Source organism: Rufibacter roseolus (genome assembly GCF_017916365.1).
Classification (GTDB): Bacteria; Bacteroidota; Bacteroidia; order Cytophagales; family Hymenobacteraceae; genus Nibribacter; species Nibribacter roseolus.
This window is the reverse complement of sequence record NZ_JAFMSU010000003.1, coordinates 461,044-518,714: the sequence shown is the minus strand read 5'-3', so window position 1 is coordinate 518,714 and position 57,671 is coordinate 461,044. Positions and strand designations below refer to the sequence as shown.

Sequence of the window (57,671 nt, the reverse complement as noted above, 5' to 3'; positions counted from 1 at the left end):
CGAGCCGCACATGAAACCGGGCGCCACCATCATCAATACCACCTCGGTGAACGCCTACAAACCATCGCCCATGCTGCTACCGTACGCCGCCACCAAAGGCGCCATCCAGAACTTCACCGCCAACCTGGGGCAGATCCTCGCCGACAAAGGCATTCGGGTGAACTGCGTAGCCCCGGGCCCCATCTGGACGCCGCTCATCCCCGCCACCATGCCAAAGGAAAATGTGAAAACCTTCGGGAAAGACACGCCCCTGAAACGCCCCGGCCAACCGGTGGAGTTATCGGCGATCTACGTGCTTTTGGCTTCGGAGGACTCCAGCTATATGACCGGTTCCACCGTGCAGGTGACCGGCGGAACACCAACTATTTAGTCCTGAGTTCAATGATTTAGTCCTGAGTCCGGAGTTCTGAGTCTTGAGTCATAAAACTGAATCGGGCCTGTTTTTGGTAAAACAGGCCCGATTCAGTTTTTATAGTTTGTTGATTGTAGCGATTCTGATCAAAGCGAAGAACCCATTAAGAAATGGTCACCCGCTTGCCGTTGTTGCGAGCTGATTCATAGATGGCCATCAGGATTTTTACGTCGCGCAGACCCATCTCGCCGGGTACGATTGATTTTTGTTTGTTTTTGAAGCTGAGCGCCTGGGCATCCATTTGAAGGGCCTGTTCATAGACATCGGGGTAATTCATTTTGCCTTTGCTGGTTTCGCCTCTTAAGCCCGAATACGAAAAAGCAGGGCTTAAACGCCACCAGCCGTTTGCGGCTTTACCGGCCAGTAAACCTTGGCCCTCGGCGTAACTGGTGCTGCAATCGGCGATGACGCCATCGGCAAATTCCATCTTCCAGTCAATGGATTGCTCCACCTCGTCAAAATAGTCCTTGTGGGTTACCTGGCCAAACTTGGCGGTCACGGCTACCGGGGTTTGGCCCATAGTGTAGCAGGCCCCTTGTACGCAGTAAACGCCCATGTCCATGAGCGGTCCGCCGCCAGCCAGTTTCTTATCCAGACGCCAGACGTTGGGGTTTGAGCCCGTGATGTTGAAGCCGTTTCTGGCTTCAATGCTTTGAACCTTGCCAAAGATCTGCTTCTGCCCTAGTTCCATCACGCGTTTGTTGTGCGGCTCAAAATGCAGCCGGTACCCTATAGTCAACTGCACATTGTTTTCCCGGCAGGCGTCCAGCATGCGCTGGGCATCGGCTACGCTGGTGGCCATGGGCTTCTCGCAGATGACGTGCTTTTTGGCTTTGGCCGCCCTGATGGTGTACTCGGCGTGCAGGCCGTTGGGCAACACAATGTACACCGCGTCAATATCAGGGTTATTGGCAATCTGGTCGAAGTTCTCGTAGTTGTAGACGTTTTTGTCCGGGATGTTGTACTCAGATTTCCAGCGGTCTATTTTGGAAGGAGTGCCGGTGACAATGCCCGCCAGGTAGCAGTGTTGGGTTTCCTTCAGGGCCGGGCCTAATTGATGCTCGGCGTAGCCGCCCAGCCCCACCAGTGCAATGCCCAGTTTTTTGGCGTTACCCTGATTTTCTGCGGCCGGTTGGCTCTCTTTATCAGTGCCGGAATTACCACCAGATTGGCAGGAACCGAACGAGAAAAAAGGAAAACCAAAGGCGGTGGAGCCAAGCACCAAAGAAAAGCCTTTCAGGAAACTTCTTCGGTTGGGGAGAAAGCGTGGTTGGTTTTTCTTCATGGAGATTAATGGCTGGTGGATGAAGGTTATATGCGTTTGGTTTGGAATTGGTTACAAGGCTCGCCAGGTGGAGCTAACCTCTATTAATTTGTCATCCTGAAAGGATTCTGGGGGCGAGCTAGAAAGGCGCTGTTATAGTTTGCCCAAAAGATCTTTCCAAGATGACAAAAGTGGGGGGAGAAGATCCTGCCAGGATGGAAAAGGAAGGAGCCTTCCACCATGACAAAGGAAAGATCAAAGCTTTTTCTCTGTTCAGGTCCTTTCATGTTTACTCCGCCGTAAGCACATAAATATGGCTGGTGAGGGCTGCGGCATCCGGGGAGATGGGCAGGCCTATTTTCATGAGGTAATCGCCGGAGAAGGTTTTACCGTTGGCCGCGAAATTGGATTTGGTGCCCGGGAAAAGGTTCGTTTCCTCTATTCTGTACTTCTTCTGCGGATCAAGGCCTTGCAAGGTCACCGGGAACATGGTCTCGTTGAAGCGCGTGTGTAGGTTGAAGGAATACAGCACGGCTTTGTCTTTGGCTGGGGCAACATACATGACGGCCGCCCGGTTACCCTCATACGGTGAGAGCAGCCGATAATGGTCGCCTTTCCAGATGATCTCGCTCAATTGCTTGTAGTTCCTGACGGCCTGTTGGCTGAAGGCCAGTTCGTCTTTTGTCCATTTGTCAATCTCCTGATCGAAGCCCAGTTTGCCCATCATGGCCACATCGGTACGGAACTTCAAAGACTGCTTGCCCCAGGAAGTGACGTGGCTGGAGAGCGCGATGGACGGGAAAAAATAGGAATAGCCCCACTGGATGAAGATGCGTTCCACGCCATCGGTGTTGTCGCTGGGCCAGAAGGAGGTGAAATAGGGTAAGGCACCGTAATCGGTGCGGCCGCCGCCGCCGGAGCAGAGCATGATGGGCAGGTGCGGGTACTTTTTGCGCAGGCGGTCCAAGACTTTGTAGAGGCTGCGGGTGTACTCAATATACAGGTGCGACTGGTTTTCCTTGAGGTACGGCGAGTAGGCGTTGGTCATCATGCGGTTGTTGTCCCACTTGATATAGGCGATGTTGGGGTGCTTGGTGAGCAGTTTGTCTACTACTTCATAGACAAAGTCCTGCACCTTGGGGTTGACCAGATCTAGGATGAGCTGGTTGCGGTATAGGTGCTCCTCACGATTGGGCAGTTTCAGAATCCAGTCGGGGTGTTTCTCGTAGAGCTCGCTTTTGGGGTTCACCATCTCGGGCTCCAGCCAGATACCAAACTTCACGCCTTTGCTCTCCGCTTCTTTGATCAGGTGGCCTATTCCGTTGGGGAGTTTCTCTTTGTTTTCTTGCCAGTCGCCCAGACCGGCACCGTCGCTGTTGCGGGGATATTTGTTCGCAAACCAGCCATCGTCCAGCAAGAATAAGTCTACGCCCAGGGTAGCAGCATCCTCAAACAGGTTGGCCAGTTTCATTTCGTTGAAGTCAAAGTAGGTGGCTTCCCAGTTGTTGAGCAGCGTGTAGCGGGATTCGTTTCCGTCCAGGATGCCGTAGTTGCGGCCCCAGAGGTGGAAGTTGCGGCTGGCGGTGCCTTTGCCCTGGGTGCTGTAGGTGAAGATAAAGGCCGGGGTGGTTAAAGTCTCGTTTCTGGGCAGCTTGTACTCAGAGGCATACGGGTTCATGCCCGCCACTATTCTAAGGGACTGTTTCTCGTCCATGTCAAACGCGAAGCGGAAGTTTCCGGTCCAGGCGAGGGTGCCGGCCAGCACCTCACCGGTGGTTTCATCCGCTAGTTTGTTTTTGGACAGGAAGAACACCGGCGTCTGGTACATGTTGGCGCGGCTGCCCAGTTTGCTGTCCAGCACCTTGGTGCCGTTGGTGAGTTTGCTTTCTTCCATGCGCATCTCCTCGGCCCAGTCGCCGTGGAACTGGGTGAGGTAGTACTGCGGCGCATCAAAGTGGAGCATGGCCGAGGCGTACTGCGTGAGCACCACCGGTTTCTTTTCCTGGTGCCGAATCTCGGTCCACGTTTTAATCACGTCTTCCTGAAAATAGGCCGAAAAATGCAGCGTCACCTCCACCGGGTACTTGGGATCTTTAAGCGTGATGTGCGAGGTGGTGACGTTTTCCTGTTTCTCGGTGCGGCTGGAGGCGTACCGCAAATCCAGAGAAGGGTTGCCGTCATTGTGCGTGACCCTGATGGCGGGCTCAAACAGGTTATCGGTGCCGGCGGGCACGTAGGCCTCGTGCTCAGGTTGCAGTTTGGTGTACTCAGCGGCATCCGTCAGTTTAGGACCCAGGTAACTCTGGTACAGCTTCTGGTTAGCGCCTACAGACAAGACCAAGTGCACGTTCTTCGTCTCAATCACGAATTCGTTTCTGGTCTGGGCCCGGGCAACGCCGGTAAGGGAAACTAAAAGAATAAGTAAGAGTCGCTTCATGGATTGGGTGTCTGGAAAAGTAGAAAGCAATATACATTTTCTTGGCGTATGGCGGTAGGTGCTGTCTGACAGGTGACGTCGTTACGGTGTAACGACCCTACAGGGCAATTGGTAGCGTCGTTACACCGTAACGACGTCATCCGAGAGGATGAAAGGGCGCTTCCTTCCACAAGTAAGACCAATTGCCGAACCCACCTGGAGAAACTTTTGCTAGGCGATAGGAGGACGTTTTGAGGTTGTTTTGGCGGAAATGGGCCATAAAGGGCTTCTCCGTGATAAACTTGGCAAAAGCCTATTTATGATGTAGCTTTGCCAGTACATAACCTTACATCCAGACACATGGCATCAAAATATGATTTGATAGTGGTGGGTAGCGGCCCCGGTGGTTACGTAGCCGCCATCCGCGCATCACAATTGGGTATGAAAGTGGGCGTGGTAGAGAAAGCTGAGTTGGGCGGTATCTGCCTTAACTGGGGCTGTATCCCTACCAAAGCCCTCCTGAAAAGCGCACAAGTATTTGAGTACATCCAGCATGCCAAAGACTACGGCATTAACGTAGCCGATGCCAGTGCTGACTTTGGGGCGGTGGTTGCCCGCAGCCGGGGCGTGGCCCAGGGCATGAGCAAAGGCATCCAGTTCCTGTTCCGCAAAAACAAGATTGACCATATCGCCGGTTACGGCAAACTGAAAGGCCAGGGCCAGTTGGAAGTAACCAACGCCGAGGGCAAAGCTGAGATCTACGAAGCCGCCCACATCATTCTGGCGACTGGAGCCCGTTCCCGCGAGCTGCCTAACCTGCCTATCGATGGCAAAAAGATCATCGGGTACCGTCAGGCCATGGTGCTGGAGCAACAGCCAAAGCGCATGGTAGTGGTAGGTTCCGGTGCTATCGGGATTGAGTTCGCCTATTTCTATAACGCCATGGGTACCGAGGTGACCGTGGTGGAGTTCCTGCCTAACATTGTGCCGGTAGAGGACGAAGAAGTTTCCAAGACCCTGGAGAAATCGTTCAAGAAAGCCGGGGTGAACATCATGACCAGCTCAGAGGTGTTGTCAGTAGACACATCGGGCGAAGGCTGCGTGGTGAAAATCAAAACCGCCAAAGGCGAAGAAACCGTTGAGGCCGATATCGTGCTGTCTGCGGTGGGTATCCAGACCAACCTGGAGAACCTGGGCTTAGAAGAGCTGGGCGTTGCCGTTGAGCGCGGTCGCGTAGTAACCGATGATTTCTACCGCACGAACGTACCGGGCGTGTACGCCATTGGAGACATCGTGAAAGGTCCTGCTTTGGCGCACGTGGCCTCTGCCGAGGGGATTATCTGCGTGGAAGCCATCACCGGTCACAACCCAGAGCCATTGGATTACAAAAACATCCCGGGCTGTACTTACTGTATTCCTGAGATCGCCTCTGTAGGCTACACCGAGAAAGAGTGCCGTGAACTGGGCCGTGAGATCAAAGTGGGTAAATTCCCGTTCTCCGCGTCTGGTAAAGCCAGCGCCAGCGGTGCCAAAGATGGTTTCGTGAAAGTGATCTTTGATGCCAAATACGGCGAGTTCCTGGGTGCGCACATGATTGGCGCCGGGGTAACCGATATGATTGCCGAGGTGGTAGTTGCCCGTAAACTGGAGACTACTGGCCACGAGATCATCAAATCCGTGCACCCGCACCCAACCATGTCTGAAGCCGTGATGGAAGCCGCCGCAGCCGCTTACGGTGAGGTGATCCACTTATAAGAATTTCTAACAACCGCATAGAAAAGGCCTGGGCTCTGCTCGGGCCTTTTTGTTTGGGGGCCGTTTTGCCGAAAAGGAGCCTAAAACAGAAGAGGATTTCGGTTGTTTTAAGAAAACGTACCTCAACCATTAAACCTTTGAGCGCCGGAAGGCTCCAATTAGCCTAAGTTCTTTGACACTTATATGTTTTGGGGCCGTTTCTATCAAAAGAGAATCATTTCAGTACGCTTACCTAATTTATCCCCCGCATGAAACATCTCCTCCGGCTTTTTCTACTCTGTATACTTTTGTTTGGCTACACCGCTGCCCAGGCGCAGGGAAAAATTTCGGGCAAACTGCAGGATGCCATCACCAAGCAGCCGGTGGGGTACGCCACCGCCGCGCTCCTTTCGGCCCGAGATTCCGCGATTGTGAGCAGTGCCCTAGTGGACGGGGATGGCGCGTTCACCGTGGCCCCGGTAGCGGCCGGTAGATATCACCTGAAGATTTCCTTTGTGGGTTATGCTACCCGCGTGGTGCCAAATGTGGAGGTGAGCGCTGCCGTGCCCTCGGTAAATCTGGGGGTGATTGCGATGCGGTCGGCGAGTACGCAGTTGAAGGCCGTGGAAGTGGTGGGCCAACGCGAGCAGGTGGAGTACGGGCTGGACCGGCGGGTGTACAACGTGGGGCAGGATCTGTCTACCGTGGGCGGCACGGCTGTGGATGTGATGCAGAATGTGCCCTCCGTCACGGTAGACCAGGATGGCTCGGTGAGTATGCGTGGCAGCTCTAACATCACCATTCTCATTGACGGAAAACCCTCAGCGTTAAGCGGGCTGGGGCTGGACCAAATTCCGGCCAGCGCCATTGACCGGGTGGAAGTCATCACCAATCCATCGTCTAAGTATGACCCCAGCGGTACCGGTGGCGTTTTGAACATCATTTTGAAAAAAGAAAAACAAAGGGGCCTTAACGGGGTGGTCTCTGCCAATGCGGGCATGGGCAACCGGTACAACTCGTCTCTGAATCTAAACTACCGTCTGGGCAAGCTGAACCTGTTCACCAACTATGATTTCCGGCAAGACTGGCGCAAAGGTACCGGCTCCCTGTTCCGGACCAACCGACCCGCCGGACAGGAAGTAAGCCTGCAACAACAGAATTCGCGCAACAGCAACTTCAACCGGAACCACAATATCCGTTTCGGGGCTGATTACCAGTTGACCGAGACGCAAAGCCTCACGGGCTCGGTACTGTACCGCAACGGCATCCGGGAAAATGAGGGCTCCACCTTCTATGAGTTCCTGGGCCAGGAAGGCGACCTGGACAGTACCTCTACCCGTACTTCGCGGGGCAGCGAGAGCCGCGACCTGTGGGAATACTCGCTCAGTTACCGGAAGACCTTTGCGCAGGAAGGCCGAGAACTCACCGCCGATGCTGTCTTCAACCACGAGTATGAGCCGGGCGAGGATGCCTTCAGCCAGTACTTCTTTAACCCAGATGGTTCGCCGAGCGCGTTCCGGCCATCGTTGCTGCAGCGGAACAAGGCCCTGGAGCGAGAGCGCGAGTTTTCCCTCCAAGCCGATTACGTGCAACCAATCGGGGAGAAAGGCAAATGGGAGGCCGGTTACCGTTCCACGTTTGAGCGCAGCGATGTAGACGTACAAGCCACCGATTTGAACCCCGAAACCGGTCGGTTTGAAAACAGCGTAGGCCGCACCAATCATTTCCTGTATGACGAGTGGGTGCACGCCGTGTACGGAAATTACGGCAACGCCATCCAAAAATTCAGTTATCAACTGGGTGCCCGCCTGGAGCAAACCAACATCATCACCGACCAGATCACCCAGAGCCGCCGCAACCACCGTGATTACCTCAACCTGTTTCCCAGCCTCTTCTTGACGTATGAGTTCTCTGAGGAGCAGAAGGTGCAGACCAGCTACAGCCGCCGTATTAACCGCCCGTGGTCCGGCCAATTGAACCCGTTCCTGGATATCTCTGACCTCTACAACCAGCGTCAGGGAAATCCCAATCTAAATCCTGAGTTCACCAATTCATACGAGTTCAACTACCTCCGTTTCTGGACCCACGTAACCGCCACCGCCGGCGTATTTTACCGGCACATGACCGATATTGTGCAACCCGTGAGGCAGTTGCTTCCTGGTGCACCCGGAGATGAACGCCAGATCACCTATACCACTTTTCAGAACATCGGGCAGGGGCACTCCTACGGCCTTGAGCTGACCGGTACCGCCACCCTCACGCCCTGGTGGCGCCTGAACATGAATGCCTCGGGGTTTAAGTACACCATTGACGGTACCGAGCAGGGCCTGGCGACCAACAGCCGCCTTTCCTGGACCAGCCGATTGAATTCTTCTTTCACGTTGCCTTATAAGACCGAGGTGCAGTTAGCCGTGAATTACCGGTCTCCAACGGCCACGGTGCAGGGCGAGCGTTCTGCCTTTTTCATGACCACCCTCAGTGCCCGCAAAGAAATCCTGAAAGGAAAAGGAAACATCATTCTGCGCGTACAAGACCTCTTCAATACCATGCGGTTCAACGCCACCAGCTTCGGGAACGAGTTTGAGGAAACCAGCCGCTACAAGCCGCAGAGCCAATTGGTGTATGTGGGTTTCAGCTACCGTTTCGGGAATGTGACCCAGAAAAAGGAGCGGGGCGAAAACGAAGGAGAGATGCCCAATGGCCCTGAGCGGGAAGGTGAAGGGAATTAACCGAGGACTGTGTGGTGCCCTGTTGGTAATACGTTTTCAGGTTCTTTTCAGGAAAATAGCCTTAAAACTTGTAAGCTCAATCCTGGAATTTACGGGTACAAAAAAAGAGGGCATCTCACCAGAGATGCCCTCTTTTCTGACTTACAAATCAAAGAGGATTAGTCATTGTTCTTCTTGGCGTACTGGTCATAGCGCTTGGGATCTTTCTTCCTGTCTTTCTTTCTGCCTATGGCGCCCCCGGCTACGGTACCAGCTGCGGCCCCAATAATGGCGCCTTTGGTACCGCCCACAATGGCCCCGGCTGTAGCACCACCGGCCCCGCCAATGACAGCACCTTTGGCTTTTTTACTCCAGCCTTTTCTTTCTTTTTTAACTTCCTGGGCTTGTGCCTCGTGCGTCACGCTGCCGCCTAATACAAACACAGAGCACAGCATGACCAAAGATATCTTCAGATTTTTCATAATCTTCTCTTGGTTGGTGTAGTTGTATTAAACGAGGTATGAAAACATGTGTTATGATTCTAAAAAATAATGTAATAGGATTAAAGATAGGAGGAGGGCTCTTGGTGCAGAACATTCAACGGATACTAGCTTACCATAGAAAGAACTCCAAAATGCAGATTGATAGCCGAGAACCAGGGCCTATTACTTTAATTAGCCATAAAAGAAACGAGCCGGGAATAACCTCTGAAAGGCTATTCCCGGCTCGTTTCTTTTATGATATCTGGTTTAAAACGGATTTACATCTTCTCGTCGTGCTGTGAAAGGTCAAGGCCCAGTTGTTCCTCTTCGCCGGAAACCCGTAGCGGGGAAATCAGGTTGGTCACTTTCAATAGAACCCATGAACCGCCAAAGGCAAAGATAGACACGCCAACCAGCGCCCCGAACTGGGCCAGAAACAGTTTGGTTTCCCCGAAGAGCAGTCCTTGGTCCGGAATAGCGGGATTCACGCCTTTGCTGGCGAAAACGCCGGTCAGCAGCATGCCTACCATTCCTCCCACGCCATGGCAAGGAAATACATCGAGGGTATCGTCCACGCTGGTGCGGGTCCGGAAATCCACCAGAAGATTACTGATCACCGCAGAGATGACCCCAATAGCGATAGAATGCGGTAGCGTCACGAACCCGGCGGCCGGGGTAATGGCAACCAAGCCTACTACGGCGCCTATACAGGTACCCATGGCCGAGGGTTTGCGGCCTTTCACGCCGTCAAAGAAAATCCAGGCCAGGGCGGCGGCGGCCGAGGCGGTCATGGTAGTAGCCAGGGCTGTGGTGGCCAGGGAATTGGCGCCCATAGCTGAACCGGCATTGAACCCGAACCAGCCAAACCACAGCAAACCGGTGCCCAGCAGCACAAACGTGATCATGGCCGGCGAGTGCGTGGGTTCGTGTCTTCTTTTCAGGAACAGCGCTGAGGCCAAAGCCGCCCAACCCGCTGACATATGCACCACCGTGCCGCCTGCAAAGTCCAAAACACCTAGTTTGAACAGGACACCTTGGGGGTGCCAGGTGGCGTGGGCCAAAGGTGCATAGATAAATACAAAGAAAAGGAGGATGAAAACGGTGTAAGACGTAAACCGTATCCGCTCAGCGAAAGCGCCTGTGATCAATGCCGGTGTGATAATGGCGAATTTCAGTTGGAACATGGCAAAAAGCGCCAGCGGGATAGTAGGCGCCAACTCCCAAGGAGCGCCATCCAGCACGTTTCGCATCATGAAGAACGTGGCCGGGTTTCCGATAAAGCCTCCTATGGATTCCCCAAAAGCCAGGCTGAACCCAAAAACGACCCAGATCACCGCAATCATGGCCATGCAGATAAAACTCTGCAGCATGGTGGAAATCACGTTCTTGCGGTTCACCATACCCCCGTAGAAAAAGGCCAGTCCTGGGGTCATGAGCAGCACAAAAGCCGTGGCGGTGAGCATCCAAGCAATGTCGGCTTGGTTTAGATTTGCGGGCGCCGCTACCTTGGGGATGGAAGGGAAAAAGAAGGTCAGTCCTACCACAATCATCAAAAAGATGAAAGGGATTTTGGAAAGCTTAGTGACCGGGAGCGCTTTGGCGGGCTTGGTGGCCGTAGCAGTAGAAGTGATCATAAGTAACCTGAAATGATGTTTGTAAAAGTTTGGCAGTCTAATATTGTGAAAAAATTTCAACGATAAAACTGTTTGATTGTGAATTGGTTAAGGAATGGTTTCTTAGGTTAACGAATTTTAATCGTTTCTTTTGCTATTTCCTTAAAATGCCCTACCTCACTTTAGCCGTGCCTGATACTTTCACATCAGAGCGTCAAATCATTTCAGAAATCCTTAATTTTCAGGTAACATTAAATTGTGGAAAGATTTTGATGCCTTAGGTAAACTTTAACTTTTAGCCAGGGAAGATTTCTCCTGGTAGACATGATGTCAAGCGTTAGCTTTCCACGTATGAGTACCTGAACCATGAACCAATCACCTTCTATGCGCACAACCATTGCCTTCTCAAAATTCACTTTCTGGCTCCTTTGCCTGGGTATCATGCTGGGCTGCCAGCAAAGCAAGGATTACAGTCAGGAAAACAAGCAAGCCCAGGCAGCGGAACAGGCTTCTGAGAACGGGTACAAAGTAATAGGCATTAAAGACGGCGACACGGTGGAGTTGCTCAAAGACGGAAAATCACTGACGGTTCGCCTGCAGGGCGTAGATTGCCCCGAAAAGAAGCAGGATTTCGGCACCCGCGCCCGGCAGTTTACCTCAGACCTGGTTTTCGGGAAGTTTGTGCAGCTGGAGGTGGAGAACGTAGACCGCTACGGCCGTACCGTAGGCACCATTATTCTGCCCGATGGCCTGAGCCTGAACCAGGAACTGGTGAGAAACGGTTTCGCCTGGCATTACACCGCTTACTCCAAAGATCAGGAATTGGCCCGTTTGGAAACTGAGGCCCGGGCCGAGAAGCGTGGCCTTTGGGCTGGCCCTTCGCCCCAGGCCCCCTGGGAGTACCGCCAAAGCCGCCGCGGCAAATCTGCCACCTCTGGGAACACAGAAACTGAGGAGGAAGGCACCGCAACCCAGAAAACTACCTCCCCCAAAGCTTCCGCCATCACGAAAGGCGGCAAAGTGTACATCTGCCAAAGCAAAGGCTCCAAGATCTTCCACACTGACCCTAACTGCAGCCGCCTGGAGCAATGCAAAAGCACCGTGGCCACCATCACCTTAGGCCAGGCCCAAAAGGAGAAACGCACCCCCTGCAAAACCTGCGCAGATTAAGGAGAGGTCAGTTTAAAGCTGATTTTGAAAAAGTAGCGTGAAACCGGATAAAAGGTAATGCTGCCTTTCACCACCCCGCCCTTCGGGCACCCTTCCTAAAATAGGAGGAGAGTTTCTGCCAGCCAACGCAATAACGGTTGGTCAAAAGACCTCGCAGCGTCCGGAGGTCCTGCGAGCGTCTGTGCCAATAGCTTCCCAACAGAAGAGAAAAGCGTTTAGCGCCTATTTTAGAAAAACAGGCGCTAAACGCTTTTCTCTTCTGACTTTTAATCAGGGACTGTCTGGCAAGAACCTTTACAAAGTCATGCCCACGGTGCTCACCACGCTGATTTTGCTATGGCCGCCGGCTTGTTTCTCCACCACAATCTGGGTACTGATGCGTTCTTTCAGCGCTTCTACGTGCGAGATGATCCCGATCATTTTGCCGCTGGCCTGCAGGCTTTCCAGTGCATCCATGGCGATGTCCAGCGTGTCGGCGTCTAGGGTACCAAAACCTTCGTCTATAAATAAGGAGTGAATCTGGGCTTTGTGGCTGGCCAGGTCAGACAGACCCAAAGCCAGGGCCAAGCTCACCAGGAAGCTTTCTCCCCCGGAGAGGGAGTTCACCGAGCGGACCGCATCTCCCTGGTAGGTATCCAGAATCTGAAGCTCCAGTTCATTGTCGTTGCTCTTGAGAATCCGGTAACGGTCGTTGAGGCGGTGCAGGTGACGGTTGCCCAATTCCACCAAACGCGCCAGGGTCAAGCTCTGCGCATACTTGCTGAACTTCTTGCCATCGGCGGAGCCGATGAGGCGGGAAAGGCTGTCCCAGCGTTCGGCTTCGCCTTTCTGCACGTCCAGTTGTTGGGTGAGTTGGCGGTGCCGCTCGCGCAGGTAAGTGTCTTGCTGCAGTTGCATTTCCAGGCGGGCAATCTGCGCCAGGTGCTGGTTTTTCTCTTCCTCCAGCGCATTGATGAGGGGTTGTAGCTCCTCCAGTGTCAGCTCTGTGAGATGGCGCTCTTTTTCGGCTTGGTATTCGGCGCGGGTCTGGCGGAGGCTGTTCTCCAGGGAGTGGAGGGTTTTCTGCAATTGGTTTTGTTCCTCCCGCAACCTACTGACTTCATTCTCTGGCAAAAGCAGAGCCTGCAATTCGGCCAGGGTACTGAAGCCCAAGGGCTGGATCTTCTTTAGGAGCGCGGCTTCCAGGTCAGTCTGCGTTTGTTTGTTTGCTTCCTGCTCCTGCTGCCTTTCGGAAAGCCTGTGGGTGAGCAAATTCAACTGCTCCTGTTCCCTTTGCAGCGTGGCATCAGCGAGTTGCAGGGCTTGGGAAGCTTGCTGCAAAGCCTGTTGCAGCCGTTGTTTTTCCGCTTGCGGCTGAAGCCCTTCTGGTAAAAGCCTGTAGCGTTGGGCGCGGAGATCCTGCAGATGGGTCAGGCTTTTCTGCAGGTGTTCCTGACGCTGGGCCAGTTCATGCTGCTTTTCGTCCAGAGACCGTTGGCAGCTTTCTGCCTCGCCCTTCGCCTGGACGTATTTCTCCCGCAACTCCGGCATTTGCGCGTTCTTCTGCTCATACTCGTTCTTGCGTTTTTCCAGCTGGGCCAAGAGGTCAGCCCCGTTGTCTCCGAAGTAGGAGAGGCCGTACGTCCCGAAGAAAGACTGAAGAGTTTGGGAGACGACTTTCTCCTGCTCGGCCAGATCCTCTAGTTCTTCCTGCAGGCGGTTGATCTGGGTTTCTGCCTGGGCGCGTTTTTCAGCCGTTTTCTCCAATTCATACCGGAAACGCTGCTGCTCCGTGAGCAGCTTTTGCTCAGTGTGGTGCGCGGCCTCGGTGCGGGTACGCAGCGCGCGGAGTTCCTCTAGCGTGGCGGTGGCGTGCTGCAATTCGGTTTTGCGGGCGTTCCAGTACTGGTCAATGGCCTGGGCGCCGGAGATCTCATGCGTGAGCTCCAGGGCAGTGTTGAGTTGCGCAAATTGGTTATTCAAATGCTGTGCCTGCGCCGCCAATTCCTGGACCTGCTCTTGGGTATGCTGCCTGGCCAGCTCCAGTTTGTGCACCGCGGCGGCCAGTTCCCGCTCCTGCCCATCCAATTTCTGTACTCGTTGTTGCTGCCCCTGCAGGTTCTGCTCAGCTTCCGACAAAGCCTGTGGCTGATGCTCCTCTACAAAAGGGTGATGCGTAGAGCCGCACAGCGGGCAAGGTTGCTCAGGCTGCAGTTGGGCACGGGCATCCTCGTACTTCTGGATCTGGCGCTGCAAATCCACAATCTGCTGCAGGTCTTTGAGCTTGTCCTGGGCCTGTTCGCGCTCGGTCTTGGTTTGGGTAAATGAGGTGCGATGTTGGTGCAGGTCTTGGGTGGTCTTGGAAAGTGAGTTTTGCAGCTCCTGCCGGCGGGCTTCCAGTTGCAAATAGTTTTTGCTCAGATCCAGCTGCTTTTCCAATTGGCTGCAAACTTGCGGCAGTCGGTGGCAGAGTTGTTCCAAAGCCTCGTGCTGCTGACCCTTTAAGGCGGCTTTGGCCTGTTCCTGTAGTTGGGCCAGGGTGGTTTGCTGCTCTTTCAGGTGGCGTTCCGTGATCTCCAACTGGCTTTTCCAGGAGGCGGCGTTTTGGGTCTCTTTCTCGAAAATCATCCGGAAATCTGCCTGCTCTTTCCGGAGTTTGGTTTGCTGTTTCTGTACCTCCTCCAGGCTTCTGTACTCCGATTTTCCTTCGTGGAGGGTCTGGGACAGTTCTTCGTCCTGCACGTGCTCGCCCAGCCACTTTTTAATAGAGACCCCCAGTTCCGAGATTCTTTTGAATTCTGCCTGCAGCTGGTCAGCCTTAGTGGAGAGCTCGTTTACCTGGGCCTGCAGATGGGTTGCCGCCGCTTCGTCTCTGGTGTATTGGGCTTGTTGCGCCGCTAAATGCGTGTCTTGCTGCAGGACCTGGTCTAGCCGGGGCTCCGCCTCCGTCAAGGTTTGCAGGGCCTGCTCGTGTTGTACGCGGGCAGTACTGGCCGCCTCTGCGTTGGTGGAGACCAGCTGTTTTTGGGCCGGAATCTGCTGCTGCAAAAGCCCGATGGCGTTAACATAAGCCTGTCCCTGGTTCTGAATCTCTGAGAGACGAACCAAATCGGATTGGAACGGTTGAACCTGGTCGTGGCGCTGCAACTTCTCCAGATTGGGTGCCCATTCCTGTTGCTGGGTCTGGACCTGGGTTAATTGGTGATGGAGGTCTGTTTCCTTTTGGAAAAGCTTTTGTAGGTTATTTAACCAGATTTGCTGGCTTTGGTGCTGCTGCACCTGCTGGTTCGCCAGCCGAACTGCGGCTTTCAATTCGGTAGCCTCCTGCGCCAATACAGCACGGGTCTCCTCGGGGAGAAGTTGGTCTAGCTGCAGCAATCGCTCCAGGTCCTGCAGTTTCTGTCTCTCTACTTTGGCCTTCTCATAGGCCGCCATGGAAATCTGGGAGTAGATGCGCGTATCGGTGAGTTTCTCCAGGAGTTCACTGCGCTCGCTTTCGCTGGCTTTCAGGAAACGGGTGAAATCGCCCTGGGAGAGCATGACAGAGCGCAAGAACTGCTGGAAATCCAGTCCGCACAAATCAATGATGCGCTGCCGCGTCTCCGAGAGCCGTGACTCCAGTATTTCCTGGGTAGAGGCATCAATCAGCTCCATTACCGGGCTTTGCAGCTTGCCATCGGCTTTGCCCCGACTCCGCCGAAGGTTCCAACGCGCGCGGTAGGTTTTCTCCTGGGCTTCAAACTCCACCTCAGACCAGCACTCACCCGTGTGGCGGGTCATGATCTCAGAGACATCGCGGCCGTGGCGCGGCACCTGCCCGTAGAGTGCCACCGTGATGGCATCCAGGATGGTGGTCTTGCCCGCGCCGGTAGGTCCGGTAATGGCAAAGAGCCCAGATTCACTCAAAGGCGCCTCATTGAACCGAATAAGGTGCTCGCCCTGCAGCGAGTTCAGGTTTAGGAAACGAACAGAAGTTATCTTCACGGGATTGGAAACTAAGCGAGTTAGTAAAGATAACAGGTTTTAGGGAAGAGGAGAGTATAATGTAAAGGCCTTAAAAATATGGATGACTTTCTGCAGGTGCGAATGTAATAGGTGAAGTCCTTGAAGGTCCAATCAATAGTTTTTAAATCAGGCACTTATCAAATTGTGTGTCTTAAAATATTCAAACACCTGACTTAAAATGTTGTAAATAGTTCTATTTTGTCTTTGGATTATTAAGCATATGGTTTCTGCTGTTATCTTTGTAAATATTGTTTTAGGGTAAATTTTTTAAATTAAATTCTAAAACGATAGATTTCATGAAGTCAGAATTTTACTATTTGCATGGTTCCTTCTAAAAGAATTGTAGAGTTAGATTGTATAAGAGGGATCACCGCATTTATAGTCGTCTTCTTTCACTTCTCAGGAGGAACATTTTTGTTTCCTTTTTTCCGGCTATTTGCCGGAGGAACAGATCTGTTCTTTATCATCAGTGGTTTTGTGGGATACAATCTACTCAGAAGTAACCCAAGCGTAGTTGAATACTGCCTGAAAAGATTTTTAAGGTTGATTCCCATGTTTTGGATTTGTGCTTCCCTGACTTTTGGGTGTATGTTTTTATATAACCTCAAGCATGGAGTTCCGGTAGGAGCTTTGGTTACACAATACTTTTACAACCTTGCTTTTCTTAACTACTTTCAAGACATACCCTTTCTGGACGGTGTCTATTGGACTCTCCTGGTTGAAGTTCTCTTTTACGCATTGCTGGCTGTAATCTTATGGACGAGAGGAGAACAATATGTAGAGTTGGGCGGAGCTCTCTTTTTAGGGTATTTATTTATAACAAGTATCATTCCTTTAGGCTCATTTAAGCCTACCCATATAGCAATCTTAAATGGTTTTCCACTTTTGATCGTTTGGCCTTCTTTTTACGCTGGAATAATTTTTAATAAGATAAAGTATGAAAAGTCATCTGTAGGGAGATGGACCTTAATAGGGCTTTGTCTTTTGACTTCTATTTTGGCAATTAGTAATTCCAACTACATTCATGGGGTTGTAAACCTGCTAAGTCCTGCTGAAAATGTTGCCATGACATTACTTTACTTCCTAGTCTTTTATTTAGCGATCAACTCCTACCTGCCGTTCTTTATTAACAAAGGCTCCTTATTCCTCGCCCAAATATCTTATTGCCTGTATTTGATCCATAATGAGATAGGAAGGTTATTTATCCAACCCAAACTGAAGATGCTGCCTATGTTTTGGCAGATAAATTTAATGGCTGGGTGTGTCTTAGTGGTTGCGTATCTTTTGAGTTACTTTATTGTAAGGCCATTGCTAAAAAAGCTTCATAGTAAATTTATTTTCACAAAAAGAGAAGCAGTTGGGAAGATTCAGGTTCAGCAAAGTAATTCTGAACTGATTATGTGAGATAGTTTCCTGCAATGGTAGTCATAGAAAACCAAAGGCCAGCTATCAAAAGATTGCTGGCCTTTGGTTTTCTATGAGATATTAGTCTTCTAGGCTGGACTTGGTGCTGTTGATGCAGAATTTTCAAGTATTGCAAAGTGAGTGGCAAATATCACTGTATCTAAATATTGCAAAATCCGTTTTAGCACCTGATGAGCCGCTGTGTGCCAGCCGTAAGGTGATGAAAACTAATTTTCAGTAAAAATTAATCTAAAAGATGATTTTAAATTGGGTTTCATTTTTGGCACGGTAGTTGAAAAGGTAGGAAACATAAGAGATAAACTTTTACAGACTCTAAAAAATACTAACATGAAAAAGCTAAGTTTGATATTCGCCTTACTGTTCTTAGTGACTGTTGCTTTCAATAATGCCCAGGCGCAAGAAAGAAAAAAATGGAGCCCCCAAGCCAAAGGTGCGGTGATTGGAGCTGGTACTGGTGCTGCGGCAGGTGCCATCATCAACAAGCGTAACCGGGTAGTAGGTGGTGTAGTTGGTGGTGTAGTTGGTGGTGCCGCCGGATACGGCGTTGGTAAAATCATTGACAACAAACAGAAAAGAGCGGCTGCTGAGCGCGAAGCTGAATTCAACAGAAACGTAGCGGCTAACAGAGCCTACGCCTATAGCTCATCTAACAGATCTGCTGGTTCTGCCAAGAGATCATCTTCTTCTTCCGCCGCTAAAACTGCTGCAGTTGCAGCCCCAGCGGCCATGGCTTACACCGGTTATACTGCAGGTCAGCCTCAGATCATGAGCATGTCTAACCTGTCTTTCTTGCCAAACGAGAACTACGGTGACTATTCTAAGCCGTACGCCGATTCTGAATACAGAAGAAAAAGCTGGTAAGCTGGGCACATGCCTGAATATAGGAAAGCCCAAGCCCTGTGCTTGGGCTTTTTCATTACAAATCTACAATATTTGAAACCTCTAATATTCAAAGCGAGTATGTGGTTTATTGATTCACTAAAATCCGAACGTATGAAATCGTCCATCGTCATGTTTTTGTTTGCGGCCCTGCTTTTCTCCTGTACTAAAACTGAGAAGAAAGAGCCGGTAAACGTGCAGCAACTGAACCAACAATTTATAGGAGCCTGGAACAGCAGAAACTCATCCCAACTGGATACCCTGTTGGCTGAGGATGTGCACTTTGTGCAAGGCGAGGTGCATTACAACGGTAAATCAGAAGTGTCTCAGAAGTGGGTGCGCGAGACCATGGGTACCATTGAAAACCTGAAAACTTTCCCAATCAGCTCGGGCGCCGATGAAAACATTGCCTTTGAAGGCGGTACCTTTACTGTAGATGTGATTCCGTCTGACCGTCAACTACCCAAAGGCGAAGGAGAGGGTAACTTCCTGCTGCTCTGGAAAAAGAACGACAAAGGTGTCTGGAAACTTCACTACGCCCAATTAGAAGACCACCCCGTGCAGGTGGCCAGATAAGGATTAAAGTATTTAGCGTTAATTTCATAAAAAGCCTGGAGAAGTTATCTCCAGGCTTTTGCTTTTTAAATGATGTAAGTAGGATACTATAGCTTTTCAGCTGGCAGATTACTCCCGATTGGCGTTAAGGTAAGTCTTAGTGTTTTGGAGTTGGTTTAAAAAAAGCAGGCAGGAAATCCTTCTCGATGGTCAGACTTCCTGATTCGCTAATCAGGAGATTAGCTATCTGGTAGTGGCGTAATCAGAGACTACGCACAACAATAGCACAACAGAGAAGAAGCCATAGCTTTGAATCAAAGAAGTTCTCGTATGCCCACAAGATACTTTCAGGATGACATAAGGGGAGTAGTAAGGAGGTTCTCCTTTCAGAAATCTCTCTTGAAGCATTGTGGGTTTTTGAAAGGGTGCTTTACTCAAAATTGATGAGTCAGGATTGAAAATCAAAAAGGTTGGACACTTGGTTGTGCATAGAGTTAGCTTCAGCGCTCTACGCACCTACCGGACAGCCAATCTCCTGATTGGCGTGTTGGAAAAGGGCAGAAGTTTTAATCGTGTATTAAGAATGTGTATGGGAGATGGATGCAGAATTTGATACCAGCTTTCGCCAATCAGGAGATTGGCTATCTTAGAGTAGCGTAGTCAGAGACTACGCACAGCACACAGCTACGCACAGCACACAGTATTAAAGCTTGAGACTACACAAACTTATACACACTTATATACCTAAAATACACACGTAAAAAGAAAGCTGATCTTTTTAGGCCTGTTTTTTGAAAAATAGCCTAAAAGCAAAAAGGCACCGCTAGCGGTGCCTTTTTGCTTTATACAAATCTGAAACAGGTTATACAGAGAAGCTGTCGCCGCAGCCGCAGGTACGGCTGGCGTTAGGGTTGTTGAAGAAAAAGCCTTTGCCGTTCAGCCCGTCAGAGAAATCCAGCTCAGTGCCGGCCAGGTAAAGGAAGCTTTTCATGTCTACCACTACCTTCACGCCTTTGTCTTCAAACTCCTGGTCCATGGGCTTTACCTCGTCATCGAAGTCCAGCTTGTAGGACAGGCCAGAGCATCCGCCACCGGCCACAGAAGCTCTTAAACGGAAGCTGTCATCTATGTTAGAGTCGTGCTTCAGCTTCTCTACTTTTTCTTTTGCTTTATCAGAAACGGTAATCATACGCGTGTCCTTCCTTTATTTTTAAGAAACTGGGTTCAAAACCACACTGAAAACGGTGATGGTGTTGATGTCCCGGCCGTAATATAGTTTATCCAACGCATCATACATGTTGGTCGCCCGGAAGTAGGAGGTGTTCAGCTCGCGCTCGCCCCGCGCCACCCATTGGATGGTGTAAGAGCTTTGTTGGTCACGCGACTGCCGCACATAGTCCAGCATCTTCCGAAGCGCATCCACCTTATCATAGCCCGTCACCGTATGGAACAGGAACGATTGGTGGTGCCGCGGGTTCACCGTGATCAGATCAAGGCGCATCCGGTCTTCCATGGGGCGGAAGTCAAACAGCAGCTGACTTCCCTCCATGCCTAAATGCTCCTCAATCTGCTTCTGAATCCGGGCGCTCTCTACGTGCACATTGGTGGATACATCCATGCGCTCGCAGCAATCTTAGTGGTGCGACTTAGCCTCTACCAATGGCTCCAGACCGTTTTTCACGCGGTAGTCATTGATGGCAGACTTGATAGCGTCCTCGGCTAGAACAGAGCAGTGGATTTTCACCGGCGGTAAAGCCAATTCTTCCACAATCTCCATGTTGTCAATGGCCAGAGCCTCGTCAACGGTTTTGCCTTTCAACCACTCGGTGGCCAGAGAAGAAGAAGCGATGGCAGAACCACAGCCGAAGGTTTTGAACTTGGCATCGGTGATCACCTGGTTTTCATCTACTTCAATCTGCAGACGCATTACGTCACCGCACTCAGGGGCACCTACTAAACCGGTACCCACGTTTGTTTTTGATTTGTCCAGCGTACCTACGTTGCGTGGGTTGCTGTAATGATCGATTACTTTATCTGAATAAGCCATGGCTCTTTTTTAATTACGATTTAAGAATTAGAAATTAAGAATTGGGGGGTAAGTAACTAGGTTATACGATGTTAGATCAATGTCTGATCATCTCCTAATTCTTTATTCCCAATTCCTAATTGAATATTAGTGTTCTGCCCACTCTACAGAGTCAAGGTCGATACCCTCTTTGAACATTTCCCACAGTGGGCTTAGTTCACGAAGTTTGGTAACGGCTTCTTTCACGTGGCTGATGGCGTAATCCACTTCCTCATCGGTGGTGAAACGGCTCAAACCGAAACGTAGGGAAGAATGCGCCAGGTCATCGCTCATACCCATAGCTTTCAACACGTAAGATGGCTCCAAAGAAGCAGAGGTACAGGCTGAACCAGAAGATACAGCAATGTCTTTCACACCCATCATCAGACCTTCACCTTCTACATATTTGAAGGAGATGTTGCTCACGTGTGGCAGACGGCTCTCTTTGTTTCCGTTCAGGTAAGACTCTTCCATTTGCAACAATTCTGTCTCCAGACGGTCACGCATGGCGATGATACGGGCAGTGTCAGAGGCCATGTCGGTGCGGCAGATCTCGGCGGCTTTGCCTAATCCTACAATACCAGGCACGTTCAAAGTACCGGAACGCATGCCGCGCTCGTGTCCGCCACCGTCCATCTGGGCAGTAACTTTTACCCGTGGGTTTTTGCGGCGTACGTACAAAGCACCAACGCCTTTAGGGCCGTACATTTTGTGACCGGAGAAAGCCATCAGGTCAATACCATCGGCTTCCACGTCTACCGGAATTTTACCTACAGCCTGGGTGGCATCTGAGAAGAAAAGAACGCCGTGTTTCTTGGCGATTCTTCCAATTTCTCTAATTGGTTGTACCACGCCCACCTCGTTGTTCCCATACATGATGGCAATCAGAATGGTCTTGTCCGTGATGGCGGCTTCCAGTTCTTCTAAGTTAATCAGGCCTTCTGAGTTCACTTGCAGATAGGTAACCTGTCCGCCTAGTTTCTCAATGTGCTTACACGTATCCAACACCGCTTTGTGCTCAGTGGTGGCCGTGATGATATGGTTACCTTTGGAGGCGTACATCTCAAACACACCTTTGATGGCAAGGTTGTCTGACTCCGTAGCACCTGAAGTGAAGATAAGCTCTTTGGGGTTACAGTTGATCAAGGCCGCGATTTGCTCACGGGCATAATCTACCGCTTCTTCGGCGGCCCATCCGAAGGCATGGTTACGGGAAGCTGCGTTCCCGAACTGGTTGGTGAAATACGGCAACATGGCCTCCAACACGCGCGGGTCCATGGGCGTGGTGGCATTGTTATCTAGATAAATCGGAAATTTCAGCATCTTCGTCAATAGTTTTCCTGGGTTGGCTTATCAAAAAAACAGATTTTAGCTCCAGTTAGTTTGATTTGCACGCAAAAATACATAAAAATCGTCACTTAGAATATCTTTAAATAAACCGTATGCATGTAGAGCACATCGGCATTGCCGTAAAAAATTGTCAAGACGCGAATCAGTTATTTGCCAAATTATTAGGCGCAGAGCCTTATAAGGCCGAAAAAGTGGAAAGCGAAGCCGTTAACACCTCGTTTTTCCACGTGGGCAACACCAAGATTGAGCTTCTGGAAGCCACCGCTGAACATAGTGCCATTGCCAAATTTATTGAGAAGAAAGGGGAGGGAATCCACCACATCGCCTTTGAAGTAGAGGACATTGAAGCAGAAATGGAACGGTTGCGGGAACAGGGCTTCCAACTCCTGAACGAGGCTCCCAAACGCGGCGCCGACAATAAATTAGTATGTTTTGTGCACCCAAAATCAGCCAATGGCGTGCTCGTGGAATTGTGCCAGGAGATAAGGAAATAGCTGTTCTGAGCGTTTTGAGGCTGTTTTTGCAAAAATGGCTAATAAACGGCAGCGGGCGCAGACGCTTGCAGGTCCTTCAGACGCCACGAGGTCTTTTGAGCGGGCTGGAAGGTAGTTTTTAGGGCTCCTTCTATTCTGTTATTAGCCATTCATTTTCATGCATTACCTTTCTTTGTGTCTTTGCCCTGGCGCTATCCTGAAAGATACCAAGTGTAGAAGAGGTAAATGGGAAAGACAGGCCGTTTAGTAGGCAAGTTCGCACATTCAAACGACCTCGCAGCGTCTGCACCTGCTTCCGTTTCAATACAGAAGTACTTCTTCGTTTTAACCCCACAATTTCAAAATAAGGCCCAAACTAGGTTCTCGCGGCTAACTTCTGTGTGATAGGTTGGAGGAAAGGCCCTGCATTTGGCAAACCCTACCCATTCCCGTACCTTTGCAGCCCTTAACGCGGCGCATTGCCAAAGGCGAAAATTCCTGCGTATACCATTTGAACCACCCCGTTGCCCATGACTACCCCAGACATCACCCTTCCAGATCATCCGGTTTTTGCCGTTGTGGCGCAGGCTGCCCGTGAATTGAACACCGAGGCTTACGTCATCGGCGGTTTTGTGCGGGATCTGGTGCTCAAGCGTCCTTCCAAGGATATTGATGTGGTGTGCATTGGCAGCGGGATTGACCTGGCGCAGCTGGTGGCTAGCAAACTGGCCCACAAACCCAAGGTGGCCGTGTTCAAGAACTTCGGGACGGCCATGCTCAAGACCGATGATGGTTGGGAGGTGGAGTTCGTGGGGGCCCGCAAGGAATCTTACCGGAGCCATTCGCGCAAACCCGAGGTGGAGCAGGGCACCCTGGAAGATGACCTGAACCGCCGCGATTTTACCATCAACGCCATGGGCATCAGCCTGAACGAGGGCAGCTTTGGCGAGCTGATTGACCGGTTCGGGGGCATGAAAGACCTGCGCCGCAAGAACATCAAAACGCCGCTGGCGCCAGGCATTACCTTCTCAGATGACCCGCTGCGGATGATGCGCGCTATCCGGTTTGCTTCGCAACTGAATTTCGATATTGACCCCGATACGTTTGACGCCATCGGGGAGAACAAGGAGCGGATTAAGATTGTGTCGCAGGAGCGCATCACCGATGAGCTGAACAAGATCGTGCTCTCCAAAAAGCCGTCTTACGGATTCAAACTGCTGTTCCAGACCGGACTGCTGCATCTGATCTTCCCCAAAATGGTGAAGCTGCACGGCGTGGAGACCATCAACAAGAACTCGCACAAAGACAATTTCTACCATACGCTGCAGGTGCTGGACAACGTGGCCGAGGTTTCTGATGACCTTTGGCTCCGCTGGGCCGCCATTCTACATGACATCGCCAAGCCCGAGACCAGGCGCTACAACGAGAAAGTGGGTTGGACCTTCCACGGCCACGAAGACCGCGGCGCCCGTCAGGTGCCCAAGATCTTCGCCGATCTCAAATTGCCTTTGAACGAGCACATGAAACAGGTGCAGAAACTGGTACGGCTCCATCTGCGGCCCATCGCGCTGGTGAAGGAAACCGTCACGGATTCTGCCGTACGGAGGTTGCTTTTTGAGGCCGGCGATGACATTGACCTGCTCATGCAACTCTGCAAAGCCGATATCACCTCCAAGAACCATGACAAGGTGAAGCGTTACCTGCAGAACTTTGAGAAGGTGGAGCAGAAACTGAAGGAAGTGGAGGAGAAAGACAGCCTGCGCAACTTCCAACCGGTGATCACCGGTGATCTGATCATGCAGACCTTCGGGATTTCCCCGTCCAAAGAGGTGGGTATCCTGAAGAACGCCATTACCGAGGCCATTCTGGAAGGCGAGATTCGGAACGAATACGATGAGGCGTTCCCGTTCCTGCTGGCGCAAGGTAAGAAACTTGGATTGCAGCCGGTGACTTCCTGAAGTTAGTAAGGGAGTTTTCCAACTATAAGAATTCGTTTGGCGCCTGTTTTCTAAAAATCAGGCGCCAAACGGATTCCTCTTTTTAGGGGTTGGCTTTTTTAGTTAAAGCGCATTTCAAAGCCTCAGCCTGCATAGGCACGTGGTTTCTACCTACAACGGCCATGACCTTTTCACCTCTGAGTACCGCTTCTGAGAGCAGCCGGTACATGTGCCGGTTGCGGTTCTCGCTGTTCAGGCGGTTGATTTCGTTGGTGAATTTTCCGCCGGTTTTCTGCCCGTCTCCCAGGGGATCGAACCAGTTGGCGGGTGCCTCCCACCAGTTGGCCGGCGAGGTCCAGTATTTCTGGTAGGCTACCTGTAAAGACGCCACGTCAGGGATTACTTCGTCAAAGCCTTTGATCATCTGGTTGGCTTTGGGTAGCAGCTGGGCCATGGCGGCTTTGAGCTGTTCCTCGTTGAATCCTTTACGTTCGCGCAGACGGCTGGCCTCACGCAGAAGGAAAAACAGTTTCACCTGGTCTTTTCCAAACCTTCCCGATTTTATCAATTGGTCCACTTCTTCCTGCGGAGACATCTCCAGCGACTGTGTCTTGATTGCCTCGGCCTGGGCCAGGAACCGTACGTAGCCAGATTCTCCAAATTGCTTTATGGTTTCCTCCTCAGACGCGGCAGTGCCCCGGTTTGGTCCCTCAAAGAAAACCAGGGTGGGTTTCTGGGCCTGCCAGGTCTGTTTGATTTGCGCAAACTGCGGATGCGCTGGATCAGTGGAGTGCACCGCGCCTAAGTATTGTAGATTACCGCCGGTTGGTCCTGGCAGGGACAAAGTCCATTGGGTGGCCAAGGTTTCTTTCCAGCCCTTATAGGAGACCAGTTTACTTTCGCAGTCTGTATTAGTGTTTTGGGCCATCAAGACAGAAGGACTTAGCAAAAGGGCCAGCGTGATTGATTTTGGAAGAAGCGAGAACATATTTTTTAGGATTTCAGGTTGAATGAACAGAATAAAGGCTTAACTGATTTTAGATCGGTTTTGAAAATCTAGGGTGAAAACGGATTTGCGGGCGTGCCTTAGCTTTAGGTGACCTATGAAAGGTTGTCCTTCTGAAGAGCGGTTTGGGTTGGTGCCTGCGTTTGGGAAGTGTTTTGGCAAAAAGAGGCCAGAAACATAGCTATCTCCATTTCAGCCATGCCGGAAACCTGGTTTTCATTTGAAAAGAAACTTGGAAGGGAAAGCCAGGTGGCAAAAGGACTTGCCGGGAAAATCAGTAAGAGGGCTGAACAGGGGAAGGGAAATTCAGCAACTTGTATTCAGTTCATGAAGGGGAAAAAAGAAGGAGGACTTTGCCAGAAGCGCGTCCTCCTTATTCAAAAGCTTCTCAAGAAATCCAGAAAGAGAGCTTTTGGTGACAAATTCATTTAGGGCCCATTTCTGTAAAACAGGCCCTAAACGGGTACTATCTGCGGCGGTTTACGCGGGAACCGCCCGACTGATTCTTTTCTACCTGGGCATCGCCCAAATATTCAACTGAGCTGGCGCCGCTGGCATCGGCAAACAATTGCTTCTGCACGTTCACCACGCTTTGGCTGGCGCCGCTTACGTCTACGTGGGCAACCTGGGCCACCAATTTGGAGGCATCCACCTTGCAGGCGCCGCTTCCGTCAATGGAAAGTTCATCGGCGTAGCCTTTGAGGCTGGCTCTGGAGGCGCCGCTCTGGTCAACATCCAGGTGGCCCGTGCTGATGCTGATGGCTAACTCGCTGGCTCCGGACTGTTTGATAGTGAAGTTCTCCGGCGCAAAACCAATGATCTCGGCCTTGGTGGCTCCGCTAAGGTCTACCGTGGACAGGTCTGGGGTTTCTACCTCAATGAGAACCGCGCTTTTGCTGCTTTCCCAAAGTCTCATGAACTCACTTTCGCGGCTGATTTTCAGGACACCGTTCTGCACCCGAAGCTTCAGTTTCTCCAACTCGTTTTCTGAGCCGGTTACCCGTACGTAGTTGCGGTGAGACTGTCTAACCCTGATGTGGTAAGCGCCTCCGGCTTCGATCTCGGTGAAATCACGCACGTTGTAGATCTTGGAGATGCCATCGTACTCGTCTTTCAAGATGGCCAGGTCGTCGTCTAAACCTACCGTGTTGCGGGGCTGCCGGGCAGTTGCGCCGCCGGTGCTGTCTACCACGCTGCAGGTAAGGCAAACCAGACGTCCGTTTTTCATCTGCCAGGTATTGCCGGCCAGGTCATCAGAATAGTACTCACCGTTTGTGATCTCGTCTGAGAAGTGGTTGGCGTAGCCCTCAGAGAAGCGGAGTTGCTTCCCCTCCGGGATCAGGACTTTGATTTGCAGGTCCTGGTCACGGAAAATGGCGTTTGGTTTGAAGGTGAACGCGTCATCGAACCGAAGCACCGAGTCCTGCTGCATCATTTTGTAGGAGATCATCTGCGCATTCTTGATGGCGTCTGCCTCGTCCAGGCCTTTGGCTTTGTAGGTCTGGATCACTTTCACGTCTGTACCGTTGTAGCCTTCCAGTTTCACGTTCATACGATGTCCGTAGCTATGGTTGGTATCCCGGATGTTGAAGACCATGGTAGAGTAGGCGGCGGCCGGAAAAGTCTGCTCGGTGGCAAATTCACCGCTTTCCTGATAGTGGCGGGTGGTCATGGCAATACCGCTCAGCAAAGCCGCCAAGGCCAGAAGCCATACCCCCAGCATGGGCCAACCCACAGTTGGGCGCAGCAGGAAGCGCTTGGCCAGCAAACCAACCCCCAACAGGAACAACAGCAGCGCCGGGATGAAACCTGCAAAGAATCCTGCCCACACTAACCAGCCAGGAACCGCATTGAAGAAGGCCGCGGCCGGAATATCTCCGAAGTTGAAGTACTGGGGCTGGTCATAAATCCCGGTTCCTATCATCACAGAGGTGAGCAGGGCGATCATAAAGGCACCGGCTACCACCATCATCAAAAGCCCCGCGAATACCCGTACCAAGGTGACTAGTAAACCCAACACTGGATTGAGCACCCTTGACAGAACCTGGATCACCTGTGACACCAAACGCACCGGAAACAAGAGGACTTTCGCTAAGGTGCTCTCCTGCCCGTTAGCGTCCCGCATGTTCAGGTTGTTTTTAACCGATTCTTCTATACTGGAGAGCGTAACGGGGTTTCCCTGCATTTGCACCCGCTCTGTTATGGTTTTAGCCTCAGGAACGGCAATCCAGAGAATGATATAAGGGATCAAACCAACCCCGCCTATCAAAAAGAACAGCAGGAACAGCAATCTGATGATGGCCACATCTGCCCCGAAATAGATGGCGATACCGCTAGCCACGCCGCCCAGTTTCTTGTCTATCGGGTCACGGAACAGTTTACGCACCGGAATGTCTGGTAAAGCGGCGTTCTGAGGCAGGGCTATCCAGCAAACCACGTAGAGGATTACCCCAAGCAGGGTAAAGCCACCCGTGAACGGCACGCCCAGCACCAGCAGTACAAAGGCCAGTCTCACCCAGATAGGGTCCATCTGCAGGTAATTGGCGATTCCTGCCGCCACGCCGGCCAGTACTTTGCGGTTTACGTCACGGTACAGGCGTTTCTGCTCAGAGGGCGCGGGTTCAAAAGGCGGAGGAGTGGCGGTGCTGCCCTGGGTTTTGGCCGAGGCGGCTTCGGCGGCTTCGGCTTCTTCGGTCTCCACGGTCTCAAAGTCGGCGATGGTTCCCATCTGTGTGATGAGCGCCTGCACATCATCGCGGGAGATGACCTGCTTGCCTGGGTTCAGGCGGGAGAAGAAGATCTCCGCTATGCGGGACTCTATATCGGCCACAATCTCCTCATGTCCCTCATAGGTAGAGAAGTACGTCTTTATGCCGGCAAGGTATTGGCTCAACATCTCGTAGCCGTCTTCCTCCACGTGGAAGATCATGCCTTGCAGGTTGACACTTATATTCTTTTTCATGGCTAGTTGGATTTCTTGCGGTTGATGATGAAGGTGGTGGAGTCTACCAGTTCCTGCCAGGTGAGGCGGAGCTGCTCTAGAAACTCAGTGCCGGTGGCGGTGAGTTTGTAGTACTTGCGGGGAGGTCCGGAGGTGGATTCCACCCAGGAGTAGTCCAGGAGTCCGGCGTTCTTCAATCTGGTCAGCAGTGGGTAGAGCGTCCCCTCCACTACTATCATCTTGGCTGCGGTTAGTTCCTCCAGCATGTCGGAGGCGTAGGCTTCGCCGCGGGCGATGATTTCCAGAATGCAGTACTCCAGAATCCCTTTCCGCATCTGCACTTGTGTGTTTTCTACTTTCATGGTCTGTGAGTCTGAATTGTTGATACAAATATATAAGAAGGTACTATGTAAAACAAGGTACTGGTGAAAAATATTTTTTGTTTCTATTTTCAGAGAAAAAAGCTTGCGGCAAGTACGGAAAGAGGGTTTAGATGAGGCAGGCGGACAGCCTGTAAAGAAATAGGAGTAAAATGGAACAGAACTTGCTCAGGGAGTGTAATAAGCGCTAAACAAATGTTGTTATAATGTTGCCAGATGGCACTATCTTTACAGGATTATTCCGTATATGGCGTATAATTATATTTTATGAATAAAAAACTAGTACCCATCTTTTTTCTTCTCGCTTACCTTCTTTTCCCTGACCCGGCTCAGGCACAGGATATCTCTGCGCCTAAGTACAGCAACGAGTTCCTCAATATTGGGGTAGGGGCCAGGGCCTTGGGGATGGGAAGTGTGCAGTCGGCCATTGTGCGCGATGCCACGGCCGGTTTCTGGAACCCAGCCGGTCTGGTAGGGCTGCCCAAACGCCACAATGCCGTGTACATGCACTCTGAGCTTTTCGCCGGCATCATCAAAAACGACTACGGTTCCTACGCCACCAACCTGGACTCCACCAGTGCGCTGGCTTTCTCGGTGATCCGGGTAGGGGTGGATGACATCGCGGATACCCGCCGCCTGCAGAATGAGTACGGCGCCATCCAGTATGACAGCATAGAGTTCTTCTCGGTGGCCGACTATGCTTTCCTGGCTTCGTACGCCCGCCAGAGCAACCTCATCAAAGGTCTTACCTTGGGTGCCAACGCCAAAATCATTTACCGCAACGTAGGGAAATTCGCGAACGCCTGGGGCTTTGGGATTGATGCAGGGGCGCAGTTACGCCGGGGCAACTGGCAATTTGGTTTAATGGCCAAAGACATCACCACTACCTTCACCGCCTGGAAACTGAACCCCGATGAACTGGAAGACACTTACTTGAAAGACCAGGAATCTTTTAACGCCAACAGCATTGAAGTTACCCTGCCCCGCCTGATTCTGGGAGCCGGCCGATCTTTCCAGTTCGCCAACCGCTTCTCGGCTTTAGTAGCCACTGACCTGGAAATCACCACCGACGGGAAAAGGAACACCCTGCTTTCTACCGGCGTGGTTTCCGTGGACCCAAGGGTTGGGGTGGAGCTGGGTTATGCCAACTCTGTGTTTCTGCGCGGTGGGTTCAACAACGTGCAGCAAATAGAAGACCTTGACGGGAAGAGCAGCTGGAAAGTGCAGCCGAATTTCGGGATTGGTGTGGCCACCCGAGGCCTGCAACTTGACCTGGCGTTATCCAAGGTTTCTGATAACTCCCAAGTCTCTTCCGTAATTGTTTCTTTGGCCTATAGTTTTGATTGATTTTTGTGCGCGCGCTAGTTTTATGAAGACACCTTACTATTTAAAATCTTTATTCTTTATTGCTGTTGTTTTCTTGGCCCTTTTAGGTTCTGCACAACGCTCATATGGGCAGCAGATCACCTACGGTAACGAGTGGATCAACTACAGCCAGAAATACTATAAAATAAAAGTGCCCGCTACGGGCATTTACCGTTTAGACAAAGCTTACCTGCAAGCCGCCGGCATCAACGACGTAGACCCCCGCAATTTCCAGCTCTACCGCCGCGGCCAGGAAGTCTCCATTTACGTGGAAGGCGAGGCAGACGGCTCCCTTGACGCTGGAGACTTCATTGAGTTCTACGGGGAGAAGAATGATGGGGCTTTGGATAGAGAATTGTATAAAGACCCTTCTGCTAACCATATTAACCCATATTACAGCTTATATACAGATACTGCCGCCTATTTCCTGACCTGGTCTTCTGCACCTGGTAAAAGAATGTCAATTTATAACCAGGAACCCGCAGGCCTAACACCTGAAGCCTGGCATTGGCAGGAAAGAATCATCTTTGACAATGGTGAGTATACCAGAGGAAAGAGGTACGGGGAGAACTATATGTCATGGATGGACGCGGGAGAAGGTTTCACCGGAGGGTCTACCAATGGTTATACCTATAACCTACCTGCCATGGCGTCTAATATATACAGTGCGGGTACAGCGCCCAAAGTGGAGATCGCGTTTGTTGGAGCCAATGACAATAACCACGAGGTTGATGTTTTTGTAAGGCCTCCAAGTGGCCCAGAACGGTTGGTTGGTACTATACGGTTAACGGGGTATTCGTCTTTAAAGCAAGAATTCCCGCTGGTTGCAAGTGACTTCTTCACAGATGGCAAACTCGTGCTCCGCCTTACTGCTAAGAATACGTCATCACGTTTCAGAACTGTTTATTTTAAGACTATCTATCCGCAGAGGAATCTAATTGCCGGGTCAAGCCTGCCCATTAAACCTTCTGCACCAGCATCTACTCCATTATATTACCTTTTTGAGGGAAGCGCGGCAGCTAATGCAATAGCTTATGATTTAACGAACCTAAGCAGCATCAAGCGGATATCTGGAGCTGTAACCGGTACTCAGAAGGGATTTGTATTTCCTGCCTCCTTCAATAACGGTATCTTATGGTCTGGAGCAAACCTTGCTCCATCACCTGCCAGGGAGGTCAGATTTAAATCAGTGGTGGGTAACAAGGCCAATTACCTGATTATTTCCCATCAAAGTCTAATGGTTCCGAGTGGCACCTCTACTAACCCGGTGCGTGATTATGCTGCTTACAGGGCTTCTGCAGTTGGAGGAGGGTATGATACCCTTACCATGGAAGTAGGACAGATTTATGACCAGTTTTTCTACGGTGATAAATCATCTGCGGCAATAAGGCGCTTCATGAAATTCATGATTGCCAATGGAAAGCCACAGTACTTGTTTTTGCTGGGAAAAGGGTTGGAGTCTGATAACGTAAATGCTAGAAACAATCCTTCTTCCTTGGCCTATAAAGATTTAGTTCCTACAGGAGGTACCCCGGGATCCGATATTTTCTTCACCAGTGACTGGGAGCAGGGAAGCTATGTGCCTAAAGTTGCAACCGGCCGCGTTCCGGCCAGTACACCTAAGGAAATTTTAGATTATCTGGCAAAGGTAAAGGTTCATGAAAGCCTTCCTTATAGCTTAGGCTGGCGTAAAAACATGCTGCACCTGGTAGGTAGCAGCGACGAAGAGCAACGGACTCTACTATCTTATATGAGAGGGTTTGAGCGAATCGCGGAAGGACCTTGGCTGGGTGCAAACGTCTTAACGAAAATAAGAAGCGCTAGCGGAGGTCTGGATACCTTGAATATTGCAAGAGAGCTGAATTCAGGGCTTTCCTTGATCACTTTCTTTGGCCATAGTTCTTCTACCGTTTCGGATCTGGACATAGGTAGAGTGTCTGATGTGGTGAATGGGTATAACAACACCGGTAAATACCCCATGATCCTGATGAACGGCTGTAATGCCGGTAATACATTTACTACTGGCAAATCCTTTGGAGAAGATTGGTTGTTAACCGCAGATAAGGGAGCAATTGCCTTTTTAGCCCATGACAGCTATGGCTATCCCTCCTTGCTAAACATTTTCTCATCCAATTTTTACACTACTGCTTACGGCGACTCAACTTACCTTTCAAAGCCCTTAGGTATTCAACACCAAAGAGCCATTGAACTTACTACCCAGCGAATCACAGGTGAGAACGCTACCGCCATGAATATGCAGATTGTAATGCAGGCTGACCCTGCTTTACGCTTACTAAGCCCCGCCAAAGCTGACTACGCAGTGGCAAGTGGTGGTGCGTCTATTCATTCAGTAGATGGCTCAAGCTTAACGGCAAGTTCAGAGAAGTTTTTGGTAAAGCTGGATGTTCGTAATTATGGCAGGGTTAACCTTGATAGTTTCTATGTGTCTGTTAACCGGAAGCTGGAAAACGGAACAGAGTTTCTGTATGATTCCATAAAGGTTGCTCCCATCTATTACAGAGATACTTTGCAGATAGAATTGGAATCCAAAACTTTTGAAGGGGCAGGCGTTAATACATTCGTGATCACGCTAGACCATACAGACACCATCGCAGAGCTAGACGAAACCAATAACATCACCACCATTGAGTACTTTCTGTCTAAAAGCGGGGTACTGGCCCTTGGACCGCAGGAATATTCAATTGTGAAAAACAGAACGGTAAAGCTGATTGGCCAGTCTACTGACTTATTGACTGAACCAAGGGGCTACTACTTTGAGATTGACACAGTGCACACCTTTAAAAGTGCCTGGAAGAAATCTCAGGTAGTGCAATCTGCCCTTATGCCCGTTTGGGAGGTGACTCTTCCAGAAAATACAGTAAACAGGGATAGTGCTGTGTATTTCTGGAGAGTGCGGTATGAAACCATAGCAGCTGAGGAAGACACCCTTTGGGCCACAAGTTCCTTTAGGTATATACCGGGAAGCCCAAGCGGATGGTCTCAGAAGGGATTTGGTCAACTGCAGAAAGCCGAAAAGCAGAAACTGGTTGATAACCAATCCTCTAAGACGTATAGCTTTGCACCTACTTTCCGTATTTTCGAATTAAAAGGAGTAGGTGGTGCCGGGGCCTTTGGTTACCCACCTTATGGCATATTTCTGGATAACTTTAAGACCATAGAAGCAGACTGTGGTGGCGTTTCCTCCAATATGATGGCCATCATATTAAATGATAAGACGCTGGAGCCTTACATAGGTATGCCCACAACATCTGGCTTCATTTGCGGTACCTTCCCTAAGTTCGTCTATCATTTCTCTAACTTAACTTCTGCTGCTAACCTTGCAAGGCTGGAGCAGTTCTTGAATTCCATTCCTCCAGGATACCATGTAGCAATGATGTCAATGGGGAATGTGCCTTTTTCAACTTTCCCCGAGAACATAAAGGCAGGGTTTAGATCTTTGGGTTCCACTTTGATTGACCAGCTAAAAACTGGTGATCCTTTCTCCATTGTCGGACGGAAAGGAACAACGCCGGGAACGGCTACAGAGGTTGGACCTAATTTGACGGATCCTACCCCACGTAACCTGCAGACTATCAGAAATGAGAAACAGGTTAATTCCTTTGAGTCTCAGGGTACGGTGCTCTCTACCCTCATAGGGCCTGCTAAAGAATGGAAGTCACTTCACCATCAGCTTAAACTAGAGGCTTCTGACAGCTACCAGCTTGATGTGATTGGAGTTGACCAGAGCGGCAAAGAAACGGTTCTTTCTTCTAAGGTGACTGCCTCCAGTTTAAGTTTAGCAGGCATCAACGCGTCTACTTATCCTTATCTGAGATTAAAACTGACACTGAAGGATGAAACCCAGCGGACTGCTCCTCAGCTAGGTCAATGGACCGTTCTGTATGAGGGTTTACCTGAAGGTCTGATGCGTCCTGATCTGGTTGGCCTGGAAAAGTATAATAAACTATCTGAACAGGCGGCCAATGGCGAAGTGAATCTCCAATATGCCTTCCACAATATCAGTGAGGTAAGCTTTACAGATTCCCTAACGGTAGAAACCACCTTGTTTGCGGAAAACGGGGCCAAGACGATGAAGACCTTCAAAGTAGAGCCACTGCAGAAAGAAGACACGGTTTTCTTTACGCATAAGTTCTCCACCATCAACCTAAAAGGAGCTAACAGGCTTAGGGTAACCGTTAACCCTCGGATTCTGCCGGAGCAGAATTACTTCAACAATACGCTGGAAGTTCCTTTCAATGTAAACCTTACTGCCGGCATGCCGCCGGTATTGGATGTGGTGTTTGATGGGGTTAGAATCCTGGATGGGGATATTGTGTCACCCAGTCCGTTGATCAGTATGGTGCTGAAAGACAATAGCCGCAAAATCCCGATCACGAACCCTGCTTCTATGAAGGTCTACCTGAAGAAAGAAGATGGCGATTTTGAGGAGATAGAGGTAAGCACCAATCCTAACATCCGCTGGTACCCAGCCGATGACAAAAACGATTTCCGGGTGGAGTACCACCCAGAGAAGCTGGCTGATGGCAAATACACGCTGGAGGTTCAAGGTTTTGACGCCTTGGGTCAACGCGCTGGCAATGAGCGGTACAGCGTCAATTTTGAGGTAGTGAATGCATCTTCTGTCACTAATTTCTATCCTTATCCAAACCCGTTCTCGTCTAAAACCAGGTTCGTGTTCACTTTAACCGGTAGCACTGTGCCAGACAAGATGAAAATCCAAATCATGACCGTGACTGGAAAAGTAATCAGGGAGGTGCAGAAAGAGGAACTTGGTCCTATCAAAATAGGTAACAACGTTTCTGAGTTTGCCTGGGACGGCACCGATGAGTACGGTGAAAGACTAGCCAACGGCGTTTACCTGTACCGGGTGGTAATGGATAACGGACCAGAGGAAATGAAACACCGTTATACAGAGGGAGACAAGGCCTTTAAGAAAGGATATGGCAAAATCTACATCCTTCGGTAAAATCATTTAAAAACTGGATTTCCAAACCCATAATTAAAAGGAGAGGCCACCTAATTAGGTGGCCTCTCCTTTTAGCCTTTAAGAATAGCGTAATAGGCAGGTTCCCGGAGAGAAAGAAACAGATCAACCGAAATGATACAATTGCTTTAGCTTTATGGAGTAGAATACCTGTATGAATTATAACTCAAAACCGCTGCCTGGTAACAAGGTGGAGCAGCACAGAATCCATTCTTTAGATTACTTGAGAGGCTTAATGGCTTTTCTTATCGCTATTTATCATTTCATTATTTGGGTCTCTGACTTGCAAGGGGCTGGAAGCTTTTTCGGAAGAATAGGGGTATATGGTGTTTCCATCTTTTACATCCTAAGCGGTTTAACGCTCTACCTGGTTTACCATGGGAACCTTATTTTTTCTAAACCTTCCATTTTCTCTTTTTTTGTAAGGAGGTTCTTCAGAATCTACCCTTTGCTATGGGTAAGTATGGCACTGACCCTCCTGCTAGATAAAGGAAAGTATTCTTTTGAACACCTGTTCCTGAGTTTTACGGGCCTGTTCGGGTTTGTGGCACCAACCAAGTACATTGGGCTGGTCACCTGGTCTATTGGTAATGAGTTAGTTTTCTATAGTTTGTTTCCATTGCTGCTACTAACCTTAGAAAGAAAAAAGAGCATGTTTTATATTATCTCAGGAGGGCTCATCTTAACCAACCTTTACTTTGTTTTCTTTGAATTCAACCCGAAGTCAGTTCTGCATGGTCAATGGAGTACCTATGTTAATCCACTGAACCATATTGCCCTTTTTATTTCAGGTATAACACTAGGTTATTTAGTTGCCAATGGACGGATTCAATTGTCTTTTAAGGCCCAAATAGCCCTTCTGATTTTTGGGGTAATAGGATTGTTTTTCTACCCTGCCTCCGGTGATTTGATTCATATTGTGCAAGGGTGGACAAGGGTATGCCTTGTTCTTTTTTCCTGCCTGATTTGCCTGGGCTTTTATAATTTTAGCTACCAGCCACCTAAAATGGTACACCACTTCTTCAAAAACATAGGCGAGGTGTCTTATTCTATTTACTTAATCCATCCAATTTGTTTCACTGTTTTAGTACGGTTGAACCAGCAGATTTTTGATATTAAGATCAGATACCTATTTCTTGTGTATATTTTGGTGACTCTGTTAATGAGTAACTTTTTTTATAATGTACTGGAGAAGCCCTTTATCAAACTAGGCCGGAAGGTCTCTTATCTGACGAAACAAGTAAAGTAATGGGGTGGACATCTTCGGCTTCACGTTTTTTGGGAAAGCTTCTTTGATGATTTAGTATATAATGCAAAAAGGCGTTTTGGGGCTGCTTTCAGAAAAGCAGCCCCAAAACGCCTTTTTATTTTTATAGAAAGTCAATTCCCTGAACCAGGGAGAATTTAATTCTGGCTAAACCCTGCCTTTCTTCTGAAGGTGAAGAACGTGAAAGGAAAAGCGTGTTTCTCATCGGCGAGATGTTCTTCCTGTTCGGTGACTTCCCAGGCTTCTGCTTGGAGTTCTGGGAAAACCACATCGCCCTCAAAGGATTCATGCACCAGGGTAAGATAGACCACCTCTGCCAAAGGCAAAGCCTGGGCGTAAATCTCGCCGCCGCCTACCACCAGCACCTGCTCGTCTTTGGACAGTCCCTGCTGCAGCGCTTCTTCCAGGGAAGTGGTGACGATGCATCCTCCGGGAGCGGAGTAATTCGGTTGCCGGGTCACGATGATGGAGGTGCGGCCGGGCAAAGGCTTACCTATGGCCTCGAAGGTTTTCCGGCCCATGACCATAGGATGACCCATGGTCAGTTTTTTGAAATGCTGCAGGTCTTTGGGCAGGTGCCAGATGAGTTGGTTGTCTCTACCGATGACGCGGTTCTCCGCGATAGCTACTACTAAGGCAATCATATGGCTTGTTGAAAGGTGAAACCCCGTAGAAAGTCCTGGATCTTCATCCGCTTTTTACCTTCCATCTGCAGTTCCTCCACCGCGTAGGTCGTGCCGTTCCCGCAGGTGATGTGCAGATAAGTCTTGCCATCGGTGGAGTAGGTGCCAGGCTGCGTTTTAGGGCCATTTTCCAGAACCTGGCCCGAAAACACCTTGAACTGTTTTTCCTCCAGCACCGTCCAGGCGGCGGGGTAGGGCGACAGGCCACGCACGAAGTTGTGCACCTGTTGGGCAGGCTGGTTCCAGTCTATATGGCAGGTCTGCTTGAAGATCTTTGGGGCCATGCGCAGCGGCTCCTCGGGCTGCGGCTGCGGATACGGCCGCACGCGTTCCTCGACAATGGCAGAAACGGTTTCCAGCAGCAAATCGGCGCCGGCGTGTTTCAACTTCTCGTAGAGTGTCCCGAAGTTGTCTTCCGGGGCAATGGCCACTTTCTTCTGCAGAATGATGTCGCCGGTGTCAATCTCGTGCTGCAGGAAAAACGAGGTGACGCCGGTTTCCTGGTCGCCGTGGATGAGGGCCCAATTGATAGGAGCCGCGCCGCGGTAATGGGGCAGCAAAGAGGCATGGATGTTGAGCGAGCCCAGGGCTGGCATGTTCCAGACGGCCTCGGGCAGCATTCTAAAGGCCACAATCACTTGCAGATTAGCGTTGTAGCTCCGCAGTTCTTCCTGAAAAGCCACGTCTTTGAGGTTGGTGGGCTGGAGAATGGGCAAACTATGCTGCAAGGCAAATTCCTTTACCGGCGAATACACCAGTTTCAGGCCTCGGCCGGCGGGTTTGTCCGGGGCGGTGATCACCGCCACTACGTTCCAGTTGTTTTCCACCAAAGCCTGGAGGGCGGGCACCGCGAAGTCGGGGGTGCCCATGAAGATAATCCGGAGGTCTTCTTTCTGCATGTTATTCAAAATCGGGGTAAAGCAGGTACTGCTTGCGCATTTTTTTGTAGGCCTCCAGTTCTGGTTTCCAGGATGCTCTGATTTCCTTTTCGCTCATGCCGGCCATGATCTGCTTCTGCAGCTCGTCGGTGCCGGCCAGGCTCTTGAAGAAGTTGTTGAAGAACTTCTCTTTTTGCCCCGATTTCTGATAAAAGTCGAGTAAATAGCTCAGGGTGAAATCCTCTTTCAGTTGCAGTTTGGTGAGGTCTTTTCCGTAGCACACCTGGTTTTTGTAGGGTGGGTCCATGGACATGCCGGGAATGGGCACCGGCGTGAAAGAGAACGATTTGTCTGGATAATACGGCGCCCCGATGACCTGGAACGGCGTCTGCGTGCCGCGGCCCTGGCTCACGGTTGTTCCCTCAAAAAGGCAAAGGAACGGATACAACCTGATGGACTGATCGTTGGGCAGGTTTGGCGACGGTTTGATGGGCAGGGAGTAGAACATCTTGTGCGTGTAGCCTTTCACCGGGATGGTCTTCACTTGCGCCTGCACGCCATTTTGGAGCCATTTTTCGCCGTTGATCATCAAAGCGTACTCGCCCAGCGTGAGCCCGTGCGCAATGGGAATGGTGTTCATGCCCACGAAGGATTTGAAGGGTGGTTTGAGCACCGGACCGTCCACGAGGTACCCGATGGGGTTAGGCCGATCCAGCAGCAGCATGGGTTTGTTCTGCTCGGCGCAGGCTTCCATCACATAATGCATGGTGCTGCTGTAAGTATAGAACCGTACGCCCACGTCCTGGATATCGAACAAGAGCACATCCACGTCTTTCAACATCTCGGCGCTGGGTTTTTTGTTCTTCCCGTACAATGACAGGATAGGAATACCGGTTTTAGGATCGGTGGAGTTGTTGATGTGAGCGCCCGCATCGGCATCGCCGCGGAAGCCGTGCTCCGGTGCGAAAATCATGGTGATCTTCACACCGCGGTTCAGGAGGGTATCCACCAGGTGCGTCTTCCCGATAGTGGAGGTCTGGTTCACCACCATGCCCACGCGTTTGCCCTGCAAATAGGGGAGGTACAACTCTGTCTGCTGTGCGCCCGTTAGGAGAGGGGCCTGCTGCAGCGTTTGGCCCTGCGAGGCAGAACCGGAGGCGGTTGTACTGCTAACGGTAGAGTTTTCTGTAGTGGGGACGGAAGTGGCTGGTTTGCAGCTGGCCAGCATGGCACAGAACATCGCCGTACGGAGGATGGTTACGAGCATAGGTTTAGTTTAAGAACAGATAGCTATCTTTAAGCACAAAATAGACGAAGTGAATCTTTCCCGATACATTGCCAGCCGTTTGACTGGCGCCCGTTCAGACTCATTTACCGCCTCGGTCACAAAAATAGCAAAGTTCAGCGTAGGGCTGGGCATTGCCATCATGATTGTGTCGTTCGCCATCCTGGAAGGTTTCCGGTACGAAATACAGGAAAAGATCTTCAGCTTTGGCGGGCACCTGCAAATTAGCAAATTTGACACCAACAATTCATTCGAGGGTTACCCCATGGGTACCTCCACTGGTCTGGGCGACTACAAAAACATTCCGGGAGTAGCGCATCTCCAGCCTTTCGCGCGTAAAACGGCCATTATCAAGACCGAGGACGAGGTGCTGGGCGTGGTGCTAAAAGGCGTGGATACGACCTATGATTTCCGGGGAATGCGGGCTAACTTGATCTCTGGCTCTGTGCTGGAGTTCAACGATACCGCCGCCTCCAACCAGATCATGATGAGCCAGCTCATGGCCGACAAACTGCGCCTGAAGGTGGGGGAGAAGGTGCTCTTCTACTTTATCCAGAACCCGCCCCGCATGCGCCGTTTTGAGGTGAAAGGCATCTTCAAGACTGGCCTGGAGGAATTTGATAACGTGTACGTGCTGGGCGATCTGCAGCAGATCAGGGACCTGAACCAGTGGCCTGATACCCTGGTGGGCGGCTACGAGATACTCCTTAACGATTTCACCCAGATAGACACCGTCACGAGCCAGGTCTTCGATAAGATGAACTATGACCTGCAGCTGGAGAAAATCACCGATACCTACGCCCAACTCTTTGATTGGCTGGAACTGCTCAAGCGCAACGTGATCATTTTCCTGGTCTTGATTGTGTTTGTGGCGACCTTCAATATGGTGTCTACGCTCTTTATCATGATTCTGGAGCGCACCAACATGATTGGCGCTCTCAAAGCGATGGGTGCTACGAACGGACAGATAAGGGGAATCTTTCTGCACCGGGGCCTGCGGCTCACCATTGCCGGACTCATCGGCGGAAACCTGCTGGCTCTGCTTTTCTGCGTGGTGCAGGATTATTTCCACCTTATCCCGCTGGACCCCGAGAACTACTACATGGACACCGTGCCCATCCACTGGGACTGGCGCATCTGGGTAGGCATTAACGGCATTACCTTTATCCTGACCATGCTGTCTATCTTGCTGCCAACCCTGCTTATCGCCCGCATCCATCCGGTGAAAGCCATCAAATTTGATTAAAAATACCGCCTTATTTCAGGGCTCTTTTAGGAAAAGGGCTCCAAAATTAAGGATATGTTTGAAAGCCTTTGGTAAAGCCCGGCAGGTCTTGAGGTCTGCCGGGCTTTTGTTTTATTTCAGGGTGATTTCCTCTTGTTCAAAAGCTTCTTTGACCTTCTCGTTCAGTGATTCTGAGACCTGTTGGAAGCGGTAATCGCCGCGCTGCACCCAAACTTTCACTGAGATGGTCATGGTTCCGGCGGCAAGTTTCTCAACGCCCACGCTGGGTTCAGGGTCCTGCAGAATTCTTTCATCAGTGGCAATCACGCGTTGAATTACCTCCCGTACCCTGGAAAGTGGGACTGCTGCATCAATGGTATAGGAGACATCCAGCCGGCGGGTATTTTCTACGTCATAGTTCACCACCACCGCCGAGGCCAGCGGACCGTTGGGAAGATAGATAGTTTTATGGTCCTCAGTAGTAATAACCGTATTGAAGATGTTGATGAGCGCCACCGTGCCTTTCTGCCCCTGGGCCTCAATATAGTCTCCCACCTTGAACGGTTTGATGGCTAGAATCAAGACCCCACCCGCAAAGTTGGAAAGACTACCTTGCAGCGCAAGACCTACCGCCAGACCCGCAGACCCCAGCAAGGCTAAAAAAGAAGTGACCTCCAGGCCTACCTGAGCAATTACCACTATAATAAGCATCACCAACAGCACTATGTTGAGGATGTTCTTCAGGAAAGGCCGCAAAGAAGGATCCACGTTTTTGCGGGTCATCAAGCGATACGTGAAATCCGTGATCCTCCGGATGAGCCACAAACCAACCAACAGGATAATGATGGCTACCAAAATCTTGATGCCATAAAGCACTGCAAAGTCCTGGATGTGGGTCAAGAAGCGTTCTGCGTTAAACATAAGGTGGATAGAAAAATTTACGTTGGTGTAGAGGAGCTATTTAATTAAAAGCAACAACAATTGTTTCTTATATAGGCCATGTGCCAGGGCAACCAGATAAATGGCTGTTATTGGTCTTTGAATTCTCTCCAGAATATTTCCTCTATGCTCCATGGCTAGGTAAGCGTGCAATGCAACTAAGAGAAGTGCACTGGCGGGGCCCATGATCCTGAAATCAAAGGAGTCAAACTTCATGATGAATATTCTAAGGCCTACCACCGTTAACCAGTAAAACGCGCCTACTAAAGCAATTGTAAGGGGAAGGGAATCTGACGAGTTGGGTTTAAGTCTTTCTCGCCAGTCGCTTAAGGTGATCAGCTTCATAAAAGCATAACCTATCAAGCCTGTTTGAAACAATAGAAAAATAACAGAGACGTAGTCAAGCTGTGAGAAGGATATTTTCCTTATCAGTAAGAGTTCGTTCAGCTGAGTCTGGGCCAGATTTAAGAGTAAATAAGAAAGAGGTTCATCAGGATGTAAGCGAGTGGCTCCTGAGTAATGTCCTGTATGGGAATAGATAAACCAGAAATACAATCCTATTCCAGTCGCAATAATTAAAGCTGCAACCAACAAGCTAGCTACTTTCCTGTACTGCTGTTTTAGAAGCATCCAACTGGCAAATGTTCCTGCCACGCCTAAAATAATCCCACCCACATATCTGTATAGAAACAAGGTTAGCCCCGCGGCGGCCAGGTTGGCCGTCTTTAAAAAGGATGCTTTTTTATCAGGATTATGGATAATTGTATGTAGTGTTAAACTGCTCCACAACAAGGCTACTATGAACCCTGCTTCGGACCAGGTATAGGAGAAAATTTCCAGCAAGGAGTTGGAGCAGAATACCAGACAAATCCAGAAGGAACTCCGGGGGGATTTTTTTCTGATGAGAAGACAAGTGAATGTTAACCAAAGAAGGTTGACTACCTTAGAACTCCAGAGCAGTGGGAGGGTGGTGAGCCCAGATACCAAAGCAATGGAAAGCGGGTAACCCACAGGCCAAAGGGAGAAGAAACTTGTTTCATTGGCTATGCTATAAGTAAGGTCACCATCCTGTAGAATTGATTTTGCCACTGCCATATAGTGAAGGGAGTCTGGCGTTGTGAAGCCGTTCTCTTCCAGCCCAACCCGCACCAGAATCACCGTGGCTATGGCAAGAAGTAAAATCAGAAGTTTCAGATTTTCGCGCATGACCTTTCCTTAAACATTGTCTCAATTGGGACCATCAGGTTGCTAAAACCACCCTACCCTAAATGCCGTGACTGCAGCAACAAGTTTGGATCCAGGCAAATCTGCCGGTAAAAGGCTTCCTCTGAAGGTGCGCAAACACCCGGGAAGTCGCCGCTTTTCCCCAGCAGGTCCGTCATGAGTTGGAAATGCAGGTGCGGGGGCCAGTCGCCGTTCTCAGGGTAAGGGCCCATGGTGGCTATCTGTTCTCCGGCGGCAATGGATTGGCCTACAAACAACCCGTCTAAAGAGGTACGGCTGAGATGCCCGTACAAGGTATAGAAGGTAATTCCGTCCAGTTCGTGCTGCAGGATGATGGTAGGGCCGTAATCCCCGAAGTTAGCATTGTCCTGGAAACTGTGCACGGTTCCCGCCAAGGGTGCGTAGATTGGAATATGAGCCGGTGCCCAGATATCCACGCCCAAATGGATGGACCTTGACTCACTGGCTCCTTCAAAATGCTCGCTTCGGCGGTAGATGACCCGGTCTTCAAAATAGCCCCCTACACCTACCGTGGCATTCTTTTGGCGCAGCATCTCCAGCACAAACTGCTCAAACGAAGCCGTGTCTTTAAAATCTGCCTGGAGCAGGGCTTGGTTATGGGCGGTGAAATCAAGGCGCACCACATCGGGGGCGTTCAGATCATGGTCCAGGATAGGGGCAAAGGAGGTGGCGTGGGCAGTGAGAAGCGAGGTCAGTTTGGCCGTATTTTCCATAAAATGGCGCTAAAACGTATTCTGAGGGTTATGAATTTGGAAAGATAGGGCAAAAACAAACGTCCGCCTGCTTTTTTTACCTCAAGTTCGGGATGGTTTCTGAAATGTTGTAACTTTCCTCCCTTATTGAAAGTTAGTCAAACCCGAATCACCTTCGCTTTTCGTATATAAAACTATGAGCAACGCTTATTTTAACATGAAAGTGGCGGACATCACGCAGGAGACGTCAGATGCCATCACCCTTCATTTAGACCATCCAGATAAAAAGAATATCCCTTATGTTCCTGGTCAGTTCCTGACTTTGATTCTGCCGGTGAACGGGCAAAAAGTACGCAGGTCCTACTCCCTGTGCAGCATTCCGGAGGAGCCTTACTTCTCTGTGACGGTGAAGCGGGTACAAGGCGGCCTGGTGTCCAACTTCCTGGCAGAGAATGCCCAGATTGGCCAGACCATTGAAGTGATGGCACCTATCGGGAACTTCAATCTCAAGCCCGATGCCTCCCAAAAGCGTCACATCTTCTTATTCGGCGGCGGAAGCGGCATCACGCCGTTGATGTCCATGCTCAAAAGCACCTTGAAGTATGAGCCCCAAAGCCGCGTGACCCTCGTTTACGGAAACCGCAACGTGGACTCTGTTATTTTCAAAGACCAATTGGCGCAGCTGGTGCAGCAAAACCCAGAGAGGCTGAAAGTGGTGCACGTGTTCAACGAGGCCCTGGTAGACGCCACCGAGAAGCAGGAGCACATTGGCCTGCTGGACCGCAAGATGGTGTTGGACCTCCTGGATGACCTCAGGGTGCCAGGTTACCAGCAGGAAAGCTTTTACATTTGCGGCCCCGAAGGCATGATGAACGAGGTGCGTGAAGCCCTGCACTTCAAGAGTGTGCCCGCCGCCAATATCTACAAAGAAAGCTTCACCGCCCCTACCGGCCCGGAAGCGCACAGCGCCGATGTAAGCGCCGCCCAGGAATCTGATGAGATCATCACCCGCACGGTCACGCTCATCTATGAAGGCCAGGAGTACCAGGTGGAGGTGAAACCTACAGAGACCATTCTGGAAGCCGGCCTCAAGGCCGATATTGACCTCCCTTATTCCTGCCAGGCCGGCCTTTGCACCGCCTGTATGGGCAAGTGCCTGAGTGGCCGCGTGCATTTAGATGAGCGCGAAGGCTTGTCAGATGCAGAAATTGCCCAAGGATACGTTCTAAACTGCGTAGGCCATCCGCTCACCGCCGATGTGGTGATTGAGATTGGTTAATCGTTTTTAACCCGTTTTATGGAAAACACCTCCCAAACGCTCGCGTTGCCAGAACGCAAACCCCGCCAGTACATGCCCGCAGATTTTGAGGTACGGGACTGGGAATCGCTGGAGTCTTACTTTGAGGAATTGAAAACCCGCGAGATCAACTCGCAGGAGGACCTGGAGAAATGGATCGCCGACCGCAGTGAACTGGAGAGCGTGCTCTCTGAGAACCTGGCCTGGCGCTACATTAAGATGACCTGCGACACCCAGGACGAGGCCCTCACCCAAGCGTTCCAGTTCTTCGTGACCGAGATTGAGCCCAAAGCCTCGCCCTATGACGATGCCTTCAACCGCAAGCTGGTGGAGTCGCCGTACATAGACGGGCTGGACGAGCAGAAATACCGCATTTACCTGCGGGGCGTGCGCCGGGCCATTGAGCTGTTCCGGGAGGAGAATATTCCATTGCAGACTGAGATCAGCACGAAGCAGCAGCAGTACGGCGCCATCGCCGGGGCCATGATGGTGACCCTGGAAGGGGAGGAATTGACCCTCCAACGCGCTGCCGACCGCCTGAAGCAAACCGACCGCGCCGTGCGCGAGGAAGCCTACCGGGCTATCCAGAACCGCCGCCTGGAAGACAAAGAGAAGCTGGACGACCTTTACACTGAGCTCGTGCAACTGCGCCACCAGGTTGCCGTGAACGCCGGCTTTGAGAACTTCCGCGACTACATGTTTGCCGCCCTTGGCCGGTTTGACTATGGTCCTGAGGATACGTTCTCGTTCCACCAGGCCATCAAGGAGAAAGTGGTACCCGTTACCCGTCAGATTGACCGGGAGCACAAGGAGAAATTAAATTTGGATACCCTGCGTCCCTGGGACATGGACGTTGATCCCAGTATGCTGCCGCCGCTGGAGCCGTTCAAAACCGGTGATGAACTGCTTTCCCAAACCATTGAGTGCTTCTACCGCCTTGATTCTTTCCTGGGCGACTGCCTCGTGACCATGCGCGAGATGGGCCACCTGGACCTGGAATCCCGCAAGGGCAAAGCACCGGGCGGCTACAACTACCCGCTGGATGAGATAGGGGTGCCGTTCATCTTCATGAATGCGACTTCCTCGCTGCGTGATGTGGTAACCTTGCTGCACGAAGGCGGTCATGCCGTCCATTCTTTCCTGACCCGTGATCTGCCGCTTAACGCCGCTAAACACCCACCGTCCGAGGTAGCCGAACTGGCGTCCATGTCTATGGAATTGCTCACGCTGGACCATTGGGACATTTTCTTCCCGAACCAGGAAGACTTGGTACGCGCCAAACGCCAGCATTTGGAAGGCGTGCTGGAGACCTTCCCGTGGGTAGCCACCATTGACAAGTTCCAGCACTGGGTGTATGAAAACCCCAACCATACCCTAGAAGAGCGCCACCTGAACTGGGTGCGCATCTTCGAGGAGTTCAACCTGCAGGAAGTGGATTGGAGCGGTTTGGAGCACATTAAGCCTTACATCTGGCAAAAGCAGCTGCACCTCTACGAAGTACCTTTCTATTACGTGGAGTATGCCATGGCCCAACTGGGCGCCGTTGCCGTCTGGAAGCGCTACAAATCTGAACCCGAAGCGGCACTGGAAGGCTACAAAAAAGCGCTCAGTCTGGGCTATACTGCCACCATCGGGGAAATCTACGCTGCCGCTGGCATTCGTTTCGATTTCTCCAGCGAGTACATCCAGACCCTGGGTGACTTTGTAAAAAACGAACTGGCCCAACTGGACCAAAAATAATCAGACGATTCCTTTAAAACAGAAAAGCCCCAGAAGATATCTGGGGCTTTTCTGTTTTAGATCAATTTTTTCAAAATCTGCCTGAAAACGATCTATATGTAGGAGGAAGGGCTATGAAGCCGTTTCCGCCGGATAATCTGAATGCTTTATGATCCTGTATCTGTGCCCTCCTCGGTGGGCTTGGCGTTTTTGTCTACCCACTGGAAAAGCGGGGCTGGCTGCAGCGTGTCAAAGGGTTTTCCCAACTTGGGCACCTGTTTCTTGTAGCGGCGGAGCAGCGTGTTCAGTTCTTTGGCGGTCTGGTCATAGCGGCCGCGGTAGAAAACGGTCTCGGTTTGATGTGCGGTGATAGACTGGTTCAGAGAATCTACGCGGGGAACGCCGGTGGGCCCATCTTCAGGTAGAAAAGCGCGTAAAGCGTTCCATACAGAGTCCTGGGCGGCATCATAGGCGTCAATGCGGTCAGAGTCGCGCACGGTGTTGCGGTCATAGCGCAGGGTACGCAGGCGGCGGAGGGCTTTCTGCAACTCGGAGCGCTGCTGCGCTTCCATGGCGGCAGGCGGAATGGCCGCTAGCATCTCTTCCATTTGCTGGGTTTTGAGGCTGTCGCTCCACATCATTACCTTCCATTTGCCGTCAAGGGTATCCGAGAGAACCGTCAGCTCCTCCTTCAATTGCTCATCAGAGATGGGGCGGGCCAACGGGCCAGACCTGCCGGAGTCTTTGGAACAGCCAGCCATACCCAGGATCACCGCCACGGATAGCCCAAAGATTATATGTTTTCTCATGCTTTCTTGTGTAAATGAGACTACGCTGTTATGATGCGTAGGTGGGCCAAAAAGAAGGCCAGACACCCTGCAAACGTAACAGTTCCCTTTCCCGTTACAGCGCAAACCCACCCGCGGAACCTTTATTCAAAGGGAAAGCAAAGGCGAGCAAGGCCGTTCAATCCTTTTCAGGGAACGCCTTAAAGCCTGCGAAATTATAAAGAGGCTATTTTAACTTCCGGCTTTAGAAGTTTTTGAGGCCGTTGAGCAGCAGGTTGGAAAGGAACTCTGCGATGTCATCTGGGCTCATCTTACCTTCGGGTTTGTACCACATGTGCAGCCAGTTAAGGCTGGAGAGGAGCGTCAATACCACAAATTTTTCATCGGTGACTTTGAATTCGCCGCTGGCGATTCCCTCGCGCACAATCTCCCGCAGGCTTTCCTCGTATTGGAAACGCATGTCGTGGAATTTGCTCAGGGAAGGCTCGCTGAGGTGGCGCCACTCATTTAGGAACACCCCGGCCGCCGGCGGGTTTTTGGTCAATACCCGCACGTGGGCCGCTACCGCCAGACGCAGTTTCTCGCCTGCCGGCACGTCTTTGTTCTTCACCTCGTCAAAGGCGGCATTGAACTCATCGGCCATCTTAAAGCAGACGCGCTGCAGAATGTCTTCCTTTGATTTGATGTGCGAGTAAAGACTACCGGCCTCAATTCCCAATTCAAGGGCTAGGTCCCGCATGGTGGTGGCAGCGAAACCTCTGGATTTGAAAAGGGAAGTGGCAACTTGGTCTATCTGTTCTTTGCGCGACAATTGGGTGCTGGACATAGAGGTACTGTTTACAATCAAAGCTACTAATGCGAACGGCCGTTAGCAAATTTACTTGCCTGGGCTCGTGAATTCTTTGCAATGAAAGGTGCTTTGGAAAAGCTATCTTTGCGTTTTGGGCAAGTTTTTCTAAAAATAAGACGAAAACGTATATCTCCTATTAAATAAGGACGAAAAAGTACGATAAGTAGATACAATATGTCAGAATATACCTCTTTAGACACTTTAGGCGAATTTGGGTTGATTCGCCGTTTGCAGGAAAATATTGAAATGAACCAGCCGTCTACGGTGGTGGGCATTGGCGACGATGCCGCGGTGCTGGAGCCGGGCCAGAAGCAGATTGTGGTTTCCACGGATATGCTGGTGGAGAACGTTCACTTTGACCTCACTTTCTGCCCGTTGAAACACCTGGGCTACAAGGCCGTGGCCGTGAACGTCTCTGATATTGCCGCCATGAACGCCATTCCCACCCAGATTGTGGTGAGTTTGGCCATTGGCGCGCGCTATACCGTGGAGGCCATTGAAGAGCTGTACGCCGGCATGCGCCTGGCCTGCGAGAACTATAACGTGGACCTGGTAGGCGGCGACACCACGGCCTCGCGCGGCGGGTTGGTCATCAGTATCACCGCCTTGGGCGAAGTGGAGAAAGGTAAAGCGGTTCTGCGCAGCACTGCCCAAATTAATGACCTCATCTGCGTCACCGGAGACCTGGGCGGTGCTTACCTGGGCCTGCAACTCCTGGAACGCGAGAAACAGGCTTACCTGGCAGATCCCGATACCCAACCCGAGCTGGAAGGCAAGGACTACGTGGTGGGACGGCAACTTCGGCCGGAGGCCCGCATGGATGTGATCCATGAACTCAAGGAACTGGGCGTGCATCCCACTTCTATGATTGATATCTCCGATGGATTGGGTTCTGAGTTGCTGCACATCTGCTCGCAGAGCCGGGTAGGGGCCGCTATCTACCAGGACAAACTCCCCGCCGATCAGCAGACCCTGGAAACCGCCGAGGAATTCAAACTGGACCCCGTGACCTGTATCCTCAACGGCGGCGAAGACTACGAACTGCTCTTCACCGTGAAAATGGCCGACTTTGACAAGATCAGAAACCACCCGGATATCACCATCATCGGAAACATCACCGATGCCGGCGAGGGGGTGCGCTTGGTAACGCCAAGCGGCAACGCCTTCCCCATCAAGGCGCAGGGCTGGAACCACTTCAGCTAAAATTGGCTAATCATTAAACAGCAAGCCCCAACTTTCTGCTAGAAGTTGGGGCTTGCTGTTTATAGGTTGTTTTCAGGAAATAGGGCTGGAAACCTCGCGGGTTTTTAATCCTCCGGATACGGCACGAACACGAAGTTCATGAAATCGCGGTCTATCACGAAAAGGCAGCAATATTCATCGGCATCGCGGTAGGCTTGCTGGAAATCCTCTATTTTATCTTCCAGTACCAGTTTTCGGCCCACAAAATCCTCCAGGTAAGAAGCGTTGATGTTCCAGTCCAGCTGGCGCTCCTCGGCCGCGATGAGCAGCCCGCCAATCTTGGTGACCTCCTTGGAGAACACGAAAATGGGGTACTTGGAGATATCACGCTTTCTGATGAGGTAAGAAGCCTCTTTCAATGTATCAGACACCTGCACAAAGTCTTTGGTGATGGTGCCCAAGTATTTACCGTTCAGTTCTGGATCGTTTTGCATAATGGTAGCACGTAGTACGTATCAGGTATCACGAAGTAAGTTGTTTTGCGCCCCTGCCGTTGTAGGCCTGTTTCTGAGAAATAAGCTTAAAACGGCAGGGGCTTTCTTTTGAGAATCCTAGCTTTTGAGCGTGAGCAGGGCCACGCTCTCTACGTGGTAGGTCTGCGGGAACATATCCACCGGCTGAATTTTCACCACATCGTACAGATCAGCGAGCATCTCCAGGTCGCGGGCCTGGGTGGCGGGGTTGCAGCTCACGTACACAATGCGGCTGGCTTTCACCTCCAGCAGTTTGGCCACCACGTCTGGGTGCATGCCGGCGCGGGGCGGATCGGTGATGATCACATCTGGTCGGCCGTGTTTGGCGAAGAGTTCGGTGGTGAGCACGTCCTTCATGTCGCCGGCGTAGAAATGCGTATTGGTGATGTCGTTGATCTGCGAGTTGATCTTGGCGTCTTCAATGGCGCTGGCCACGTACTCAATGCCCACCACCTGCGCGGCCGAGCGGGCTACGAAGTTGGCAATGGTGCCGGCTCCGGTGTACAGGTCATACACAGTCTCGTGGCCGTTGAGCACCGCGAACTCGCGGGTGAGTTTGTACAAATTGTAGGCCTGCTCTGAGTTGGTCTGGTAGAAAGACTTCGGTCCCACTCTAAAGCGGAGACCTTCCATCTGCTCATGGATATACGGATCGCCGTGGTAGCACACCACCTCCAGGTCATGGAAGGTCTCGTTGCCTTTGCTGTTGACCACGTACTGCAGCGAGGTGATCTGCGGAAACTCCTGCAGCAGGAAATCCAGCAGCGGCATCAGCCACTCGGGCTGGTCCTGGAACACCTGCACAATCACCATCAGGTCGCCGGTGTTGGCGGTTCTGATGATGAGGTTCCGCAGAAAGCCTTCCTGTTTCACCAGATCAAAGAACGGCAGGTTGTTTTCTCGCGCGTAGTTCTTCACCGCCAGCCTGATCTCGTTAGACGGAGCCGGTTGCAAATAGCAGTGCTGAATGTCCACGATCTTGTCAAAGCGCAAAGGCACGTGGAAACCTAGGGCCCGACGGTCCAGGTCTTCGCCGCTGTCAATCTGCTCTTTGGTAAGCCAGGCGTTGCCCGAGAAAGTGAACTCCAGCTTGTTGCGGTAAAAGCTCACGCGGTCAGACGGCAGGATGGGCAGCATCTCATGGCCCGTAATCTTTCCTATGCGTTCAATGTTGTCATTCACCTGCTTCTGCTTGTAGAACAGCTGGGTCTCGTACGGAATATGCTGCCACTTACAGCCGCCGCAGACGTTGAAGTGCTCGCAGAACGGTTGAGTCCGGGCCTCGGAATACTCATGGAAATACACCGGTACCGCCTCCAGGTAATTTTTCCGCTTTTTGGTCACGCGCACGTCCACCACATCGCCGGGGGCCACGTCTGAGATGAACACCACCAGGTTGTCGTGGCGGGAAATGCACTTGCCTTCTGCGGCCATCTCCTCCACGCGCAGTTGTGGGATGACCTCGTATTTATGTTTCTTTTTCTTGAATTTTCTCACGATGCCGCAAAATTACAAAGAAAACTCTGCACCAGAACCTTTTCCGGTAAATGCGGTCAAAGGAGTTTTTAAGAAATCGGCTCAAAAACGGGTTTGTGAAAAATTCAGGGTTAAGTCAGGTATAGAAACCATAGGTACCAGAGTTTCTGGCGGCGAACTCCTTTTACATTAGAGTTCCGTTTCAGAGCCCTTTTTCTGGAAATCGACCCAAAACGGCAGCCTATTACTTTTTGAATCTGACACCCAGGTTCACGCCGGGCCATACCACCACCCGCGACTGCCGGGAGATGTTCTCAAACAAAGGCCAGGGCTCCAGTTTCATGCCTGGGTCTTCACCTACTTTCAGCGGACGACGGTTAGAGACGAACACGTTGAGCGTGGCCCCGTACAGCAGCGCCACCTTCCCGAAATCCCGCTCTTTGGTGAGGCGCACCTGCTCCAGGAGGTTGCTGGAGCCTTTGGTCCAGAACTTGTCTTCGTTCACCTGGTAAATGAGCACGTCCAGGAACATGCCCTTGGAATTCACCGGAAAGCCCAGCCCCAACCCGTACCCGAAATGATGTTTGCCCTCGTGCGGACCCCAACCTAGCGCGAAAACGCTGTACAGTTTCTGGGTTCCCAGTTTGAGAGCCCCGTTGGCGTAAAAGGTTTCCCCGGCCCAAACCTCGGCCCGGTAATAGCCGCCGTGCCGTACAATATTGATCAAGCCCAACGTAGCCCCACTGCTGGAATCCGCTATGTTGATCAAGCCCATCTGCAAACCTTTGGAGTGGCTCGTCCGGTTGATGGCACCTAACTGCAACCCATTCAGCACACCAGTAATTGTATTGAGGACCCCGCCAATCTGAGCTCCGTTTACGTCGCCTTCCACGGTGTTGAGAATTCCGCCTAACTGAAGACCTTCCAGACTTGACTCCGGCGAAAGGATAGAATCTGGCTGTTGGCTCTGCAGAAGGTTGAAATTGGTGGGAAGCGCCCCGATGGTATTGATGAGTCCGGCCAATTGCAGGCCTTTGGAGAAATAGCGGTTCCGGTTAATCAAGCCGCTGAGCTGGACGCCGCTCACGCCGCCGCTTTTATCGCCCAGCACCCCGAAGGAAAAGGACGTGTAGTACTGCTCGCTCTGTTTTCCGTTGGAGCCTAAACCCGGTGTGACCGAAAACTGAACCGGTCGGTATTCCAGGGAAGTGCCAGATGGATTTTGGGAGAAACAATCCGCAGCCATACCCAGGAGCGCTGCAAGAGAGAAGAAAAATTTTTTCATGGTAAACGTGCTAAAGCACCTTTTTGAAGGTGGTTAGAAGTAATGACGGCTTTTCTGCCGTTTACCCCCACGTTGCTTTGACGATTGTTGAATGCCTACCACGGGAAGTGCGGAAACCAGATGGGGTAAATGGTGCGAAACTTATCGTAGATTTGCAGCGGCTGCTATGCGGCAAATGAAGCATTTGAACATGAAAGATAAAGTTGTCATTATCACCGGCGGATCGTCCGGAATTGGGCGGGCCTGCGCCCTGGCGTTTGGACGGGCCGGCGGAAAAATCGTGATCTCGGCCCGGAATTCGCAGAAATTGCAGGAAGTAGGTCAGGAACTGAAGGCCGCCGGCGTGGAATACCTGACCGTTACCGGTGATGTCAGCATAGAAGAAGACTGCCACCGCCTGATAGACGAGACCGTGGCCCGCTTCGGGAGGATAGACGTGATGCTGAACAACGCAGGCATCAGTATGCGGGCGCTTTTCCAGGATGTGGATTTGAGCGTGATCCGGCAGTTGATGGACATCAACTTCTGGGGAACCGTTTACTGCACCAAATTCGCGCTGCCGTATCTGCTTAAATCCAAAGGATCGGTGATAGGGGTGTCTTCCATTGCCGGTTACCAGGGATTGCCTGGCCGCACTGGTTACTCGGCCTCTAAATTCGCGATGCAAGGCTTTCTGGGCGCCCTCCGCACCGAGACGCTGCACCAGGGACTTCATGTGATGATCGCCTGCCCAGGTTTTACCGCCTCCAACATCCGAAACACCGCCCTCTCCGCCGACGGAAGCCAGCAAGGAGAATCCCCGCGCGATGAAGCCAAGATGATGACCGCCGAAGAAGTCGCCGATCGCATCCTGGAAGCCACCCGCAAGCGCAAGCGCGAACTAGTGCTTACCACCCAGGGCAAGCTGGCGGTATTACTAGGTAAGTTCCTGCCCGGCCTCACCGATAAGCTGGTGTACAACCAAATGAAGAAAGAGCCGAATTCGCCTTTTAAATAGAAGAAGCATTTCGGGTCTGTTTTCAGGAAAATGGGTCTGAAATAGGATGCGCTTGCAGCATTTTACTATGGTGCGGAAGTTCTTAGGGAATGCGTACGACGTTACAGTGTAACGTCGCTACAGACCAAAATGTAGCGTCGTTACACTGTAACGTCGTCATCCGGCAGGATGAAAGGGCGGTGCCTACAAGCAAGGCCAAACCGGGGCAAAAGCATTTCCCACAAACAGGAGTTCTAACCTTTGTCCTTACTAAACAGCTTTTCAGTATAAATTGATTTAAAAGTGTCTCAGGCTCAATTTCATTAAAATTGCCCCAAAACAGAAAGAGCCTGCAGCACACTGCAGGCTCTTTCTGTTTTAAGTTAAAACCAACTCGATTTCTACCTTGCCGCAGTGGCATTGGTGGTGCCTTTCTGGTCTGCCACGGTGGCCGCAATTTTGGAATCGGCGGTGCCGTAGTAGAGGTACCACTTGCCTTTGAACGGCGCCAATCCTTCCACGAAACAGACGTTGTCTACCTGTCCGCTGATCTCGTATTCCTTGTCTGGGGTGATGAACCATTTGGGGGTGCGGGCCAGCACTTTGAACGGATCGTTTTTGTCCAGGAGCACCTGTCCGGCGGCGTAGTTCCCGGCGGCCAGGGTGGTGTCACCGTAGGTGGGGCTGTTTTTGCTGTTGTAGATGAACACGATGCCTCGGTCAGTGAGCAGGGCGGGCGGACCGGGTTCTACCAGTTCGCTGTCAAACTCGTATTTGCGGGGCTGAAAGACCACTTTGAATGCCTCGTCGTAGCCCCGCATGCTGTCGGGTTTGGCCTTGGTGGGATCGGTCTCGGGGACCGGGGTCCAGTCAATGAGGTTATCGGAGGTGGCCATGTAGATGTTCGATTCGCCCCACAGCATCTGGTACTTGCCGTTGATTTTGGTCGCGACTAACCGGTTGCCCACTTGCCGCGCGATAATGGAACCCGCCTTGGTCCAGTACTTGACGTATTTGCCGTTTTTCACTTTCCCGAACACCGAGCCGTGCTTTTTCCAGTGCCTTAAATCTTTGGAAGTGGCGATCATGAGGCGGGCGGTTTTGCCGTCATAGGCGGTATAGGTGAGGTAATAGGTGCCGTTCTCGTCTTCCACCATCCGTGGGTCCTCGCAGCCGCCTTCCCATTCCAGGGCTTTGTAGGCATCATTGTCAGGATAGAGGACCGGGGCCGGGTACTTGGTGAACTTGAGACCATCGGTGCTGTAGGCCAGGCCCAGCCGCGAAGTCCCCGCGAACCGGCCAATCTTGTCCTCTGCGCGGTACAGCATGTAAACCGTATCGTTCCTGACGGCTACCGTTGGGTTGAACACATCCTTGGCTTCCCAGGCCACGGAGTCTTTCCGGATGGGGTCATAGAACATGGCCTTGGGGTCTGGAACGAGGACCGGATTGGCGGCATCGGCTTTCACAAACGGGCCCAAAGTCCAGTCCTCAGTAGTATTCTGGGTGGTGGCCGAGGCTTGGGCCTGCTCGGTTTTCTCCCGTTTACTCTGGCAGCTGGCGATTCCTACGACTACAAGCAGGCTCAGGATGGATAGCTCTTTGAATATGTTTTTCATAGTTGATGACTCGTTTTTAGGGTGGAGTGGAAGCCCGGCCCCGCATTAAAGGAGCCGGGTCGTTTTTGACCTAGTTTTGTGGTAAACCCAGTAAATCAACCTCGCGGCGGGGGATGGGTAGCAAGGCATTGCTGGGTTGCCAGCCGTTGCCGTAGTCTTTGTAGCCTTTGAGCGGATCAGCGTCCGGAGCTTTGGCCAGCACCTCATCCGCGAGGCCCCAGCGCACCAGATCATAGTAGCGGTGTCCTTCAAAGGCCAGTTCCACCCGCCGCTCGTGCCGGATGGCAGCAAGCAACTCCTGCTGGTCGTTGGTGGTGACTTCCGGCAAAGCCGAGGGATTGCTGGCCTGGTTTCTGGCGCGCGCCCGCACCTGTTCCAGCGCCGCCCGGGCCTCGGCCAGTTGGTTCAGCTCGGCGTGGGCTTCGGCTTTCCAGAGCAGCACATCGGCGTAGCGGATGTAGATGTAGTCCACGCCACCATCGTCAATGGGGGTTACATTTTGCATGAACTTTTTCACGTTGTAGCCCGTGAGCGGAGACCAGGCGGGGTTGTAGTCAGAACCGTCCAGCCATTTGTCGCCGGCCATGAAAACGGTGGCTTTCAGCCTCGGGTCGTTCGGCTCGAATTCATCCACCAGGTCCTGGGTGGGGATTTGGAAGCCCCAACCTTTGCCCTGCGGCGCGAATACGGCGTTCAGGATAGAGCCCTGAGAGGGCACCAGACCGGCCTCGTGCCGGGAGGCGAAGATGATTTCCTTGCCTCTTTCGCCTTCGCCGTTGAAATTATCCTCAAACTCGGGCAGCAGCATGTAACCTGATTTCTGCACCTCGGCAATCTCGTTGAGGCAATCCTGCCAGCGCTCGCGGTAGATGTAGGTTTTGGCCAGCAGCGCGTGGGCCGCCCCGCTGGTGGCGCGGTGGTAATTGGCGTCCTCGGGGTAGGACATGGGCAGCAGTTGCATGGCCTGGGCCAGGTCGCTTTCAATCTGGGCGTACACTTCCTGCACCGAGGCCCGGACCGTATTATCGGACTTGCCTTGTTCCGGGGCTAGGAGCGGCACTCCGCCGAAGTTGACCACCAGTCGGAAGTAGTAGAAAGCCCTCAGAAAGTAGGCTTCGCCGCGCATGCGGTTGTAAAGGTCAGCGCTGAGGCCCGGTATGTTACTCCCGTCCTGCTGCAGAAACGTGTTGGCGGCGTTGATGCCTTTGTAGTTGAAGCGCCAGATACCCAGTACATTGTTGTTCTCGGGAAAGATATTGAAGGTCTCCATCCTTCTCATATCTTCCTGGTCGCCCAAGCCGCCGCCTCCTTTTACGGCATCATCGCTCATGACATCCCCAATGACCCATTCGCGGGGGATAGAGGCCCCGTTTTCCCACTCCCAGTTGCCCCTGAACCGATTAGTGATGGGCAGGTACACGGCGTCAATGGCCAGCTGGAAGTCACTGGCCTGGGTGAAGACGTTCCCCTCGGTGAGTTTCCCTTGCGGAAGTTTGTCCAGCTCGTCCTGACAACTGGTTTGCAGGACAATCAGCAAAAACAGGCTATAAATATACTTTTTCATGTCTGATAGTTTGGGTGGAATAACTGGCCCGAAGGCCTCAACCAATAGTTAGAAGCCCAACTGCAACCCGAAAGTGTAGATGCGCGACTGCGGATACGTGCCCATGTCAATGCCCCGGCCCAAGTCGCCGTAGTTGGCCAGGTTTTCATTGGTGTACAGCTCTGGGTCCATGCCACCGTAGTCGGTGATGGTGAAGAGGTTCTGGGCGCTGGCGTAAATCCGAGCCCGGGCTACACCCACGCGCTGCATCAGAGAACCGGGCAAGGTGTAGCCCAGCACCACGTTTTTAAGGCGTAGGTAAGAGCCGCTTTCCACGTACCGGTCAGAGGAACGGCGGTTGTTGTTGGGGTCCTGGTAAGTGGCCCGGGGCATGGAATTGCTGGTGCCCTCGCCATGCCAGCGCTCCTCGTAGAAATCCCGCTTCACGTTGAAGCCGCGCGCGTCAAAGCTGTTGATGATGTTGTCTACCTCGTTGTAGATGTCGTTGCCGTACACGCCGTTGAAAAACAGGTTCAGGTCGAAGTTCTTAAAGCTGAAGGTGCCGTTCAGGCTGTACAGCAGATCTGGGTTGGGGTCGCCGATGATGGTGCGGTCGGCATCGTCAATCTTGCCGTCATTATTCACGTCCACGAACCGGATGTCGCCGGGCTGGGCGTTGGGCTGCAGTTGCTCGCCGGTGGCATTGACGTAGGCTTGCACGTCTTCCTCGGTTTGGAACAGCCCGTTGGTTTTATAGCCGTAAAACGCGCTCAGCGGCAAACCCTCGCGCAGAATCACGCTGCCGGAACCCGAGGAAAGGATCTGCTCCTTGGATTGATACAAAGACACCACCCGGTTTTTCACCGTGGTCAGGTTGCCCGTCACATCCCAGGAGAAGCCGCCGGTGCTCTGCCGGTAATTGAGCGTGAAGTCCCAGCCTTTGTTCGAGAGCTTGGCGCCGTTCACGTAGGGCGGCGTGGCGTCTCCGTTGGTGTAGGAGGCGGGCAGCTGAATAAGGATGTCTC

At 51.5% G+C, this 57,671-nt stretch carries 44 protein-coding genes (2 of these 44 only partly in view); 18 read left to right on the top strand and 26 right to left on the bottom strand.

Annotated elements, in window-relative coordinates; translation table 11 throughout:
• Positions 1 to 370 carry the 3' end of an SDR family oxidoreductase gene (locus J3P35_RS17945; RefSeq protein ID WP_210466070.1) on the top strand. The gene continues 527 nt to the left of window position 1, outside the view, so the window shows 370 of its 897 coding nt (coding positions 528-897); its start codon lies off the left edge, out of view; it ends in the stop codon at positions 368 to 370.
• 145 nt (positions 371 to 515) lie between these two features.
• Here the strand turns inward: J3P35_RS17945 and J3P35_RS17940 are convergent, their stop codons facing one another.
• Entirely contained in the window at positions 516 to 1,697 is a 1,182-nt protein-coding gene (locus J3P35_RS17940) for a Gfo/Idh/MocA family protein (protein ID WP_210466068.1), read from the bottom strand.
• A gap of 268 nt (positions 1,698 to 1,965) precedes the next feature.
• Positions 1,966 to 4,113 (bottom strand): alpha-galactosidase, encoded by a 2,148-nt coding sequence (locus tag J3P35_RS17935; RefSeq protein WP_210466066.1) that lies wholly within the window; start codon positions 4,111 to 4,113, stop codon positions 1,966 to 1,968.
• A 339-nt stretch (positions 4,114 to 4,452) separates the two neighbouring features.
• Here J3P35_RS17935 and lpdA point away from each other — a divergent pair, with 339 nt between their 5' ends.
• Positions 4,453 to 5,847, top strand: a complete 1,395-nt coding sequence (gene lpdA, locus J3P35_RS17930) for a dihydrolipoyl dehydrogenase (RefSeq protein WP_210466064.1) — start codon at positions 4,453 to 4,455, stop codon at positions 5,845 to 5,847.
• Positions 5,848 to 6,095: 248 nt separating this feature from the next.
• Positions 6,096 to 8,555 (top strand): TonB-dependent receptor, encoded by a 2,460-nt coding sequence (locus J3P35_RS17925; RefSeq protein WP_210466062.1) that lies wholly within the window; start codon positions 6,096 to 6,098, stop codon positions 8,553 to 8,555.
• 158 nt (positions 8,556 to 8,713) lie between these two features.
• Here the strand turns inward: J3P35_RS17925 and J3P35_RS17920 are convergent, their stop codons facing one another.
• Together J3P35_RS17920 and J3P35_RS17915 are read right to left on the bottom strand one after the other, a co-directional pair.
• A complete protein-coding gene (locus J3P35_RS17920; protein ID WP_210466061.1) occupies positions 8,714 to 9,016 on the bottom strand; it encodes a glycine zipper domain-containing protein in 303 nt (100 codons plus the stop codon).
• Positions 9,017 to 9,294: 278 nt separating this feature from the next.
• Positions 9,295 to 10,650 carry an ammonium transporter gene (locus J3P35_RS17915; RefSeq protein ID WP_210466060.1) on the bottom strand — a complete coding sequence of 452 codons (1,356 nt, stop codon included), beginning with the start codon at positions 10,648 to 10,650 and terminating at the stop codon, positions 9,295 to 9,297.
• Positions 10,651 to 10,995: 345 nt separating this feature from the next.
• Between J3P35_RS17915 and J3P35_RS17910 the strand changes: the two genes are divergently transcribed.
• Entirely contained in the window at positions 10,996 to 11,799 is an 804-nt protein-coding gene (locus J3P35_RS17910; RefSeq protein WP_246850346.1) for a thermonuclease family protein, read from the top strand.
• Between the two features lie 294 nt (positions 11,800 to 12,093).
• Here J3P35_RS17910 and J3P35_RS17905 read toward each other — a convergent pair whose 3' ends face one another.
• A complete protein-coding gene (locus tag J3P35_RS17905) occupies positions 12,094 to 15,762 on the bottom strand; it encodes an AAA family ATPase (RefSeq protein WP_210466058.1) in 3,669 nt (1,222 codons plus the stop codon).
• 342 nt (positions 15,763 to 16,104) lie between these two features.
• Between J3P35_RS17905 and J3P35_RS17900 the strand changes: the two genes are divergently transcribed.
• The 3 genes from J3P35_RS17900 (at position 16,105) to J3P35_RS17890 (ending at position 18,663) form a co-directional block, all read left to right on the top strand.
• Positions 16,105 to 17,187 carry an acyltransferase family protein gene (locus tag J3P35_RS17900; RefSeq protein WP_210466056.1) on the top strand — a complete coding sequence of 361 codons (1,083 nt, stop codon included), beginning with the start codon at positions 16,105 to 16,107 and terminating at the stop codon, positions 17,185 to 17,187.
• A 348-nt stretch (positions 17,188 to 17,535) separates the two neighbouring features.
• Complete coding sequence (locus J3P35_RS17895; protein WP_210466054.1) at positions 17,536 to 18,069, top strand: YMGG-like glycine zipper-containing protein; 534 nt, start codon at positions 17,536 to 17,538, stop codon at positions 18,067 to 18,069.
• 132 nt (positions 18,070 to 18,201) lie between these two features.
• A complete protein-coding gene (locus tag J3P35_RS17890) occupies positions 18,202 to 18,663 on the top strand; it encodes a YybH family protein (RefSeq protein WP_210466053.1) in 462 nt (153 codons plus the stop codon).
• Positions 18,664 to 19,504: 841 nt separating this feature from the next.
• Here the strand turns inward: J3P35_RS17890 and J3P35_RS17885 are convergent.
• The 4 genes from J3P35_RS17885 to J3P35_RS17870 form a co-directional block, all read right to left on the bottom strand.
• Positions 19,505 to 19,831 carry a HesB/IscA family protein gene (locus J3P35_RS17885; protein WP_123127280.1) on the bottom strand — a complete coding sequence of 109 codons (327 nt, stop codon included), beginning with the start codon at positions 19,829 to 19,831 and terminating at the stop codon, positions 19,505 to 19,507.
• 21 nt (positions 19,832 to 19,852) lie between these two features.
• Positions 19,853 to 20,260: a hypothetical protein gene (locus J3P35_RS17880; protein WP_210466051.1), complete on the bottom strand. Its 408-nt coding sequence runs from the start codon at positions 20,258 to 20,260 to the stop codon at positions 19,853 to 19,855.
• 15 nt (positions 20,261 to 20,275) lie between these two features.
• On the bottom strand, positions 20,276 to 20,689 hold the full coding sequence (iscU, locus tag J3P35_RS17875) for a Fe-S cluster assembly scaffold IscU (protein WP_210466049.1): 414 nt from the start codon (positions 20,687 to 20,689) through the stop codon (positions 20,276 to 20,278).
• 126 nt (positions 20,690 to 20,815) lie between these two features.
• Positions 20,816 to 22,030, bottom strand: a complete 1,215-nt coding sequence (locus J3P35_RS17870; protein WP_282597063.1) for an IscS subfamily cysteine desulfurase — start codon at positions 22,028 to 22,030, stop codon at positions 20,816 to 20,818.
• A 119-nt stretch (positions 22,031 to 22,149) separates the two neighbouring features.
• Here J3P35_RS17870 and mce point away from each other — a divergent pair, with 119 nt between their 5' ends.
• Both mce and J3P35_RS17860 read left to right on the top strand, forming a co-directional pair.
• Complete coding sequence (gene mce, locus J3P35_RS17865) at positions 22,150 to 22,551, top strand: methylmalonyl-CoA epimerase (protein WP_210466048.1); 402 nt, start codon at positions 22,150 to 22,152, stop codon at positions 22,549 to 22,551.
• Positions 22,552 to 23,060: 509 nt separating this feature from the next.
• The gene (locus tag J3P35_RS17860; protein ID WP_210466046.1) at positions 23,061 to 24,488 is read left to right on the top strand and encodes a CCA tRNA nucleotidyltransferase; all 1,428 of its coding nucleotides are present in this window, start codon (positions 23,061 to 23,063) and stop codon (positions 24,486 to 24,488) included.
• An 82-nt stretch (positions 24,489 to 24,570) separates the two neighbouring features.
• Here the strand turns inward: J3P35_RS17860 and J3P35_RS17855 are convergent, their stop codons facing one another.
• A complete protein-coding gene (locus J3P35_RS17855) occupies positions 24,571 to 25,455 on the bottom strand; it encodes a hypothetical protein (protein WP_210466045.1) in 885 nt (294 codons plus the stop codon).
• A gap of 216 nt (positions 25,456 to 25,671) precedes the next feature.
• Here J3P35_RS17855 and J3P35_RS17850 point away from each other — a divergent pair, with 216 nt between their 5' ends.
• A complete protein-coding gene (locus tag J3P35_RS17850; RefSeq protein ID WP_210466044.1) occupies positions 25,672 to 25,905 on the top strand; it encodes a hypothetical protein in 234 nt (77 codons plus the stop codon).
• Between the two features lie 34 nt (positions 25,906 to 25,939).
• Here the strand turns inward: J3P35_RS17850 and J3P35_RS17845 are convergent, their stop codons facing one another.
• Positions 25,940 to 28,435, bottom strand: coding sequence for a GIN domain-containing protein (locus J3P35_RS17845; RefSeq protein WP_210466042.1), 2,496 nt, complete (start codon positions 28,433 to 28,435; stop codon positions 25,940 to 25,942).
• Positions 28,436 to 28,437: 2 nt separating this feature from the next.
• Positions 28,438 to 28,776 carry a PadR family transcriptional regulator gene (locus J3P35_RS17840; protein WP_210466040.1) on the bottom strand — a complete coding sequence of 113 codons (339 nt, stop codon included), beginning with the start codon at positions 28,774 to 28,776 and terminating at the stop codon, positions 28,438 to 28,440.
• A 285-nt stretch (positions 28,777 to 29,061) separates the two neighbouring features.
• On the opposite strand from J3P35_RS17840, the gene J3P35_RS17835 reads away from it, so the two are divergent.
• The 3 genes from J3P35_RS17835 to J3P35_RS17825 all read left to right on the top strand — a co-directional run bounded on the left by J3P35_RS17835 (position 29,062) and on the right by J3P35_RS17825 (position 36,413).
• Positions 29,062 to 30,141 (top strand): putative type IX sorting system protein PorV2, encoded by a 1,080-nt coding sequence (locus tag J3P35_RS17835; protein ID WP_210466038.1) that lies wholly within the window; start codon positions 29,062 to 29,064, stop codon positions 30,139 to 30,141.
• 22 nt (positions 30,142 to 30,163) lie between these two features.
• Positions 30,164 to 35,146 carry a putative type IX secretion system sortase PorU2 gene (gene porU2 / locus J3P35_RS17830; RefSeq protein WP_449619084.1) on the top strand — a complete coding sequence of 1,661 codons (4,983 nt, stop codon included), beginning with the start codon at positions 30,164 to 30,166 and terminating at the stop codon, positions 35,144 to 35,146.
• Between the two features lie 172 nt (positions 35,147 to 35,318).
• Complete coding sequence (locus J3P35_RS17825; RefSeq protein ID WP_210466036.1) at positions 35,319 to 36,413, top strand: acyltransferase family protein; 1,095 nt, start codon at positions 35,319 to 35,321, stop codon at positions 36,411 to 36,413.
• 155 nt (positions 36,414 to 36,568) lie between these two features.
• Here J3P35_RS17825 and J3P35_RS17820 read toward each other — a convergent pair whose 3' ends face one another.
• The 3 genes from J3P35_RS17820 to J3P35_RS17810 are packed head-to-tail and all read right to left on the bottom strand — an operon-like array spanning position 36,569 to position 39,259.
• Complete coding sequence (locus J3P35_RS17820; protein ID WP_210466035.1) at positions 36,569 to 37,075, bottom strand: dihydrofolate reductase; 507 nt, start codon at positions 37,073 to 37,075, stop codon at positions 36,569 to 36,571.
• Positions 37,072 to 38,013, bottom strand: a complete 942-nt coding sequence (fmt, locus tag J3P35_RS17815; protein WP_210466034.1) for a methionyl-tRNA formyltransferase — start codon at positions 38,011 to 38,013, stop codon at positions 37,072 to 37,074. The genes J3P35_RS17820 and fmt overlap by 4 nt, the downstream gene beginning before the upstream one ends.
• Position 38,014: 1 nt before the next feature.
• On the bottom strand, positions 38,015 to 39,259 hold the full coding sequence (locus J3P35_RS17810) for an exo-beta-N-acetylmuramidase NamZ family protein (protein WP_210466033.1): 1,245 nt from the start codon (positions 39,257 to 39,259) through the stop codon (positions 38,015 to 38,017).
• A 49-nt stretch (positions 39,260 to 39,308) separates the two neighbouring features.
• Between J3P35_RS17810 and J3P35_RS17805 the strand changes: the two genes are divergently transcribed.
• Positions 39,309 to 40,523 (top strand): ABC transporter permease, encoded by a 1,215-nt coding sequence (locus J3P35_RS17805; protein ID WP_210466032.1) that lies wholly within the window; start codon positions 39,309 to 39,311, stop codon positions 40,521 to 40,523.
• 111 nt (positions 40,524 to 40,634) lie between these two features.
• On the opposite strand, the gene J3P35_RS17800 is transcribed toward J3P35_RS17805, so the two are convergent.
• From J3P35_RS17800 to J3P35_RS17790, 3 genes are read right to left on the bottom strand one after another with little or no spacing between them, the layout of a single operon-like run.
• Positions 40,635 to 41,423 (bottom strand): mechanosensitive ion channel family protein, encoded by a 789-nt coding sequence (locus tag J3P35_RS17800; protein ID WP_210466031.1) that lies wholly within the window; start codon positions 41,421 to 41,423, stop codon positions 40,635 to 40,637.
• 36 nt (positions 41,424 to 41,459) lie between these two features.
• Complete coding sequence (locus J3P35_RS17795) at positions 41,460 to 42,647, bottom strand: hypothetical protein (protein WP_210466029.1); 1,188 nt, start codon at positions 42,645 to 42,647, stop codon at positions 41,460 to 41,462.
• Positions 42,648 to 42,700: 53 nt separating this feature from the next.
• On the bottom strand, positions 42,701 to 43,399 hold the full coding sequence (locus tag J3P35_RS17790; protein WP_210466027.1) for a peptidoglycan DD-metalloendopeptidase family protein: 699 nt from the start codon (positions 43,397 to 43,399) through the stop codon (positions 42,701 to 42,703).
• A gap of 175 nt (positions 43,400 to 43,574) precedes the next feature.
• Here J3P35_RS17790 and J3P35_RS17785 point away from each other — a divergent pair, with 175 nt between their 5' ends.
• On the top strand, positions 43,575 to 44,657 hold the full coding sequence (locus tag J3P35_RS17785; RefSeq protein ID WP_210466025.1) for a ferredoxin--NADP reductase: 1,083 nt from the start codon (positions 43,575 to 43,577) through the stop codon (positions 44,655 to 44,657).
• 18 nt (positions 44,658 to 44,675) lie between these two features.
• Complete coding sequence (locus J3P35_RS17780; protein ID WP_210466024.1) at positions 44,676 to 46,415, top strand: M3 family oligoendopeptidase; 1,740 nt, start codon at positions 44,676 to 44,678, stop codon at positions 46,413 to 46,415.
• A gap of 146 nt (positions 46,416 to 46,561) precedes the next feature.
• Here the strand turns inward: J3P35_RS17780 and J3P35_RS17775 are convergent, their stop codons facing one another.
• Both J3P35_RS17775 and J3P35_RS17770 read right to left on the bottom strand, forming a co-directional pair.
• A complete protein-coding gene (locus tag J3P35_RS17775; protein ID WP_210466023.1) occupies positions 46,562 to 47,203 on the bottom strand; it encodes a hypothetical protein in 642 nt (213 codons plus the stop codon).
• Positions 47,204 to 47,426: 223 nt separating this feature from the next.
• Positions 47,427 to 48,008, bottom strand: coding sequence for a TetR/AcrR family transcriptional regulator (locus J3P35_RS17770; RefSeq protein ID WP_210466022.1), 582 nt, complete (start codon positions 48,006 to 48,008; stop codon positions 47,427 to 47,429).
• 198 nt (positions 48,009 to 48,206) lie between these two features.
• Between J3P35_RS17770 and thiL the strand changes: the two genes are divergently transcribed.
• Positions 48,207 to 49,235: a thiamine-phosphate kinase gene (gene thiL, locus J3P35_RS17765; RefSeq protein ID WP_210466020.1), complete on the top strand. Its 1,029-nt coding sequence runs from the start codon at positions 48,207 to 48,209 to the stop codon at positions 49,233 to 49,235.
• A gap of 104 nt (positions 49,236 to 49,339) precedes the next feature.
• On the opposite strand, the gene J3P35_RS17760 is transcribed toward thiL, so the two are convergent.
• The 3 genes from J3P35_RS17760 to J3P35_RS17750 all read right to left on the bottom strand — a co-directional run bounded on the left by J3P35_RS17760 (position 49,340) and on the right by J3P35_RS17750 (position 52,508).
• Entirely contained in the window at positions 49,340 to 49,708 is a 369-nt protein-coding gene (locus J3P35_RS17760; RefSeq protein WP_210466018.1) for a hypothetical protein, read from the bottom strand.
• A gap of 117 nt (positions 49,709 to 49,825) precedes the next feature.
• Complete coding sequence (rlmD, locus tag J3P35_RS17755; protein WP_317195402.1) at positions 49,826 to 51,244, bottom strand: 23S rRNA (uracil(1939)-C(5))-methyltransferase RlmD; 1,419 nt, start codon at positions 51,242 to 51,244, stop codon at positions 49,826 to 49,828.
• A gap of 223 nt (positions 51,245 to 51,467) precedes the next feature.
• Complete coding sequence (locus J3P35_RS17750; RefSeq protein ID WP_210466016.1) at positions 51,468 to 52,508, bottom strand: LA_2272 family surface repeat-containing protein; 1,041 nt, start codon at positions 52,506 to 52,508, stop codon at positions 51,468 to 51,470.
• Positions 52,509 to 52,698: 190 nt separating this feature from the next.
• Here J3P35_RS17750 and J3P35_RS17745 point away from each other — a divergent pair, with 190 nt between their 5' ends.
• A complete protein-coding gene (locus tag J3P35_RS17745; RefSeq protein ID WP_210466014.1) occupies positions 52,699 to 53,505 on the top strand; it encodes an SDR family oxidoreductase in 807 nt (268 codons plus the stop codon).
• A gap of 380 nt (positions 53,506 to 53,885) precedes the next feature.
• On the opposite strand, the gene J3P35_RS17740 is transcribed toward J3P35_RS17745, so the two are convergent.
• The 3 genes from J3P35_RS17740 to J3P35_RS17730 all read right to left on the bottom strand — a co-directional run.
• Positions 53,886 to 55,103: a glycoside hydrolase family 130 protein gene (locus tag J3P35_RS17740; RefSeq protein WP_210466013.1), complete on the bottom strand. Its 1,218-nt coding sequence runs from the start codon at positions 55,101 to 55,103 to the stop codon at positions 53,886 to 53,888.
• 70 nt (positions 55,104 to 55,173) lie between these two features.
• The gene (locus tag J3P35_RS17735) at positions 55,174 to 56,667 is read right to left on the bottom strand and encodes a RagB/SusD family nutrient uptake outer membrane protein (protein WP_210466012.1); all 1,494 of its coding nucleotides are present in this window, start codon (positions 56,665 to 56,667) and stop codon (positions 55,174 to 55,176) included.
• A gap of 48 nt (positions 56,668 to 56,715) precedes the next feature.
• Positions 56,716 to 57,671: the end of a SusC/RagA family TonB-linked outer membrane protein gene (locus J3P35_RS17730; RefSeq protein WP_210466011.1), read on the bottom strand. It continues 2,179 nt past the right edge of the window; only the last 956 of its 3,135 coding nucleotides appear in the window; the start codon falls outside the window, past its right edge; it ends in the stop codon at positions 56,716 to 56,718.

Excerpts from the sequence above, each read along its gene's own strand:
- lpdA (WP_210466064.1), top strand. The coding sequence starts at position 4,453 with ATGGCATCAAAATATGATTTGATAGTGGTGGGTAGCGGCCCCGGTGGT.
- J3P35_RS17940 (WP_210466068.1), bottom strand. The coding sequence starts at position 1,697 with ATGAAGAAAAACCAACCACGCTTTCTCCCCAACCGAAGAAGTTTCCTG.
- iscU (WP_210466049.1), bottom strand. The coding sequence starts at position 20,689 with ATGGCTTATTCAGATAAAGTAATCGATCATTACAGCAACCCACGCAAC.
- J3P35_RS17845 (WP_210466042.1), bottom strand. The coding sequence starts at position 28,435 with ATGAAAAAGAATATAAGTGTCAACCTGCAAGGCATGATCTTCCACGTG.
- fmt (WP_210466034.1), bottom strand. The coding sequence starts at position 38,013 with ATGCAGAAAGAAGACCTCCGGATTATCTTCATGGGCACCCCCGACTTC.
- J3P35_RS17795 (WP_210466029.1), bottom strand. The coding sequence starts at position 42,647 with ATGCGCGAAAATCTGAAACTTCTGATTTTACTTCTTGCCATAGCCACG.
- J3P35_RS17770 (WP_210466022.1), bottom strand. The coding sequence starts at position 48,008 with ATGTCCAGCACCCAATTGTCGCGCAAAGAACAGATAGACCAAGTTGCC.
- J3P35_RS17825 (WP_210466036.1), top strand. The coding sequence starts at position 35,319 with ATGAATTATAACTCAAAACCGCTGCCTGGTAACAAGGTGGAGCAGCAC.
- J3P35_RS17870 (WP_282597063.1), bottom strand. The coding sequence starts at position 22,030 with ATGCTGAAATTTCCGATTTATCTAGATAACAATGCCACCACGCCCATG.
- J3P35_RS17800 (WP_210466031.1), bottom strand. The coding sequence starts at position 41,423 with ATGTTTAACGCAGAACGCTTCTTGACCCACATCCAGGACTTTGCAGTG.
- J3P35_RS17900 (WP_210466056.1), top strand. The coding sequence starts at position 16,105 with ATGGTTCCTTCTAAAAGAATTGTAGAGTTAGATTGTATAAGAGGGATC.
- J3P35_RS17750 (WP_210466016.1), bottom strand. The coding sequence starts at position 52,508 with ATGAAAAAATTTTTCTTCTCTCTTGCAGCGCTCCTGGGTATGGCTGCG.
- J3P35_RS17840 (WP_210466040.1), bottom strand. The coding sequence starts at position 28,776 with ATGAAAGTAGAAAACACACAAGTGCAGATGCGGAAAGGGATTCTGGAG.
- J3P35_RS17735 (WP_210466012.1), bottom strand. The coding sequence starts at position 56,667 with ATGAAAAAGTATATTTATAGCCTGTTTTTGCTGATTGTCCTGCAAACC.
- J3P35_RS17895 (WP_210466054.1), top strand. The coding sequence starts at position 17,536 with ATGAAAAAGCTAAGTTTGATATTCGCCTTACTGTTCTTAGTGACTGTT.
- J3P35_RS17790 (WP_210466027.1), bottom strand. The coding sequence starts at position 43,399 with ATGGAAAATACGGCCAAACTGACCTCGCTTCTCACTGCCCACGCCACC.
- J3P35_RS17910 (WP_246850346.1), top strand. The coding sequence starts at position 10,996 with ATGAACCAATCACCTTCTATGCGCACAACCATTGCCTTCTCAAAATTC.
- J3P35_RS17860 (WP_210466046.1), top strand. The coding sequence starts at position 23,061 with ATGACTACCCCAGACATCACCCTTCCAGATCATCCGGTTTTTGCCGTT.
- J3P35_RS17890 (WP_210466053.1), top strand. The coding sequence starts at position 18,202 with ATGAAATCGTCCATCGTCATGTTTTTGTTTGCGGCCCTGCTTTTCTCC.
- J3P35_RS17855 (WP_210466045.1), bottom strand. The coding sequence starts at position 25,455 with ATGTTCTCGCTTCTTCCAAAATCAATCACGCTGGCCCTTTTGCTAAGT.
- J3P35_RS17915 (WP_210466060.1), bottom strand. The coding sequence starts at position 10,650 with ATGATCACTTCTACTGCTACGGCCACCAAGCCCGCCAAAGCGCTCCCG.
- mce (WP_210466048.1), top strand. The coding sequence starts at position 22,150 with ATGCATGTAGAGCACATCGGCATTGCCGTAAAAAATTGTCAAGACGCG.
- J3P35_RS17850 (WP_210466044.1), top strand. The coding sequence starts at position 25,672 with ATGCCGGAAACCTGGTTTTCATTTGAAAAGAAACTTGGAAGGGAAAGC.
- J3P35_RS17835 (WP_210466038.1), top strand. The coding sequence starts at position 29,062 with ATGAATAAAAAACTAGTACCCATCTTTTTTCTTCTCGCTTACCTTCTT.
- J3P35_RS17820 (WP_210466035.1), bottom strand. The coding sequence starts at position 37,075 with ATGATTGCCTTAGTAGTAGCTATCGCGGAGAACCGCGTCATCGGTAGA.
- J3P35_RS17780 (WP_210466024.1), top strand. The coding sequence starts at position 44,676 with ATGGAAAACACCTCCCAAACGCTCGCGTTGCCAGAACGCAAACCCCGC.
- J3P35_RS17925 (WP_210466062.1), top strand. The coding sequence starts at position 6,096 with ATGAAACATCTCCTCCGGCTTTTTCTACTCTGTATACTTTTGTTTGGC.
- J3P35_RS17740 (WP_210466013.1), bottom strand. The coding sequence starts at position 55,103 with ATGAAAAACATATTCAAAGAGCTATCCATCCTGAGCCTGCTTGTAGTC.
- J3P35_RS17935 (WP_210466066.1), bottom strand. The coding sequence starts at position 4,113 with ATGAAGCGACTCTTACTTATTCTTTTAGTTTCCCTTACCGGCGTTGCC.
- thiL (WP_210466020.1), top strand. The coding sequence starts at position 48,207 with ATGTCAGAATATACCTCTTTAGACACTTTAGGCGAATTTGGGTTGATT.
- J3P35_RS17760 (WP_210466018.1), bottom strand. The coding sequence starts at position 49,708 with ATGCAAAACGATCCAGAACTGAACGGTAAATACTTGGGCACCATCACC.
- J3P35_RS17810 (WP_210466033.1), bottom strand. The coding sequence starts at position 39,259 with ATGCTCGTAACCATCCTCCGTACGGCGATGTTCTGTGCCATGCTGGCC.
- porU2 (WP_449619084.1), top strand. The coding sequence starts at position 30,164 with ATGAAGACACCTTACTATTTAAAATCTTTATTCTTTATTGCTGTTGTT.
- J3P35_RS17920 (WP_210466061.1), bottom strand. The coding sequence starts at position 9,016 with ATGAAAAATCTGAAGATATCTTTGGTCATGCTGTGCTCTGTGTTTGTA.
- J3P35_RS17745 (WP_210466014.1), top strand. The coding sequence starts at position 52,699 with ATGAAAGATAAAGTTGTCATTATCACCGGCGGATCGTCCGGAATTGGG.
- J3P35_RS17785 (WP_210466025.1), top strand. The coding sequence starts at position 43,575 with ATGAGCAACGCTTATTTTAACATGAAAGTGGCGGACATCACGCAGGAG.
- J3P35_RS17880 (WP_210466051.1), bottom strand. The coding sequence starts at position 20,260 with ATGGATGTATCCACCAATGTGCACGTAGAGAGCGCCCGGATTCAGAAG.
- J3P35_RS17775 (WP_210466023.1), bottom strand. The coding sequence starts at position 47,203 with ATGAGAAAACATATAATCTTTGGGCTATCCGTGGCGGTGATCCTGGGT.
- J3P35_RS17885 (WP_123127280.1), bottom strand. The coding sequence starts at position 19,831 with ATGATTACCGTTTCTGATAAAGCAAAAGAAAAAGTAGAGAAGCTGAAG.